This window comes from Microbacterium sp. WCS2018Hpa-9, from assembly GCF_031843745.1.
GTDB lineage: Bacteria > Actinomycetota > Actinomycetes > Actinomycetales > Microbacteriaceae > Microbacterium.
On sequence record NZ_JAVTIY010000008.1, the window covers coordinates 106,645 to 162,673 of the forward strand.

Annotated in this window: 66 protein-coding genes (2 of these 66 running past the window's edge); 58 read left to right on the top strand and 8 right to left on the bottom strand. The window is 64.7% G+C overall.

What is annotated here, in order from left to right:
- The 4 genes from RQG82_RS16615 to RQG82_RS16630 form a co-directional block, all read left to right on the top strand.
- Positions 1–855, top strand: partial view of a hypothetical protein gene (locus RQG82_RS16615; RefSeq protein ID WP_311245321.1) — the 3' portion only. Its footprint begins 75 nt before the window's first position; 855 of the gene's 930 nt are visible here — the last part of the coding sequence; the start codon falls outside the window, past its left edge; it ends in the stop codon at positions 853–855.
- 917 nt (positions 856–1,772) lie between these two features.
- On the top strand, positions 1,773–2,153 hold the full coding sequence (locus RQG82_RS20180; RefSeq protein WP_396653633.1) for a primase-like DNA-binding domain-containing protein: 381 nt from the start codon (positions 1,773–1,775) through the stop codon (positions 2,151–2,153).
- Entirely contained in the window at positions 2,146–2,664 is a 519-nt protein-coding gene (locus tag RQG82_RS16625) for a hypothetical protein (RefSeq protein WP_311245320.1), read from the top strand. The genes RQG82_RS20180 and RQG82_RS16625 overlap by 8 nt, the downstream gene beginning before the upstream one ends.
- Positions 2,661–2,969, top strand: coding sequence for a hypothetical protein (locus RQG82_RS16630; protein ID WP_311245319.1), 309 nt, complete (start codon positions 2,661–2,663; stop codon positions 2,967–2,969). The genes RQG82_RS16625 and RQG82_RS16630 overlap by 4 nt, the downstream gene beginning before the upstream one ends.
- On the opposite strand, the gene RQG82_RS16635 is transcribed toward RQG82_RS16630, so the two are convergent.
- Positions 2,966–3,202 (bottom strand): hypothetical protein, encoded by a 237-nt coding sequence (locus RQG82_RS16635; protein ID WP_311245318.1) that lies wholly within the window; start codon positions 3,200–3,202, stop codon positions 2,966–2,968. The genes RQG82_RS16630 and RQG82_RS16635 overlap by 4 nt on opposite strands.
- Before the next feature lie 108 nt (positions 3,203–3,310).
- Between RQG82_RS16635 and RQG82_RS16640 the strand changes: the two genes are divergently transcribed.
- The 27 genes from RQG82_RS16640 to RQG82_RS16770 all read left to right on the top strand — a co-directional run bounded on the left by RQG82_RS16640 (position 3,311) and on the right by RQG82_RS16770 (position 24,718).
- A complete protein-coding gene (locus RQG82_RS16640; RefSeq protein ID WP_311245317.1) occupies positions 3,311–3,793 on the top strand; it encodes a hypothetical protein in 483 nt (160 codons plus the stop codon).
- A gap of 40 nt (positions 3,794–3,833) precedes the next feature.
- Positions 3,834–4,130: a hypothetical protein gene (locus tag RQG82_RS16645; protein ID WP_311245316.1), complete on the top strand. Its 297-nt coding sequence runs from the start codon at positions 3,834–3,836 to the stop codon at positions 4,128–4,130.
- Between the two features lie 32 nt (positions 4,131–4,162).
- Complete coding sequence (locus RQG82_RS16650; protein WP_311245315.1) at positions 4,163–4,822, top strand: HNH endonuclease signature motif containing protein; 660 nt, start codon at positions 4,163–4,165, stop codon at positions 4,820–4,822.
- A 75-nt stretch (positions 4,823–4,897) separates the two neighbouring features.
- Complete coding sequence (locus RQG82_RS16655) at positions 4,898–5,164, top strand: hypothetical protein (protein WP_311245314.1); 267 nt, start codon at positions 4,898–4,900, stop codon at positions 5,162–5,164.
- Positions 5,161–5,856, top strand: coding sequence for a PIN domain-containing protein (locus RQG82_RS16660; RefSeq protein ID WP_311245313.1), 696 nt, complete (start codon positions 5,161–5,163; stop codon positions 5,854–5,856). The genes RQG82_RS16655 and RQG82_RS16660 overlap by 4 nt, the downstream gene beginning before the upstream one ends.
- A gap of 81 nt (positions 5,857–5,937) precedes the next feature.
- A complete protein-coding gene (locus tag RQG82_RS16665) occupies positions 5,938–6,081 on the top strand; it encodes a hypothetical protein (protein WP_311245312.1) in 144 nt (47 codons plus the stop codon).
- A 42-nt stretch (positions 6,082–6,123) separates the two neighbouring features.
- The gene (locus RQG82_RS16670; RefSeq protein WP_311245311.1) at positions 6,124–6,630 is read left to right on the top strand and encodes a hypothetical protein; all 507 of its coding nucleotides are present in this window, start codon (positions 6,124–6,126) and stop codon (positions 6,628–6,630) included.
- Between the two features lie 288 nt (positions 6,631–6,918).
- Complete coding sequence (locus RQG82_RS16675) at positions 6,919–8,061, top strand: tyrosine-type recombinase/integrase (protein WP_311245456.1); 1,143 nt, start codon at positions 6,919–6,921, stop codon at positions 8,059–8,061.
- Positions 8,062–8,090: 29 nt separating this feature from the next.
- Positions 8,091–9,041, top strand: a complete 951-nt coding sequence (locus RQG82_RS16680) for a hypothetical protein (RefSeq protein ID WP_311245310.1) — start codon at positions 8,091–8,093, stop codon at positions 9,039–9,041.
- Between the two features lie 122 nt (positions 9,042–9,163).
- Positions 9,164–9,484 carry a DUF4190 domain-containing protein gene (locus RQG82_RS16685; RefSeq protein WP_311245309.1) on the top strand — a complete coding sequence of 107 codons (321 nt, stop codon included), beginning with the start codon at positions 9,164–9,166 and terminating at the stop codon, positions 9,482–9,484.
- A gap of 42 nt (positions 9,485–9,526) precedes the next feature.
- Entirely contained in the window at positions 9,527–10,024 is a 498-nt protein-coding gene (locus RQG82_RS16690) for a hypothetical protein (protein ID WP_311245308.1), read from the top strand.
- A gap of 180 nt (positions 10,025–10,204) precedes the next feature.
- Positions 10,205–11,848 (top strand): phage/plasmid primase, P4 family, encoded by a 1,644-nt coding sequence (locus RQG82_RS16695; protein WP_311245307.1) that lies wholly within the window; start codon positions 10,205–10,207, stop codon positions 11,846–11,848.
- Between the two features lie 92 nt (positions 11,849–11,940).
- Positions 11,941–12,687: a DUF2786 domain-containing protein gene (locus RQG82_RS16700; protein WP_311245306.1), complete on the top strand. Its 747-nt coding sequence runs from the start codon at positions 11,941–11,943 to the stop codon at positions 12,685–12,687.
- A gap of 51 nt (positions 12,688–12,738) precedes the next feature.
- A complete protein-coding gene (locus tag RQG82_RS16705; RefSeq protein WP_311245305.1) occupies positions 12,739–13,491 on the top strand; it encodes a hypothetical protein in 753 nt (250 codons plus the stop codon).
- A 31-nt stretch (positions 13,492–13,522) separates the two neighbouring features.
- Positions 13,523–16,738: a hypothetical protein gene (locus RQG82_RS16710; RefSeq protein ID WP_311245304.1), complete on the top strand. Its 3,216-nt coding sequence runs from the start codon at positions 13,523–13,525 to the stop codon at positions 16,736–16,738.
- A 236-nt stretch (positions 16,739–16,974) separates the two neighbouring features.
- Complete coding sequence (locus tag RQG82_RS16715) at positions 16,975–17,328, top strand: hypothetical protein (protein ID WP_311245303.1); 354 nt, start codon at positions 16,975–16,977, stop codon at positions 17,326–17,328.
- Between the two features lie 35 nt (positions 17,329–17,363).
- Positions 17,364–17,798: a hypothetical protein gene (locus RQG82_RS16720; protein WP_311245302.1), complete on the top strand. Its 435-nt coding sequence runs from the start codon at positions 17,364–17,366 to the stop codon at positions 17,796–17,798.
- Complete coding sequence (locus RQG82_RS16725; RefSeq protein ID WP_311245301.1) at positions 17,795–18,013, top strand: hypothetical protein; 219 nt, start codon at positions 17,795–17,797, stop codon at positions 18,011–18,013. The genes RQG82_RS16720 and RQG82_RS16725 overlap by 4 nt, the downstream gene beginning before the upstream one ends.
- An 8-nt stretch (positions 18,014–18,021) precedes the next feature.
- Positions 18,022–18,267: a hypothetical protein gene (locus tag RQG82_RS16730; RefSeq protein ID WP_311245300.1), complete on the top strand. Its 246-nt coding sequence runs from the start codon at positions 18,022–18,024 to the stop codon at positions 18,265–18,267.
- A gap of 100 nt (positions 18,268–18,367) precedes the next feature.
- Positions 18,368–18,541, top strand: a complete 174-nt coding sequence (locus RQG82_RS16735; protein WP_311245299.1) for a hypothetical protein — start codon at positions 18,368–18,370, stop codon at positions 18,539–18,541.
- 264 nt (positions 18,542–18,805) lie between these two features.
- On the top strand, positions 18,806–19,123 hold the full coding sequence (locus RQG82_RS16740) for a VRR-NUC domain-containing protein (protein ID WP_311245298.1): 318 nt from the start codon (positions 18,806–18,808) through the stop codon (positions 19,121–19,123).
- A 224-nt stretch (positions 19,124–19,347) separates the two neighbouring features.
- Positions 19,348–19,911: a hypothetical protein gene (locus RQG82_RS16745; protein WP_311245297.1), complete on the top strand. Its 564-nt coding sequence runs from the start codon at positions 19,348–19,350 to the stop codon at positions 19,909–19,911.
- Between the two features lie 127 nt (positions 19,912–20,038).
- Positions 20,039–20,416, top strand: a complete 378-nt coding sequence (locus tag RQG82_RS16750) for a glutaredoxin family protein (RefSeq protein WP_311245296.1) — start codon at positions 20,039–20,041, stop codon at positions 20,414–20,416.
- Positions 20,397–20,801, top strand: coding sequence for a hypothetical protein (locus RQG82_RS16755; protein WP_311245295.1), 405 nt, complete (start codon positions 20,397–20,399; stop codon positions 20,799–20,801). Before RQG82_RS16750 ends, RQG82_RS16755 begins: the two co-directional genes overlap by 20 nt.
- 41 nt (positions 20,802–20,842) lie before the next feature.
- Positions 20,843–22,942: a DEAD/DEAH box helicase family protein gene (locus tag RQG82_RS16760; protein WP_311245294.1), complete on the top strand. Its 2,100-nt coding sequence runs from the start codon at positions 20,843–20,845 to the stop codon at positions 22,940–22,942.
- A gap of 82 nt (positions 22,943–23,024) precedes the next feature.
- Positions 23,025–24,515 (top strand): DEAD/DEAH box helicase, encoded by a 1,491-nt coding sequence (locus RQG82_RS16765; protein WP_311245293.1) that lies wholly within the window; start codon positions 23,025–23,027, stop codon positions 24,513–24,515.
- Positions 24,512–24,718 (top strand): hypothetical protein, encoded by a 207-nt coding sequence (locus tag RQG82_RS16770; protein WP_311245292.1) that lies wholly within the window; start codon positions 24,512–24,514, stop codon positions 24,716–24,718. The genes RQG82_RS16765 and RQG82_RS16770 overlap by 4 nt, the downstream gene beginning before the upstream one ends.
- A 35-nt stretch (positions 24,719–24,753) precedes the next feature.
- On the opposite strand, the gene RQG82_RS16775 is transcribed toward RQG82_RS16770, so the two are convergent.
- Positions 24,754–25,077: a helix-turn-helix transcriptional regulator gene (locus RQG82_RS16775; RefSeq protein ID WP_311245291.1), complete on the bottom strand. Its 324-nt coding sequence runs from the start codon at positions 25,075–25,077 to the stop codon at positions 24,754–24,756.
- 121 nt (positions 25,078–25,198) lie between these two features.
- Positions 25,199–25,612 (bottom strand): LysM peptidoglycan-binding domain-containing protein, encoded by a 414-nt coding sequence (locus RQG82_RS16780; RefSeq protein ID WP_311245290.1) that lies wholly within the window; start codon positions 25,610–25,612, stop codon positions 25,199–25,201.
- A 140-nt stretch (positions 25,613–25,752) separates the two neighbouring features.
- On the opposite strand from RQG82_RS16780, the gene RQG82_RS16785 reads away from it, so the two are divergent.
- From RQG82_RS16785 to RQG82_RS16915, 27 genes are all read left to right on the top strand, one after another.
- Complete coding sequence (locus tag RQG82_RS16785; RefSeq protein ID WP_311245289.1) at positions 25,753–26,817, top strand: hypothetical protein; 1,065 nt, start codon at positions 25,753–25,755, stop codon at positions 26,815–26,817.
- Between the two features lie 84 nt (positions 26,818–26,901).
- Positions 26,902–27,213, top strand: coding sequence for a hypothetical protein (locus RQG82_RS16790; RefSeq protein WP_311245288.1), 312 nt, complete (start codon positions 26,902–26,904; stop codon positions 27,211–27,213).
- Positions 27,213–27,905 carry a hypothetical protein gene (locus RQG82_RS16795; protein WP_311245287.1) on the top strand — a complete coding sequence of 231 codons (693 nt, stop codon included), beginning with the start codon at positions 27,213–27,215 and terminating at the stop codon, positions 27,903–27,905. Before RQG82_RS16790 ends, RQG82_RS16795 begins: the two co-directional genes overlap by 1 nt.
- Before the next feature lie 31 nt (positions 27,906–27,936).
- Positions 27,937–28,359 carry a hypothetical protein gene (locus RQG82_RS16800; RefSeq protein WP_311245286.1) on the top strand — a complete coding sequence of 141 codons (423 nt, stop codon included), beginning with the start codon at positions 27,937–27,939 and terminating at the stop codon, positions 28,357–28,359.
- Positions 28,356–28,823 carry a hypothetical protein gene (locus RQG82_RS16805; RefSeq protein WP_311245285.1) on the top strand — a complete coding sequence of 156 codons (468 nt, stop codon included), beginning with the start codon at positions 28,356–28,358 and terminating at the stop codon, positions 28,821–28,823. Before RQG82_RS16800 ends, RQG82_RS16805 begins: the two co-directional genes overlap by 4 nt.
- Positions 28,820–29,140, top strand: coding sequence for a hypothetical protein (locus RQG82_RS16810; RefSeq protein WP_311245284.1), 321 nt, complete (start codon positions 28,820–28,822; stop codon positions 29,138–29,140). The genes RQG82_RS16805 and RQG82_RS16810 overlap by 4 nt, the downstream gene beginning before the upstream one ends.
- 26 nt (positions 29,141–29,166) lie before the next feature.
- On the top strand, positions 29,167–30,129 hold the full coding sequence (locus tag RQG82_RS16815; protein ID WP_311245283.1) for a hypothetical protein: 963 nt from the start codon (positions 29,167–29,169) through the stop codon (positions 30,127–30,129).
- A 103-nt stretch (positions 30,130–30,232) separates the two neighbouring features.
- A complete protein-coding gene (locus RQG82_RS16820) occupies positions 30,233–30,673 on the top strand; it encodes a hypothetical protein (protein WP_311245282.1) in 441 nt (146 codons plus the stop codon).
- Positions 30,674–30,907: 234 nt separating this feature from the next.
- Positions 30,908–31,297 (top strand): hypothetical protein, encoded by a 390-nt coding sequence (locus RQG82_RS16825; protein WP_311245281.1) that lies wholly within the window; start codon positions 30,908–30,910, stop codon positions 31,295–31,297.
- A 50-nt stretch (positions 31,298–31,347) separates the two neighbouring features.
- Positions 31,348–32,601, top strand: coding sequence for an AAA family ATPase (locus tag RQG82_RS16830; protein WP_311245280.1), 1,254 nt, complete (start codon positions 31,348–31,350; stop codon positions 32,599–32,601).
- An 88-nt stretch (positions 32,602–32,689) separates the two neighbouring features.
- Entirely contained in the window at positions 32,690–34,372 is a 1,683-nt protein-coding gene (locus RQG82_RS16835) for a hypothetical protein (protein ID WP_311245279.1), read from the top strand.
- Between the two features lie 132 nt (positions 34,373–34,504).
- Positions 34,505–36,430 (top strand): AAA family ATPase, encoded by a 1,926-nt coding sequence (locus RQG82_RS16840; protein ID WP_311245278.1) that lies wholly within the window; start codon positions 34,505–34,507, stop codon positions 36,428–36,430.
- Positions 36,431–36,562: 132 nt separating this feature from the next.
- Positions 36,563–39,553, top strand: a complete 2,991-nt coding sequence (locus RQG82_RS16845; protein WP_311245277.1) for an ATP-dependent helicase — start codon at positions 36,563–36,565, stop codon at positions 39,551–39,553.
- A gap of 169 nt (positions 39,554–39,722) precedes the next feature.
- Positions 39,723–40,298, top strand: coding sequence for a hypothetical protein (locus RQG82_RS16850; RefSeq protein ID WP_311245276.1), 576 nt, complete (start codon positions 39,723–39,725; stop codon positions 40,296–40,298).
- 42 nt (positions 40,299–40,340) lie between these two features.
- Positions 40,341–40,919, top strand: coding sequence for a hypothetical protein (locus tag RQG82_RS16855; RefSeq protein ID WP_311245275.1), 579 nt, complete (start codon positions 40,341–40,343; stop codon positions 40,917–40,919).
- Between the two features lie 42 nt (positions 40,920–40,961).
- Positions 40,962–41,630, top strand: a complete 669-nt coding sequence (locus RQG82_RS16860) for a type II toxin-antitoxin system PemK/MazF family toxin (protein WP_311245274.1) — start codon at positions 40,962–40,964, stop codon at positions 41,628–41,630.
- A 50-nt stretch (positions 41,631–41,680) separates the two neighbouring features.
- The gene (locus RQG82_RS16865; protein WP_311245273.1) at positions 41,681–42,313 is read left to right on the top strand and encodes a hypothetical protein; all 633 of its coding nucleotides are present in this window, start codon (positions 41,681–41,683) and stop codon (positions 42,311–42,313) included.
- A complete protein-coding gene (locus tag RQG82_RS16870) occupies positions 42,310–43,092 on the top strand; it encodes an N-6 DNA methylase (RefSeq protein WP_311245272.1) in 783 nt (260 codons plus the stop codon). The genes RQG82_RS16865 and RQG82_RS16870 overlap by 4 nt, the downstream gene beginning before the upstream one ends.
- A gap of 94 nt (positions 43,093–43,186) precedes the next feature.
- On the top strand, positions 43,187–44,275 hold the full coding sequence (locus RQG82_RS16875; protein ID WP_311245271.1) for an AAA family ATPase: 1,089 nt from the start codon (positions 43,187–43,189) through the stop codon (positions 44,273–44,275).
- A gap of 110 nt (positions 44,276–44,385) precedes the next feature.
- Entirely contained in the window at positions 44,386–45,471 is a 1,086-nt protein-coding gene (locus RQG82_RS16880) for a hypothetical protein (RefSeq protein WP_311245270.1), read from the top strand.
- Positions 45,472–45,535: 64 nt separating this feature from the next.
- Positions 45,536–46,396, top strand: a complete 861-nt coding sequence (locus RQG82_RS16885) for a hypothetical protein (protein ID WP_311245269.1) — start codon at positions 45,536–45,538, stop codon at positions 46,394–46,396.
- 97 nt (positions 46,397–46,493) lie between these two features.
- Complete coding sequence (locus tag RQG82_RS16890) at positions 46,494–46,940, top strand: hypothetical protein (RefSeq protein WP_311245268.1); 447 nt, start codon at positions 46,494–46,496, stop codon at positions 46,938–46,940.
- Positions 46,941–46,956: 16 nt separating this feature from the next.
- Positions 46,957–47,361: a hypothetical protein gene (locus RQG82_RS16895; RefSeq protein ID WP_311245267.1), complete on the top strand. Its 405-nt coding sequence runs from the start codon at positions 46,957–46,959 to the stop codon at positions 47,359–47,361.
- Between the two features lie 14 nt (positions 47,362–47,375).
- The gene (locus RQG82_RS16900) at positions 47,376–47,729 is read left to right on the top strand and encodes a hypothetical protein (protein ID WP_311245266.1); all 354 of its coding nucleotides are present in this window, start codon (positions 47,376–47,378) and stop codon (positions 47,727–47,729) included.
- On the top strand, positions 47,726–48,043 hold the full coding sequence (locus tag RQG82_RS16905) for a hypothetical protein (RefSeq protein ID WP_311245265.1): 318 nt from the start codon (positions 47,726–47,728) through the stop codon (positions 48,041–48,043). Before RQG82_RS16900 ends, RQG82_RS16905 begins: the two co-directional genes overlap by 4 nt.
- Complete coding sequence (locus tag RQG82_RS16910) at positions 48,036–48,743, top strand: hypothetical protein (protein WP_311245264.1); 708 nt, start codon at positions 48,036–48,038, stop codon at positions 48,741–48,743. The genes RQG82_RS16905 and RQG82_RS16910 overlap by 8 nt, the downstream gene beginning before the upstream one ends.
- A 43-nt stretch (positions 48,744–48,786) precedes the next feature.
- Complete coding sequence (locus RQG82_RS16915) at positions 48,787–49,203, top strand: hypothetical protein (RefSeq protein ID WP_311245263.1); 417 nt, start codon at positions 48,787–48,789, stop codon at positions 49,201–49,203.
- 63 nt (positions 49,204–49,266) lie between these two features.
- On the opposite strand, the gene RQG82_RS16920 is transcribed toward RQG82_RS16915, so the two are convergent.
- The 5 genes from RQG82_RS16920 to RQG82_RS16940 all read right to left on the bottom strand — a co-directional run.
- Positions 49,267–50,067: a sigma-70 family RNA polymerase sigma factor gene (locus RQG82_RS16920; protein ID WP_311245262.1), complete on the bottom strand. Its 801-nt coding sequence runs from the start codon at positions 50,065–50,067 to the stop codon at positions 49,267–49,269.
- Positions 50,068–50,250: 183 nt separating this feature from the next.
- The gene (locus RQG82_RS16925) at positions 50,251–50,610 is read right to left on the bottom strand and encodes an HU family DNA-binding protein (RefSeq protein ID WP_311245261.1); all 360 of its coding nucleotides are present in this window, start codon (positions 50,608–50,610) and stop codon (positions 50,251–50,253) included.
- A 107-nt stretch (positions 50,611–50,717) separates the two neighbouring features.
- Entirely contained in the window at positions 50,718–51,044 is a 327-nt protein-coding gene (locus RQG82_RS16930; protein WP_311245260.1) for a hypothetical protein, read from the bottom strand.
- A 58-nt stretch (positions 51,045–51,102) separates the two neighbouring features.
- Positions 51,103–53,280, bottom strand: coding sequence for a hypothetical protein (locus tag RQG82_RS16935; protein ID WP_311245259.1), 2,178 nt, complete (start codon positions 53,278–53,280; stop codon positions 51,103–51,105).
- Between the two features lie 196 nt (positions 53,281–53,476).
- Positions 53,477–56,029, bottom strand: the end of a protein-coding gene (locus RQG82_RS16940; RefSeq protein ID WP_311245258.1) for a hypothetical protein. Its footprint extends 3,024 nt past the window's final position; only the last 2,553 of its 5,577 coding nucleotides appear in the window; the start codon falls outside the window, past its right edge; it ends in the stop codon at positions 53,477–53,479.

Sequence of the window (56,029 nt, forward strand, 5' to 3'; positions counted from 1 at the left end):
ATCGCTGCCGCAGCCGTCGTGCTCGCCGGCGGCATCACGGTCACCTCCGTGACGGTCGCTCAGGCTGAGGCCGAAGAGACGCTGCGCCAGTGCACCGTCGCCCTCGACGCAGGAGCCACTGCTGCCGAGGCGGCCGCGACGTCCGTCGAGAACGCCAACACCGCCCTCGAGGCTGTCGCCCAGACGGCGCTCCCCGACACCGACGGCTGGGTGAGCGGCAACTACGCCGACCGCGCCGGAGCAGAGGCAATCGACGCGGTCGAAGCCGTCGAAGCGAGTGAAGGGGTCGAGGCTGTCGAAGCCGTCGACGCCGTCCCCGCTCGCCCCAGCGGTGCCGAGCAGATCGCGAACGTCACCGATGGCAGCGTCTCCCTCGCGAACGTCATCATCCCTGACGAGTGCGAGGACCGCACCGAGGCCGCGGCGATCACCAAGCTCGCCAAGTCGACGACCGCTGACGCGGCCGACCTCGACGGGAGCACGCAGGTGCTGACCGACGACTTCGCCGTCTTCCAGGCGGAGGAGACCGCACGCATCGCTGCCGAGATCGAGGCCGCACGCATCGCCGCAGAGCAGGAAGCCGCACGTCTCGCCGCCGAAGAGGCTGAGCGCCAGCGTGCCGCTGAAGAGGCCGCGCGCCAGCAGAACGCCCAGCAGAACTGGAACAACAACGGTGGTTCCAGCAACAACGGCGGCGGCTCCAACAACAACGGCAACAGCGGCGGGAGCCGACCCCCGGCCAACAACGGCGGGACGAAGCCCGGCGGCGGAGGCCCTCCCGGTGGCGGTCAGGTCGGAGGCGGCCCTGGCGGCTGTGTCGTGGACAACGGCATGGGTGGCACACGCCCCTGCTAAGACCGGGGATGGCTGGACCATCCCGCATCTCGTCTACCAACGGTAGAAGGAGAATCCGAGGCCGTCGCTCAGCGGCGCCCTCAGCCCGAGCTCAGCGCCCAGCGCCAGAACGGTTCAAGAACCCCCGGGGAGCATCCGCTCCTCGGGGGTTTTCTCTCCCCATGCAGGCGCGTACCGTTTCGCCGGTACGCAGTGCTAGCAGCACCTGTCGCCGAAAACCCCAGGTGGCGAGGCTCTTTTGATGCCCTCTTGCCGAGCACGCCAGAGGCGCGTACCGGATTGCGTACCGCTTTCGTTGATGCTCTTTTGTGAGCTGACCTGGCAGAAACCCGCAAAGTACCGAATGTACCGCGCCGCTGAACGAACTATATGCGTGTGCGCGTGCATGCGCGCATGTGTGTACTTTCTACGAATTCACGGTACATCGGTTACATCCCCCCTTCTTTCTCTCTTACTTCATTGAAATATCAAGGGAAAGCCGCCCCCAGCGCGTACCGTTTCGCCCCTTTCGTGCTTCTTGAAAACGGTACCCACCGTCATGCCATGCGTGCCCCTTTGTGCTCCTGAGCTGGGGATTCCTGTGTGCAGGTCGGTACCGATTTCGCTATTCAGAAAAGGTACTTCGCCACTTCGCGGGCGCATTCTGCACCCGCGGTACATCACGAAAGGGCACCTCCGTGCGCCACGCTCAAGACCATCTCCTGCTGGCCATCGGCGAGCTCCAGTGCATCCAAGACGGCTCCCCCGCCACGCTCTCTGAGCTCAGCGCCTTGGCGATAGCCCAACGCGAGATCGACGATCTCCTCAGGGCGTGCGTGCAGGAACTTCGCACTGACCCCAAGCAGCCGCGCTCCTGGAGCGAGATCACAGGCGCCGTTCAGTCCGACTCGACCAACGCGGTGAAGAAACGCTTCAGTGTGTCCACGGCCATCGAACTCGAGCAGGTCGCTGCGTTCTGGACAGATCACTCCGAGCAGTTCGCATGGGACTTCCTCCCGAACGGCTTTCTCTACGCCCTCTACCGAGCGTGGCCTCAGGCCACCGGTCGTGGGCTGAGCAAAGAGACCTTCATGCGTCGACTCATCGCCGTCGCGGTCGACAGCGGTCGCTGGGAGCACATTCGTAGCCGCCCCGGATCTCGCATGCAAGCCTCCGAGCCGCTCGTGCGAACCGCGAAGACCTGGTCGCACAACGGAGCGGACTCGCGTGCGCTCTGGGGCCTCCGGAGGGTAGCCCCGGCAGCCGTAACAACCCCACCTACCTCAGCTGATATCCCGAATCGAGAGACCCATGACTGACACGACACCGCGTGAGACTCGCACCATCATCACGACCGCGCAGGTCCGAGCGCAGGACCTGCGTGACGACGACTTCATCCTTATCGACAACCAGTGGCGCGCCGCGTTCGACGTGCACTTCGCCAGCGACTCCGTGATCAAGATGGTCGCGGCCGGGGACGCTGACCAAACCGCCATGCGTGCTGAGATGGCCGGTGTGCGCCTGGACGCGTACCAGGATGGCGCCGACGGCCGGCACATCCAGAGTCACATCAGCCGTCCCGGCGTCCGCCCGGCGCTGTTCCTGTCGTCGCGTACCACGGTCGCCGTCAGAACCTCCTCCGGCGAGTCCGGCATGCAGCCGATGCCCACCACCTCGGCCGTCGCAGCACTCCTCGAGACCAACGAGTACATCGCTGTGCGATGGGTGCGCGACGAAGCGTCGGACGGCAACCAGACGGAGGACGCCTGGGCTGTCTTCCGACGCTGGGACCTCGTCACCATTCAGTTCGAGGAGGAGGTGGCAGCATGATCGCCCTGCTCAAGCGCGAAGCTCTGCCCGTTGTGATCAGGAGCGAACGCGTCCCCACCGAGTACGACATCGAGACGATCAGTCGCGCCGGCATCACGATCGTCACGCTGATCGACGACCGGTCGCGACGGTTTTCCGGGCTGACGCTCGCGAGTGCCTTCCGCCGCGCTGAGGGCGCACAGGATCCCCTCGATCCGATCCATCACGACCCGTACCCGGCTCCGCGAGAGGTGTCGCTGTGGTGGGCGCAGACAAGGCTCAGCCCGATCGGTCGGCTGCTGAACTGGATCGCTCGGCGTCGTTAGCCCGCCTGGAGGCGTTCGAGAAACCCCTTGAACGCCTCCTCCGCGACATCCTTCGACTCGTGCACTCCGAGCATCACCCTGTGGAGGGGCATACCCTCGAGCTTCACCTCGGCCTGAGCCTCGAACCCGCTGCCCATGTTCCGGATCACCGGCATCACGCTCACGACGTGATCGGCGTTGATCCACATCGACGGTGATTTACCTGTCGGGTCGGGCAGCTCCAGCAGTTGCATGCCCCTCACCGTATAGACCATCCCGGCATATGGCTATGCAGCCGCGAGGTGACCGCGGCCCGATCATGACGCCATAGTCGCCATAGACCTCATTCAGACAGGAACCCCATGCTCCGCAAGACGTTCACTCTCACTGCGATCGCAACCGCGACCATGCTCACGCTCTCTGGATGCGCCGCGAGCCCGCAACCGACACTCGAGTACCTCAAGGGCACCTGGGAGTGCGCCGGTACAGACCGTGAGGGTGTCTTCATGCTCCGGGCCTTCACTGCAACGGTTACGGACGAAGCTCTCTCCTTCGAGTCCGACGACCCCAACACGGCTGCACTCCTCGACAACCTCGGATCTGGCGAACCGCTCACGCTGGGTGAGGACGATGACCTGACGAGATTCGGTGACTACGCCGTGCGACTCCCCGAGTCGACCCCAGAAGACGAAACCGTCTCCATGGCCTACGGCCTGGTAGGGCAGCGCATGAACCCTGAGGTCGACATTGTCGCGATCGTGGGCGACCCCGGCGTCCGGGTGAAGCTCACCAACACGAAGACTGGCGCGCTCTACTCAGACACGGGCGCCTGCATCAAGCGGTAGCCTGCTGACCGGCCAGTGACGATACGACGAGGAGTCTGCGATGTCCGACAACCGCTGGCACCAGGCGTACCTCACCCTCCTGGACACGCTCAGAATGTCGCAGCGGGAACGCGAGAAGAGAAGCGAGTTCGTTACGGATGCTGACGGCGGGCAGGAGCTCGGCTGGGTCATCTTCGAACGCGAGCGCATGCTCGAAGCTGTCAACGCCCTTCGGAGCCAAGCGAACACCGCCCCTGTCGACCTGGACGCAGTGCTTCGCGCCGAATCAAGCGCCTGCGGCCACTCCGACTACACGTCGAAGTTCGCGATCCGATGCGCTGACCTCGTCGTCGCATAGCGCCGCAGTGCGCGGGGCGTAAGGTCGCTCGTATGAGCACCCGCGAGATCCACGCCTTCCGCGGTGATGCCGCCGCCTGGTACAGCGCGGTGCTCGACGAAGTGACAGCGGCGCTCCCGTCATCCATCGATCGTGCACGTCAGATCCTCGAGCCGATCGCCGGCGAAGTGTGGATGGGCAGTCTCACCCTTCACGGCGTGGCCACGGCCGGCAGCGATGCCCGCACCTCTCGCCGCGTCTCCGATCGCACGCGTGCCGAGGTGTTCCTCCGCGACGGCTTCCTCTGCACGTACTGCGGGGGCCGCACGATCCCCCGGTGCATCCTCGTCGCGATCAGCGACGTGTTCCCCGACGAGTTCCCGTACTACGCGCACTACCGCCGCGGCACTGTGCATCCGGCGTATTGGGCGCTCGCGCCCGAAGCCGACCACGTACTCGCGCATGCCGGTGGCGGATCGAGCGACCCGTCGAATCTCACAACCCTGCACGCGATGTGCAACACGCGGAAGTCCAGCCTCGCAGTCGACTCTCTGCCGTTGGTCTCCACGACGCCCGCGCGCGATCAAGGATGGGATGGGCTCCTCTCCCGATACCCCGACATCATCGCGGCCGGCGAGACGACAGGCCGCCGGCACTCCGCTCCGGACTACCACTCGAGCTGGCTTCACCGCTTCGGCCAGGGTCTCGCCTGAAGCGACACTTCTTGCCTGTCGCATTCGTTCGCAGTACCCTTAATAACCGATTACTAACGCGTGAGGAGGCCCGCCGTGGCCGCTCGACCCATCAGCTTCGCCCTCGATGAGACGGACATTCCGCTGCTTGACGAACTCTCCGCTGAGTTCGGTGACGGCAACCGCAGCGAGTTCCTCCGCGTCGCCATGGCTGACTTCAAGGAGCGCCTGCGCCTGAAACGGCTACAGGAGGTGCGAAAGGGCATTGAGTCTCTTCATGCCGATGCACTCGCCGAGCGGGGCGGCAAGGTCTTCACGACCGAGGAGACGCTCAAGCTCATCGACGATCTCCGGGTGCCGTGACCGACAGCGCCGCGGCTGCTGCGGCACCCGGCAAGATCCCCGTCGTCCTCGACATCAACGTCTATCTCGACTTCATCGGTCGTGGCGACGGCAGGATGCTCTTCCCCACGCAGAGTGAGATCCCCTCTTCCTCCCCCGCGGCCGACGCCCTGGCGCTTGCTTTCGACGATCGCTACGCGCTCTTCGCGTCGCCGCACATCCTGCGGAACATCAGCCGAGTCATGCGCGAGAACGGTCAATCGCCCGAGACTCGAGAGAGGTTCCTCAAGTTCATCGCCGAGACCTGCGAACTCACCGGCGGAGCGATCGTTGACCCGGTGGTGCTGGATCACGGCATCGGAGATCATGAGGACAACCACATCCTCGCTCTCGCGAAAGACCCCTCCGTCAACGCTGACGTCATCGTCTCCTCGGACCACCACCTGACAGATCTCGGCCCAGCCTGGAACGGACGGCTCATCATGCGCCCGCGACAGTTCACCTCCCATATGGTCCGATCCGCTGCGATGCAGACGCACACCCCCGCTCCGGCTCAGCCTCCGGTTCGGCCGAAGCGCGCCGCACCGACAGCTCCATATTCCGGCATGCCTCGACTGTCCGACCGCTTCCCCGAGCTTCGAGACGTTCACCTCGACCGGCCCGGAATCGGCGGCGCAGTCGGTCGTCAATCGGAAGACGACAGGCAGCTGTAGCCGCCTTCGTCCCAACACACCAAGAGCCGCCCGGACACTGCGTCCAGGCGGCTCTTTCGCGCGCCCGAAAGAACAACTCTCATGCCTGAACCCAAGCCGCTCGACCCCAAGACCGCCCGGCACATCCGCGCCATCGTCATCACGCAGGACGACGCACTGAAAGGTCGACCCTGGCGATCGCTGAAGGAGATCAAGCGCGCGCTGAAAGCGGGCGAGATCAGCTGACAGACGCACGCCGGCAGCCACTCGACCATCCAGGAGAATCCGATGACCGCCATCTACGGCACCACCACTCATGACACCGACGAGATCGTCACACTGCGTGATGAGATCAACGCCCTCGAGGCGGCCTTCGACGCGTCACGCTGGGCGCACATCACAGAGCAGCGCGCCAGGATGGATCGCTACGACCAGCTCATGGCGGCCCGTCGCCCGACCTACCCGACGGCAGAACAGCTGGCCGGGCTCGATCAGGTCGCCACCATCGTGCACAACGGCACTCCCTACGGCACACACCACGGCTGGCCGACCCAAGACGACAAAGCCTCGGGCCTCGAGCTACCGAGAAGTGTGCAGTTCTCCTCCACGGTCAGCCGCATCAACGTCTACGCCCTCGCCCCGTATCGATCGCGCAGCACAACCCGCGCGTGGATCTTCTCTGAGGACGAGATCGAGGCGCTGAGGAGCGAGGTGAAGCAGCGCGCCCTGAGAATCGCGACTGAGTGGCGGCACGAGGACGGCATCGCATTCATCGTCGCGGACGGCCGCGACTGAGGCGCCTGGCCGCCCCGGGTATCAAGTCAGTACGCGGCGGCGCGTCGCCTGAAATCATGCGGAACGCGCTCTCACCTGCTCAGCCCCATCTCACTTCCCTGTCTGGCCCTTTACCGACGATAAGACCAGTTATCGCAGCTATCCGGCGCAGCCCCTCTTTTCCCGGGGAGACGCCGAAAACGGCCAGAATGGAGACCGAGTGATGATCGCCGCCCCCACGACTCCCTCACCAGACGACGCGAAAGCACGCGAGCGCATCATCACCCGCCACGAGGCGGGAGCGTGGCGATGACCGAAGAGCTGACCACGCCCGTCGTGATTCTGCCACCGGGCGCACAGGTGCCCACCAGAACGAGCGCGCCGCTCCCCCAGCGACTGCTGGACGGCATCCAAGAGCACCAGGCCGTCGCCACAGCGCCGAACACAGCGCGCGCATACGAAGCCGACTGGCGCGCGTTCGAACGCTGGTGCGATGAGCACGACCAGGTCTCACTGCCCGCGACCGGTGAGACGGTCGCGGCGTACATGACCGATCGCGCAGCACTCGTGTCCGAGTCCGGCGACTACGTCTATGCGCCGAGCACCATCCAGCGCTGGGTCACTTCGATCAACGTCCACCACCACGGCGCTGGTATGCCTCAGCCGGGCTCGTCGGCTGAGGTCAAACGGACCCTTGCCGGCATCCGGCGCGGTCACGTGAGACCGACGCGAAGGATGGCCCCGCTGCTGCTCGAGGATCTCAAGAAGGTGCTTCTCGGCATCGACCTTCACGGCTTTCCCAACGGGATCCTCGGACACCGCGATGCGGCGCTCCTCGTCATGGGTTTCGCCGGCGCATTCCGTCGTTCAGAGCTCGCATCCCGTCTTGTCGGCGACGTCACCGTGCACACCGAGGACGGCCTGCACGTTCGACTGCTCACCTCGAAGACCGACCAAGAGGGGCGCGGATCCGTGAAGGGCCTCCCGTACGGTGCGAATCCGCTCACGTGCCCGCCGTGCGCCTTCCTGCGGTGGGTGCGCGTTCTTGACTCTGCTCTTCACGCCACGAGGAGCGAGATGATGACTCTTCTCCGCGAGTCCAGCACCGACGTGCACATCTGTCACGGGCCCACCCCTGAGCTCGACCGGCTCGATCCGAAGACGCCGCTGTTTCGCCCTGTGCGCCGCGGTGGCCATGTCGGAGCGACGCCGATTAGCGGTGCGGTGGTCGATCGCGTCGTGAAGCTCCGCCTGGACGGCGCGGGCATGAACCCGAAACGGTTCGGCGGACACTCGCTGCGTGCCGGTTTCGTGACGCAAGCTCTTCGCGCCGGCGCCTCTCCGGCCTCCGTCATGCGGCAGACGAACCACAAACGTGTCGAGACCGTCGAGATCTACCGTCGCGAACACGACCCTCTCCGCCAGAACGCCGTCACCCGCATCGGGCTCTGACACCCATCTGCAGGAGGAGGTTGCTCACCGTGACACGTACAGCCACGCGTCGACCGTCCCGAGAGGCCCGCGAGTGGGCGCTCTTCCTCGACTGGTGCACGTCCACGAAGGCACCGGCCCTACCGACGACGAGTGACACGATCGCGGCCTTCCTCGCTGCCTTTCCCGCCTCCCTCGACGCGCAGGGTCACAGGGTGAGAACCATCCGTCGCGCCCACGCTCGAGCCGGTGAACCTCTCGAGCTGCCGTCGACGCCGCCACGATCGGCGCTGCAGAGCGGTGACGGCTGGGCCTCGCTCCCGGACGCCCTGGCGAACCTGTCGCCCTATCAGCATCGGAAGTACTTCGCCCAGGCGATGCGGGCTCGACGTGACGGCTGGCTTCTCGTACTGATCGGAGTCGTCGGACTGTCCCGAGCGGAAGCTCGCTCTGTCATGCAGGCCGAAGTCACGCTGTTCCCGTCTCTCTCGATCCGCGACGTGCCGATCCCCAAGAGCGACCCTGCCGCGGCATGTGCGGCCTGTGCCGTTACGCGCTGGCTCCGGATTGTCGGGGCTGCGTCGCGGCACTGGTGGACCGACGTGAAGGAGAGTGTGACGCCCGACCAGGATCAGCTCTCGCACGACTGTCGCTCGAGCTTGGATGGTGTCTGGCGCGAGGCTGAGACGCTCCTGCCTGCCATCGACCAGTACGGGCATGTCACGAGCGACCCGATGTCCCCGAAGTCCATCACCGCGGTGATGAAACGCCGTCAGCGAGTCGGAGGATCCGTTGACCGCGATCAGGTCATTCGTACTGTGTCGACCGGGCGCTTCGCCCGGGCGACCCCGAACGAGCTCGCTGACGCGTACGACGATGTCGATGCGCAGCTCGCGGCAGTCCTGCTCCGGTCGGCTCAGATCCTGCAGGAGAGCGACGAGATGCTCGATCGCATCTCGTCCCTCACCCGACCAGTCGAGGCGACCCCTCCTGGTCGATGACTGGGGGCGCGCGCGAAGCGCGCACCGGGTCTGGTTGTGACGTTCCACCCCAACCCGACTTCCTTCCTGCGCATCCGCCAGCGATAACCGCCGGCTGGATCACTCAGCGAAGGAGGTCGGCCATGGGGCTGTTCCAGCACGAAATCACGAGCATCTCTGATGCCCCTCGGCCGCGTGTGAGCCGGACGGCCGTTGTCGCGCTCATCAGCGCAGCATGTGGCTTCCTCACCGCCATCGGCTTCGTCATCGCGATCGTGCTCGGACATCTCGCGCTCATCCGGATGTACTTCCAGCGCAGCAACGGCACGCCGAAGCGCGGACGTCGACTCGCGATTGCGGCGCTGTGGATCTCGTACACCGCTCTCACCATCGCGGCAGCCGCCTTGCTCACGATCTTGCTGATCGCGTACGCCGAGCTGCCGGCTCCTCCCTCCATCTTCTGAACACCACCCGCGCAGATACGGCGCGGCGGAAAGCGAGACCTCATGACCACGCCTGATGAGCACGACGGGCCCGACGGGGAGTCGCCGCCGAAGATCCATCTCGCCTTTCAGACCCCGGTGGGGTTCTTCTCCGAAGGCGCGGACCTCCCGCCAGAGATCAGAGAAGCGCTCGTCAGCCAGTTCTTGGCCGACGATTCGATCCCCGTGGAGATCCGCGAGGCACTCTCCAAGTCGCTTGGCGTGACCATCGAAGAGGCCAAGAGCGCCCCGCACGTCTCGCTCGCCATTCAGGCGCACCGCGAGCAGCTCTGGGACCTCCTCGACAGCGCGTTCCCGAACGATCCTCACCTGTGGAACGCAGGAGAGGCGCTCTTCACGATGTCTGCGAAGAATCCCGCCACGGTCGACGACGCCGGACGCCTCGCCGCGCTCGAATCGGCGAACCATCACCTCCGCCGGCACGCGGCTCGCCTCTCCCCCGAAGTGAGCCCGCAGGATCAGCTGATCGCCGACTTCCGCGAACAGATGGACGGCATCTAACGCCTCGCCTCAGGGCCGCACCCCACCCGGGGTGCGGCCTTGCTTCGTCGCAAGGCTCAGCCGAGCGCGACATCGGACGCCCAGACCTCTTTGCTCCGCCGATACCCACCTCCCTCCACTGCGCCCAAAGCGCACGGCGTGGACCCTCGGCTCGCACGAAATTCCGAAAGGCCTCTGACGATGGCGAAGACCCAGAACGAGATCACGAAGCAGGTGACCACCAAGTACCTCGCTTCTCTCCAGGGCGGCAAGCTCCCCAGCCCCGCGACGATCGAAGAGACACTTCTCGCAGAGACGAACAAGGAGTTCAACGTCGAGAACGCGGGTCGCCAGGGCACCCACAAGATCAACCTCCTGAAGCGACTGACCTTCTCCCAGATCGCGCAGATCCTCATCACGCTCCACAGGGTGGTGCGGATCGCTCCGTCGGGCAAGAACACCGACCGTGACCTGGACCTACTGGCGATGTACGTCGACCGAGGCGAGGACAAGGGTGTGTACGCGACGAGTGAGGATCACATCCGAAGCGTCGGCCGGCTCTACAACCGCGAACTCACCATCAACGAATCTCGAGAGGTGATGACCGTCCTTCGTGAGGAGGCGCCCCGCGTAGGCCGCTGCTCCGACCGCGACCTGATCGCGGTGAACAACGGCATCTTCGACTTCAAGTCGAAGGAGCTCCTCCCGTTCGACCCGTCCAAGGTGTTCCTGTCCAAGGCGCGCGTCGACTACGTCGCCACAGCTCTCTCGCCCGGCATCCAGACCCCCGATGGGGACACCTGGGAGGTCGAGGAGTGGATCCAAGGACTGAGCGACGATCCCGAGGTCGTCCACCTGCTCTGGGAGATCCTCGGCGCCATCGTGCGTCCGCACGTGCGCTGGAACAAGAGCGCATGGTTCTACTCCGAGAAGGGCAACAACGGAAAGGGCACCCTGGTCGAGCTGATGAGGAACCTCGTCGGAACTGCCAGCTACGCCTCGATCCCGATCGCCGACTTCGGCAAGGACTTCCTACTCGAGCCGCTCACGCGCGCGAGTGCGATCCTCGTCGACGAGAACGACGTCGGCACCTTCATCGATCGCGCCGCCAACCTCAAGGCGATCATCACGAACGACGTGATCTCGATCAACCGCAAGTACAAGACGCCGATCGCGTATCAGTTCTGGGGCTTCATGGTCCAGTGTCTGAACGGGTTCCCGAAGATCAAGGACAAGTCCGAGAGCTTCTATCGTCGCCAGTTGTTCGTGCCGTTCGAGAAGAGCTACACCGGTGCCGAGCGCCGTTACATCAAGGACGACTACGTCGGCCGTGATCAGGTCCTGCAGTACGTGCTCAAGCGCGTTCTGCACATGGACTACTACGTGCTCTCCGAGCCCGAGGCGACGCGTCTTGTGCTCGACGAGTACAAGAAGGCGAACGACCCGGTGCGCGCGTTCTGGGACGAGTTCGAGGAAGTCTTCGTCTGGGATCTCCTGCCGTTCCCCTTCCTATACGACCTCTACAAGTCGTGGTTCGCGAAGACCAACCCGTCGGGTTCTCCGATCGGGCGGAACAACTTCATCACGGACCTGGTCGCGATCGTCGACAAGTCAGAGCTCTGGTACTGCCAGGACAAGACCGCGAAGATCCGCCCGGCGAACCGGATGGACAAGCCCGAGCCGCTCATCGCGCGGTTCGACCTCAGGGACTGGATGAACCCCGGCTACCTGGGGACTGACCCGCTCAAGAAGTCGCTGTTCTCGCCGTTGGCCGCGAACTATCGCGGACTGCAGCGGCAGGCAGGAACCGGTGCCGCGGCGCCGGCGCCCACCGACGACGACTGAGTCGTTTGAACGCGGGGTCCGCGAGACCCCGCGTTCAGCACCCATTTCGACCGCCGCCGTATCGACGGCCCCCACCGCAGAAGGGCTCCTCCATGAGCGAGAGCAAGCTGGATCTCATCGCCAAGATGCTGGCGAAGGCCGAGAGCACGACACCCGAGGAGGCTGAGGCCCTCACCGAGCACGCCGAACGTCTCATGCTGAAATACGGCATCGAGCAGGCGCGCATCGACGAACGTCGAGCCAAGCTCGGGCAGTCTCAGGAGCAGATCGTCCAGGAGACGCAGCTGTTCACCGGCGTCTACGCCCGCGACTTGCGCGAGATGGGTGGCCAGGTCACCTTCGCTCTGGGCACCCTGCGTCCTCTGCAGAAAGACGTCGCCGGACTCGGCTCGATCCTCTACATCGTCGGCTTCGAGTCCGATGTTCGCCAGGCCCGACTGCTCATCGCCAGCCTGGAGGTTCAGGCGATGGTCGCTATGCGTGCCTGGTGGCGCGCCAATCGTCCGCTCTTCCGCTACAGCTCCGAGAGCGAGAAGCGTCGAGCGCGCAGCGGATTCATCCGTGGCTTCGGAGCCGGCGCATCCGCCCGGATTCGCCGCAACCGTCAGACCATCGTCGAGGACGCCGGCTCGGGGACCGATCTCGTGCTCTCCTCCCGCCGTGATCGGGTGGACGCGGTCGTCGACGAGAAGAAGCACCCGAAGGCCAGGACTCGCAAGCCGGCCGATGAGCTGACGTACGCCGAAGGCGTGCGGGCGGGCTACGAAGCGAACACCGGTGAGAAGAACCTCACCGCCGGCCGCGCGCTCGAGTCGCACTCCGACGAAGACGCGGCATAGCCGCCGAGCACCCACTCACACCCATCCACTGACCCTCCGGAGAGGAGCACCATGTCCGAGCCCATCTACGAGGCCCTCATCGCGCAGCGACGAGGCGACAACTCAGAGGCTTACCTCTCGCTCCCCCAGGAAGACCTGGTGGACGAACTCGAGATCTGCGCCGACTTCGCCGACGGCACCCTTCGCGGTGACCTCGTGCCCCTCGCCCACTTCATGCGCAACCGGATCGCCGCAGCTCTTCGCACCGCGGCCGCAGCACTTCGCTCTTCACGTGCCGCCCCCGCCCCTACCGGTCACCTCCTGGACCGCGTCGAGGAGGCCATCGAACGAGTGCTCCGCCAGCACGACATCGACCCCGTCGTCAAGCGCCCCGGCTTGGGCTCCGAATGGGCCGCGCGCGTCGCTGCTCGAGCGGCGATCGCCGAAACGCTCAAGCTCAGCGCCGACACCGCCAATCGCGGCATCGAACGGATGGCGAGCGAGCGAGCTCGGCAGATCCATGAAGAGGGCCACGAACCCGCTGCGGACATCGGACGCTCTCGCGAGCTGATGGCAGCCGCGCGCTGCTATCTCGAAGCAGCCGACTACGGCGCTGACGCCTGGCACGACCGAGACGGACGCTACCTGCCGCCCGGCGGCTGGCCCTGGCCGCCTGCGGCTTGGAAGCCGTCCGAGGACGCGAGTCGCAACCTCGAGATCGCCGGTGCGCTCATAGCCGCAGCGTTCGATGCAGACGCGGCAGAACGCGCCATCGCCGAAGCCGTACCCGCGAAACGCCCGAAGCGGCGGCCTCGCTTCACCTGACCCCCACGACACCAAGAGGAAGGAATCTCGCATGTCGAATGCTCTCTTGGCGCCCACCCCCGACGCGCAGCTGACGAAGGCGGCCCGTCCAGTGACGGCGAAGACCGCGAGCTTCGTGTTCTACGACATCGAGGCGCTGAACAACGTCTGGACCCTCTGCGCGTACGCCCCGCGCACCAACACGATCGATGCGTTCTACCTGATCGACCCGACCGGACCTCTCGCCGCGGAGATCGCGGAGAAGCCGGTCAGCCTGCAGGACGCAGCTGAGATGATCATCGCCTCGAACCCCGCCTTCCAGATGGTCGACGGCATGAAGCGCACCGTCAGGCTGCACGACCTGTCCACGTGGCCGGGCAACCTCGCTCTCGCGCAGATGTTCGGGCTCAGCGACGCCGACTCCGTCAACGACCCCGACTCGCGCTCGTCGTACTCGTCGTTCCTCCGGCCGGTCTGCGACACGGACCCTGAGTACGACCCCTTCGAAGCGCACCCCTACTTCGTTGGGTACAACTCGTACAGCTACGACACCACGATTCTGGCGCTGTACTTCATGGAGGCCTTCTCGCATCTCCCGCGTGCGCTCTCGCAGAACCAGCACGCGGCCACCGGCTTCATGCCCCCGGCCGCATCTCGCCTCCGTTCCTACAACGACGAGATGTTCCAGGAGCCGTACAAGAAGTACATGCACACGTACCTCACCGAGGGTCGTGTGGCCGGCGGCAAGAAGTACGGCAGCGTGCCGAACCGGATCCGGGCGTCGATGATCAACTCCGGTCGTCACATCGATGCCGCGCGTCTCAACGAGGCGCAGCGGATGGTCGCCCTGAAGCGGCAGCTCGGCGGCCTGGGTCGCCAGATCATGGAGAGCGACAAGCTCGACTCGCGCAACGCGACGGTCGAGACGCTCCAGCAGTTCTACGAGCTGCTGGCCTACAACGTCTCCGACGTCGTCGGTCTCGCGAAGCTCTTCGAGCACCCCACCTACGCTTCAGGCTTCGACCTGAAGAAGGGCCTGATCGACGAGTACCCCGAGACCATCTACGAGAAGTCGCGATTCTCCAGCAGCCCGAACATCAGCCCCAAGGCTGTTCGACGCGGCCGCCTGACTCCCGACGCATCCTCGGCGAAGCTCGTAGGTCTCATCCTGAGCCCCTACGGCAACCTGGACGACCTCGAGGCTGTCAGCTTCATGTACCCGTCTGAGATGGTCGCGAAGGAGCGCGGCATCCAGCGCGTCAACGTGCTGGATGAGTGCCGAGCGTTCTTCTACGAGAACATCACCGACGAATCCGCGCGCGCGCAGTTCGACGAGGTGTACCGCTACTACAAGTCGATCGAGGGCCAGAACTTCAACGACTCTCGGGAGTACACCGAGACCTACGGGTTCGACAACCGGCCCATGGTCCTGAAGTACATGCCGAAGACCGCGAACAACCTGCCGTATTTCAATGCGGACGGGTCACCCTCCACGTGCTTCGCCACCTTCTCCACCGGTGGCATCCACGGGGCCGAGGCGGCGTGGGATCGCTACATGGCCGACATCGCGCTCTGGGAGCCGAAGAACGACCTGCTCAATGCGGTCAAGAGGGAGTATCGGGATCCGCTCGTGGTGCGCACCACCAAGGGCGGCGTCACGCTCGCCGATGGGCGGGTCGTGCAGCACGCCGAGGTCCTCGCCTCGAAGTCCACGATCAAGAACCTCAAGGCAATGTCCGAGGCACTCGAGGTCGAATACCCCGGATGGGCAACATGCCCTGAAGAGCTGTTCGACCACGAGCGCTACCGCGAGATCGCCGCCCGCTTCCCGTCCGTCGGGTACAAGGAATCGCTCCCGAAGCCGGAGCTGTTCAAGGTGCTCAAGGACGGCTCGACGAAGCTGAACAAGAAGTACACCTACACCTCGGTCGACACCGCGATCCACGAGGACTTCACGAGCTACTACCCGAACATGCTCCGCAACATGAGCGCGTTCTACAACGCCGAGCTCGGGGAGGACCGGTACGCGAAGATCCTCGCGGACAAGGATCGCTACGGGCAGATGATGAAGGCGCCGGGGCTGAGCGACGAGGAGAAGACCCGCCTGGGTGTTCTCCGCAACGGGACGAAGCTCATCCTCAACTCGGCATCCGGTGCCGGCGACACGACCCACCACACCCCGATCCGGGTCAACAACGCCATCATCTCGATGCGAATCATCGGACAGCTCTTCTCCTGGCGCATCGGTCAGGCGCAGACGCTGGCAGGCGCCCGGATCATCTCGACGAACACCGATGGTCTTTACTCCGTCCTGGACGAAGAGACCAACAACCGCGTCCTCGCCGAACAGCAGGCGCTGATCAACGTCGAGATCGAGCCCGAGCCGCTCATCATCGTGAGCAAGGACTCGAACAATCGCCTCGAGATGGAGGTGCCAGAGGACCCGGCAACGCCTCTGTGGGAGGCGCCGTTCGTGTCGGCATCGGGCGGCACGCTCGCGTGCTTCAAGGAGCCTCAGCCCACGAAGAGCCTCGCGCACCCCGCGGTGCTCGACTGGGCACTGGTGAGGTACCTCCGATACATCGTGGGTGGATACGTGCCCTCGTGGCGGGACACTCCGATCAGCATCACCGAGCCGCTCGACAGGCGTCTCGGGAAGCAGCTGATGCTCGAGGCGATTCGGAACAGCGACCCCGTGCTCGCCGCACGGCTGTTCCAGAACGTGATCGCCGCCGCCAACGCGACGGTCACGATCCCGTTCGCGGCGGATCCGCTGGATCCGATCGACCCGAAGCTCGATGAGGTCACAAACCCTCGCAAGCTGCAGCACTACAACCGGATGTTCATCGTGCACCAGGGGAAACCCGGAGCCGTGTCCCTCCGGGCAGCCGGTGCGTGGGCCGTGACGCCGGCCTCCAAGGTGAAGCGCGCGAAGGACCAGCTGTCACCGGTGGTGACGGACCCCATAGCGCTGCAGATCCTCCAGGAGAACGGCTACGCGCGCAGCCGGGTCGAGACGACCCAGACGGGCAGGACCCTCCTTCCCGAGGACCAGGACGTCGTTGTTCGCAAGATCAACGGCATCGACCCTGCCTGGAGTGTCCTCATCGAGAACGGTGACCTGCTCTGCATGGGCGACGATGCGCTGCGCGACCTCCTCGGTTGCCTGGACATCGACGCCTACGTGGGTCTTCTCGCCAGCACGTTCGAGGTGAGCTGGATGAACTCCGCGGACGGCTCCGCAGAGGACGAGTCCGACGAGGACTAGAGCGATCTCGCCCATCCCCGCGAAGGGGTCTCAGCTACACGCTGGGGCCCCTTCGTGCCCGCCTCGAGAACGTCGCCAGCGACTAGTGCGCATCGAGAGATAGTGGCTCCGCTCCAGCCATGCCGGACCATCTGGATTGCGAAGGACTCTGATCTCCCCAGACAGAGTCCTTCGCCAGTGCGCTCAGATCCCCAGAAACAAGCCCACCTTCCACTGATCATAGAGACGAGATCACGATGTACGGCACCCTCGACCCTGAGAAATTCCGAGTCGTTACCTCGGGCGATCGGGAGATCGTCGTTCAGCTCGGACCGGTCAGCGCGGAGTACGCCTTGGCCACGGCCAACCCCGACGGGGTCTACACCGGAGTGCTCGCTCTCGAGCCAGGTTTCTACCAGCCCGCCATCGAAGGCGGGAACATCGACTCCTTCACCGACGACCTCGTCGAACGACTTCACCGCGGCCTTCACGCCTACGGCGCCAGCGAGAGAATCGTCGGCTTCGACCACGAGAACGACCTCGTCCTCGTCCAGGTCAGCAACGACGTCTGCGCAGCCGCAGACGAAGACGACGACCACGTTCCCGCCTGACCTCCACCCACTTCGTCGCCCAGAGAGGCACCATTATGACCACCACCGCCGCCGCCCCCGCCCCGTCCCGCGTCTCCGAGCTCGACAACATCGTCAGCTTCATGGGCTCGGACAAGTCCAACGACTGGTCCGCGGAGATCGACGCTCTGCGCGCGATCGAGTCAGAACTCCTTTCGCTTCAGGAAGAGGTCGAGACCTACCGCGCGAACGTCGGTTCGATCGAGAACATCGTGAAGACCAGCCGCTATGCGCGCCTAGGCCAGTTCGCGGCAGTCACGCTCGGTGCGAACGAAGAGCACCGGAGCTCCGACATCACCTCGGACCTGACGACCTTCTGGCAGGCCATCGCTTCGCCGGCCATCGGCGGGCAGAGCGACGAGGACCTCAAGCATTGGCGCACGCTCGCCGATCTGATGGGTATCCGCCACGACGGACCGAAGCCCGAAGAGATCACCGAGGTGGCCGCATGAGCGAGCGCGAAGAGACACTCTCCCTGGACCGCGCGACGCTGACACCCGTGGAGGACGCGCGTTACGAGGACACGACTCAGACGGTCGCGGATCTCGATGGCTCCGACGACGAGGCGACGTGGCTCCAGCCGGGCTACGTGCTGGAGCGCGAAGACGTGGACTACATCCGATCGCTGGTGCTGCCCGCATCCGTGCGGAGCCACCCGAAGCTGTAGGTCGCCCGATGATGACCGCAGTCCGCGACTTCAACGCGCGGCGCAACGCCCGGTTCTGGAACCAGGCGGTGGTGAGCATCACCTGCGACGGAAAGCACTCAGACGGCAAGGGGCGAAGCGTGCGCGATCTCGATGCGCGACTCGGCCGCCAAAGCGCTCGAGCCCAGGGGTGGGCCGTCGCAGTCAAAAACCCGAAGAGTCGTCGTCGACTCGACTACTGCCCCGAACACGAGATCGGAGACATCCATGGCTGAGACCCAGGTCGCCACCCCCTGCCCGGAACCCGACTGCAGAGCCCCCATGGAGCGGACTGCTGATGCAGCGGGCGTCCGTTTTCACTGCCCTGTGTGCCAGATGAGCTGGAGCGAGGCCGAGGTGATCGATCTCGCGGCCGCCGACAAGGCGCCGTGCTCCATGGTCACCGAGAAGCCCTACGACTTCGCGTGGTGCGAGACCCACGATGAGACCTTCCCGCTCGGCAGCATCTGCCCGCTGCATCCGAAAGCCCCGAAGGACGGTGCCCCGTGAGTATGACCGTCAGCATCACCTGTGACGACTGCGGAACCTCTGCCGAGGCCAGCACGGCCTACGACTCCGGTACGAACGAGATCGACTCGGCGCTCGAAGTCGGATGGACGCACGAGGCAGGCGAAGATTTCTGTCCCGACTGCTCCGGCGAAGATGCGGGCGTGGATGACGACCCGTGCCCGGCGTGCGACGCCCCCAAGGCGGAATGCACCAGCCGATCGAACGTCTGCTGCGACGACTGCCGCCACGATCACGGAGACGCCGATGGGTAAGGCCGAGAACTACGTCGAGCACTACCTCCGCGATCGCGTGAAGCGAGCCGGCGGGGTCTGCTGGAAGTTCACCTCTGCCACCTCCGGAGTCCCTGATCGCATCATCGTCCTGAACGGGCACACCGTGTTCGTCGAGACGAAGGCTCCGGGAAGGACCCTCGACCCGCTTCAGCGCGTACGCCGAGACGAGATCCTCGCGTCCGGCGGCGACGCGCGAAAGATCGACAACCGGGACGACGTCGACCTCCTCATCGAGGAGCTCACCCTCGGACGTGATCTGACCTCCCTCGAGAGAAAGGCTGCTGCATGAATCCTCGACCCGTGGGCCACGGCCCCACCCGCATCGAGTGAGCCGCCCCGCCGCGTTCATCGCGTCCCCTCGCCCCTTCGCTGCCGCCCATGCAGGCACCTGTGCCGACTGCGGCGGCAGCTTCGCGCCCGGGGACAGCATCATCCAGGCCGAGGTCGGCTGGGCCCACGCACCGTGCCCGCCAGCACTGCTCCTCGTCCGCTGACCCGATACCGGAGATCACCATGAGCCCCTCTGTTCCGCCTGTTCCCACCACGACCGTCGAGCGAGGGGGTGCGTACGCCCAGAGTCGCTACGCGACGGCTGATCCTGCGCGAGCGCTCGACATCATCACGTCCTACGACGCGGCGACCAAGACCTACGTGTCGATGGTGCGTGCCGTGCACTTCCTGGAGGTCGGGACGGCATTCACGCACGCGCGCGACGCGGAGCTCGCCGGCTACACGCCGAACCGCACCGATCCGGTCGCCAGGGACACACGCGACGGACTCCTCGGCTCTGACCTCCTCGCGCGCCTCGCCTTCGCTCCGCAGATCCCCCAGATGCTGCGGTGGGCGACCGACCCCAAGAAGTACACGCCCGTCGACGTCGCCCGCCCCGCAGCGGCTGCCCATGTCGAGGCGATGGTCTCGCGCACCGACTCCACAGCGCTGAAGGCTCTCAACATCGCTCGAGAAGCCTTCGATGATGCCGGTCATTCCGTCAGCGCACCGGGGCAGGCAGAGCCCGGCGAGTTCTACGTCGAGATCGACGGCGTGAACCTCGCGGTTCGTATCGAGACCCTCTGACCCTCGCACGCGGATCGATTCAGATACGAAGCGAAACGAATAATTCGCCCATAAATCAGGAAATACGGTTAGCCTGTTCTCGGCTGCCCCACACCCTGGGTGCACCGCACCCAGAGAGGACTCCCCTATGACTGCCGACGGCAGCAGCACCGCAACCCTCGAGGCTCCGGCCGAAGCACCCGCGCTCTCGATGACCATCTTCTCGAAGAACGACTGCCACAAATGCGTCGCCACCGAGCGTCTCTTCGAGCGCAAAGGCGTCCCGTTCACAGAGATCAACGTCGAGGAAGACCTCGCACCGCGTGACGAGTTCGGCGGGCTGACGCCGTTCGAGTACGTCGTCGAGAAGTACGGCCGCGAGATGCCCGTCGTGGTCATCAAGTCCGAGGACGGATGGGTCACCGACTGGTGGTCCGGCGGCCGCATGGACAAGTGGACGGAGACCGTCCAGAACTTCGAGGCAGAGAACCTCATCATCCCCGAAGATGAGCGCGTCGTCCGCTGACGCCGCTGCAGACATCGCCCACCTCTGCGACCTGTTCCTCTTCGAGGATCTCGACGCGCAGGGGTGGGCGTTTCTGTACCCGGATGAGTCCGAGTGGGAGTCCCCCGACTGCGACATCATGAGTCGGCGCTTTCTCGAGCTCGCGCGCCGAGAGGGTCTCGACGGCGAGCTCGTGCACGTCACATCCGTCGACGAGGGGCCTCACTGGTTTGCGGTTCTCGCGGACAGCCGTGGGGTCAGCATCGCGGTCGACTGGACAGCGAGACAGTTCTACAACGCCGGCTACCCAGCGTCCCCGACAGACCCCGAGTTGATCCCCTGCCCTCTCATCTTTGCGTGGCCCGGAGCGTATCCTCTCGCGGTCGTCGAGTTCGAAGTCGCATAGGAGCAGCTGCCGCCGCCACCATCCCACGAGTAGGAGTCCACATGGGTACCATCGACAACCTTTCGCGTCGTGCGCTTCGTCCTCACCAGGTGGCCGCGCACGACGACATCGTCAATTCGCTCGAGAGCCTCGACCGTGCACTCTTCGTATCTGCGTGCGGCACGGGGAAGACCATCACGTTGCAGGCGGTATGCAACACAGTCGCCCCTGCAGGTCTGATCGGAGCGTTCTTCCCGTCCCTGTTCCTCGTCGGCCAGACGCTACGCGAATGGCGCACCCAGTACGAAGACCGCTGGAACACCCCCATCGTCGTCTGCTCGGATGCGTCTGTCGCGGACCGCGGTGATGATGAGACCCGTGTCTCCGCAGAGGATCTTGAGGCCTACGGCGCGATAGTCACCACTGATCCCGTCCATCTGTCAGGACTTCTGGCCCAGGCCTCTCCGGATCTGCCGCAGGTCGTCTTCGCGACCTATCACTCAAGCGACAAGATCGCCGAGGCGCAGGCCCGCATGGTCGCCGTCGGGCACCCCGCGGCTTTCGAACTTGTCATACTCGACGAAGCCCATCGGGTGACGCCCGGGAGCGCCCTTGGCCTTCACGTTCTCGACGCTTCGTCGATCCTCGCCCACAAGCGCCTGGCCGCAACCGCAACGCCACGCCAGTTTCACATCACCGCCGAGGGTGAACGTGGCGACGAGGGCGACCTTCTGGACGAGACGATCTATGGCCCCATCGCACACGAGTACGGGTTGCGCCAGGCTATCGGCGACGGGGTTCTCTGTGACTACAGCGTGCACGCAACTGTCATCGCCGAAGAGCACCTTGGCGCACTTGTTGATCTGGACGATGATGAACTCCGCCTCCACCTTGGCGTAGCCGCGCTCCACCGCGCACGCCACCAGCTGGGGGCCGGTCGAATCATCACATACTTGCGAAGCGTCGAACGCGCCCGTCGCTTTGTCCTCATGGCGCAGGATTCGGGTATCGATGCCTTCGTGATTACCGGGGATGACCCAGCCAGCGATAGGCGCGCGATCTTGGAGGCCGCATTCGGCGATTCCCCTCATGGGGTAGTCGCCAACGTGCGGTGCTTGACCGAAGGTGTCGATGTCCCCAACCTCGATGCCGTCCTGTTCGTGGATCCGCGGAAAGCCAAAGTCGACACGGTACAGGCGGTGGGCCGCGTGCTTCGGCGCGCACCCGGGAAGCACGTGGGTCGCATCATCATCCCAGTCCTCGCCGGCCCTGAAGAACCGGACTCTTGGATTGATCGGCCCGGCTGGGACATCATGGCCTCAGTACTTGCGCAGATGGCGGAAAACGACACCGCGATTCGTGGCGAGCTCAGAACCTACGCATCGGTTCCGCGCGATGCCGACGCCGTCGCAAACTACCCGGGGAGTCGACGCATCCACGTCGACTTTCCTCACAACGCGGTGTTCGACCTGGGAGATCGACCGTTCTTCGCGTTCGACACGCTGCTCGCCGATCTCTCGCTGCGCGCCGTCCGCGTCTTCGATCGCGGCTGGGATTGGAACCACCGGCTCCAAGCGGTGCTGGATTTCAAGTCGCAGCACGATCGCCTCCCGAGTAGGTACGCCGGCGACACTGGTGAGTCTCAGCTCGCGAGATGGCTTGCGAAGCAGCGTGCCACCGCGACGAACCAACAATCCGCGGTTCTCGATGATCAGGTACCCGGTTGGAGGGCGACTCGACGATCCGAGTACACCTGGCTGCGAAACCTCGATGCCCTGATCGCGTTTCACGAGATGTATGGGCGAATGCCAAGGAATAACGCTGCCGATCCCATCGAATCGTCGATCGCGGGGTGGGCGCGAGTCCAAAGACGAAGCGTCGATCTTCACGAGGACAGGCGCACTCTCCTCCAGAGCCGGTTTCCAGAGGTGGACTGGAAACCCCGAGAGACGCCTCTCTGGGTCGAACGTTTTGAGGCACTTGATGCGTTCATCAAGGTGCGCGGCAGATTGCCTCGCCCGGACGACGGGCGTGAAGCATTCCGTCTTCGTGGCTGGTTCCAACAACAGGGCAAGTCCAAGCGCCTCTCTGCCGAAAGAGTCGGGCTGTTGAACGAGCGAATGCCGGGATGGCAGCGCAATACATACTCGCCGCCCGCATGAATCTGGCAGTGAAGAAGCCCCCGATGCACTGAGCCCTTGGGGGCTTCTTCACGCGCCCACACACCCGACCCTGGAGGTCATCGTGACGTTCACCATGCCGACGCTCCTTCCCCATCAGGAGATCGTGCGCGAATTCATCATCCGCAACCCCAAGTGCGGCATCTTCCTCACGATGGGCGGCGGCAAGTCGCTCTGCACCCTGACCGCGCTCGCGCACGTACGCCCGGCCGGTCACATCCTCGTCGTCGCGCCGATCAACATCGCTCGCTCCACATGGGTCGACGAGATCGCGAAGTGGGGCTTCCCCCTGAGGGCGGTCAGTCTGATCGTCGACGAACGCGACAAGAAGCTGAGCAAGCAGAAGCGGCTCGCGCGCTATGAGGAGATCTTCAACTCTCCGCCCTCGATGTACTTCATCAACGTGGATCTGATCACCGATCTGGTCGACAACATGCCGGTGGAGCAGATCGACGGCGTTGACACGATCCTCTGGCCGTTCCAGACGGTGATCGTTGATGAATCGCAGACGCTGAAGGGTCACTCCGGCGTCCGCTTCGGCGCACTCGCGAAGGTCGCCGGCGCCACGATCCGCTTCATCGAGCTCACCGGAACCCCGACCCCCAACGGGCTAGAGGATCTCTGGAGCCAGATGTTCCTGCTCGATGGCGGACTCGCGCTCGGTCGTTCGATCACGGAGTTCCGCGACCGCTACATGACGCCGGACCTCATCGTGCAGAACCGTGTGGCGAAGTGGAAACCTCGTCCCGGAGCCGAGGAGGAGATCTACGCCCGCGTTCGCCACCTGGTCATGAGCGCAGAGAATACGAAGATCCCGATGCCTGAGGTCTCCGTCGAGGACATCTCTGTGGTGCTCCCCAGCGACGTGCTGGACGCCTACAAGCAGTTCACCCGTGACCAGGTTCTGTATCTCGCGAGCCCTGACGAGGACAACCCCGGAACGCTCACGCTCACGGCCGACAACGCAGCGATCCTCTACGGGAAGCAGCTGCAGTACGCATCGGGAACGATGTACGTCGACGAAGACCGCAACTACGCGGTCATCCACGAAGAGAAGTTGGCGATGGCCGACTACCTCATCCGGAACAACGGCGGCTCGCCCGTGCTCATCGCCTATCGCTACCGCTCGGACAAGAAGCAGCTGCTGAAATACCTGGCGGCCGCGGGGCACGACGTCCGAGCGTTCGACGGCAGCCGCGACATGATCGCGCAGTGGAACGCGGGACGGATCCCCGTGATGATCCTGCAGCCCGCGAGCGCGGGCCATGGGCTCAACCTGCAAGACGGTGGCTTCACGCTGATCTGGTACACGCTGCCCGATTCGCTCGAGCACTACCTGCAGACGAACGCTCGCCTCGCTCGCATGGGGCAGCCGCACCCCGTCACGATCTACCGTCTCCTCACCAAGGGGACGCGTGACGAGAAGATGCCTGGCATGCTCCGAAGGAAGTACCTGGTGCAGCAGGGGCTCCTGGATGCTGTCCGCATCGAGATCGTCGAGATCGATGAGGACGTCGCAGAGATCCTCGGCGAACTCGCACTGGCGGCCGCGTGAGTGCCGCGAGCGTCACGCAGAACGACGGCGCCGGAATCGACATCCGACCCGGCGTCGTCGTCGTCGACCTGGCGACAGTGGACCTTCGCACTCTCACCCGAGACGACCTGGCCGACTGCTTCGAGGATGCGACAGGGCAGCTGCGTGAGAAGGAGGCTCATCCGCTGGATGACGTCGGCGACATCGACAACTGGCCGCTCTGACGACACGCCCTGGGCGACTGGGCGATCGCCTCTGACTACGGCTGGATCGATCCCCGTCTTGCTCGGAGCGCGATCTCCTGGGCCAGCTCAACATCGGTGAAAGCGCTGAGGCCCAGCGGCTCGACCGTGATGGTCTCGGAAAGCTCATCCGGCTCGAGGTGCCCTGCGGCGACGAGTCCTTCGAGCGGTGACCGACCGTACTCCCGCGAGACGCGGATGGCCTCCTTCACTGTGGGAGGCCTCTCGGAGCGACGCCAGTAGCTCACCTTGGAGTCGGACACCCCGAGGCGCCGAGCGACTTCGGCGCCGGATGCGCCGGCGGTGAGCCTGCGAAAGTACGTGCCCCAGTCGTCGCTCATCAATCCAGTGTCTCCGTGCTCCTCGAAGGCGTGCAAATCCGGCGCTGGTTGTCCAACTCCCGGAGAAGACGAAGACCCCGCGGCTCCGAGGAGAGCGGGGTCTTCGTCAAGGTCTGATGGGTTACTGGCCAGCCACAGGCGGTATGTACAGGTACGGCACGCGGAGAACTGCGCCCTCGGAGATCACGTTGATGTCGCGCACTGCGTTGTATTCGGCGATCGCGTCCACACTCACACCGAGTTCCGCAGAGATCGACGTGAGGGTGTCCCCTCGCTCGATGTAGTAGATCGTGTCTTCCTGAGGAGCTTCCAGATTCTGATCGCTATCGCGATCCGGGGGTGTTGAAGGGTCCGAAACCGGTGTCTCGACACCGGTGGTCGGTGCCGGCTGAGCCGGGTAGCGCGGGTTCGCCATCGCGCCCGCTGCGCCAGCAACTCCGACGATCAGGACAGCGACGAGTGCGAGCGCCGCGACACCTGCCGCGATCACAGGAACCATCCGGTTCTGGCTGTTCGCCGCCTGCTCTTCGGTCATCGCATGCCTCTCGTTTCTGTGGAAGGAGCGAACTCGAACCGGAACCCAAATTCGCTCATTTATCAGTATATCTGAGCACCGCTCGACTTACGAGCCCCATCACTTCACAGAGTCAAACCCGAACCAGAAAGCAGGTCACAATGACCAAGATCGCCGCCGAGTCCCTCCGCGAGGGTCAGCAGATCATCGTCAAGGGACTGACGTCCTTCTCCCGCATCGCCAAGGTCATCGACGGTGAGGCTCTCGCCGCCCGCATCAAGCAGGAGCGCGACCGCGGGGCCTACTACCCCACGGAAGTCCCGCACACCACGATCAGCCTCGTCGACGCGCAGGTCGCCTACGCCAACCCGGCGGCGCCGACGAACGAGGAGCTGTTCGTCTCGCAGAAGCTCTTCGCTCTGAAGAAGGGCGACAACGCTGGCCGCACGGGCTTCAGCATCGACAACAAGTCGACCACGCTGCCCGTCGTGCTCGAGCCGGACCCCGACAACGAGGGTCAGTTCCGCCAGGTCATCCTGGAGCGCGACCTCGCGAGCGACCTCCCGGTCACGCTCGTGATCAACGTCTTCGCGCCGAAGAACTACGCGAAGAAGGGTCTCGGTCTCCAGCAGGTCGTCGTGCACGAGCCCGTGCGCTACTACGGCTCCGCCGGCATCGACACCGCAGCCCTCCAGGCGCGTGGCATCGTCGTCAACGGCCCCGTCGTCACCGTCAAGGGTGCGACCCCTGCGGCAGCCCCTGCTGCCACCGCGGCGGCCGCGGCTCAGTTCCAGCAGGAGGCGCAGCTGACCGGCTTCCCGACCCCGCTGAACACCGGTGTCGACGCGAGCGGGTTCCCCGTCCCGATGCCGGGCGCGCAGGGCATCGCTCCTGCGGCAGCCCCGGCTGTCGCGCAGTTCCCGGTCTCGACCCCGGCTGCAGCGCCGGTGGCCCAGGCGGCTCCCGTCGCTCAGGTCGCACCCGTGGCTCAGGCTGCGCCGGCCGCCGCTCCGGCTGCGGCCGCCGCAACGGGCGAGACACCCGAGCAGGAGCTGGCTCGTCTGCGTCAGCAGCTGGCGAACTCCGAGGCCGCGAACCTCGCGTCCGGTGGCCCTTCGGCGTTCGACGGCGCCGTTCCGGCGGCTGCGGCTCCCGTGGCTGCGGGCGCCGGCTCGCTGTCGCCGTGGGACCTCCCCGGCCAGGCGCCGGCCGCGTTCCAGGGCTGACCCAGCCCACCCATGAAGAAAGGCCCGGTGCTTACGCCCGGGCCTTTCTTCATTTCACACCTTCCCCGACATCACGGAGTTTCGATGACGACCGCACCCGCCGCAACTGATCCCCGCACCATCGCGACCCAGGCGCTCACCTACTACGAGTCCGCGGACCCGAAGACCATCAGCCGCAGGGACACCATGACCGGCGATTCCTACAGCGTGCTCGATGCCGCCTCCCAGCTCGCGGCCGCGGTGCGTCTCCTCCTCGAGTCGCAGCCGTTGACGAGAGAGATGACCACGCCCGAGATGCTGTCGCATCTGCAGCTGGACTATCGCCCCTCCGTCGACGACGAGGAAGCACCCAGCTGGCACATCCGCGACCAGCACATCGAACGCGAGGAGGACTGATGAGCGCCAGAACGATCCCTGACGGCTTCTGGCCTCAGATCGATGACCAGCTCGCCCGCATCTCGACGGCACCCGTCGACACGTTCGACGCTGTGCGTGAGATCCTCCTCGATCCTCGATACGACCAGATCGTCACGGAGAACGACCGCAACGCCAAGCGCGTCTTCGACGCTGACTCGGCGTTCTTCGCCGGCTCCGGAGGGGACGCTCAGCTCAAGAGCGCCCTGATCCGCGGGCAGTGGCGAATCGTCCGCTTCTCCTCCTCGCACTACTACGTCATGCGCTCGATCCTCGGGGAGACACTGACGTACTGCGAGGGCGATGTCCTCCGCGGCGACCACATGTTGCCACCTCTGTCGTCGAACACCTCCTCTGAGCCCGTGGGTTTCCATCGCCTCTGGATCAAGAGTGCCTCGGCATCTGATCAGGGCGCGGCCACGGCCCCAGAGGGCGCGGCTAAGCAGCTGGAGACGTACACGGCTGCGGCTGCAGCTCGTCTTCCGCTGACGGAGTACGACGAGCTTCGCCGAGACCAGTGGGAACCGTGGTCTACCGCCCACCGCTGGACCCATGGTGTCGCATCGAGCGCTGACCGTCTCAAGAGTGCACTCGACCGTCCAGACACTGCGGGCAAGCCGCAGGCCATCGAGGCGGCGGCCAACGAGCTGCTGCGAATGCTCGGTCACCGATAACCCGAATTCAACTCTGCCCATGGAGGCATGCATGACCATCAAGTCGGACAGTGAGCAGACGCTTCAGCAGGCCCTCGCCGCGTGGGACGCGCTCAACCCGGGAGACCCCTCCGGGGAGGTCGAATCCGCCGCTGAGGCTCTCGCCGTGGCGGCTCGTGCGATCAGCGCGGCGCCGGTATGTACACGTTGTACACAATGCGGTCAGCAGGCAGAGGTGAAGAGCCCGATGCTCATCGCACGCGAAGCGATGGACCGCGCCTACGGCATCGACAGCCCATGGGAAGAGCCCAACCCGTACGGCGAAGAAGGGTTCACGCGAGCCCAGGCCGAGTCGGACATCGACGCTGACGAAATCATCTCCGTCATCGTCTCCGCCATCGAAGCCGATCGCGCGAACCGACGGATTCCCTCGCGCTTCGCCGCGACACCCGAGCACGAAGGACCCAGCAAGTGACCGTTTTCAGCCTCAACATCCAGATCGACGGCGACAAGGTCGCCACGTCGGCCGACGTCGCCGGCCATCTCCGCGCACTCGCGGACAGGCTCTCCGCCGAAGTCATCCCGATGGTCGAAGCGAACGCCCTGTCCCACGACCAGTACATCGCGCATTTCGATCGCAGCATCCAGGCGGACGGGCAGCTCGTCGGATCGTGGAACGTCGAGGAGCCGCTGCAGTACCTCGCCCAGAAGCGCTGGTTCCCTGAGGACTTCGAGTCGCGCCTCGAGGAGCGCATCGACGACGGAGTGATTCCGGAGCTCACCGAGTCGCAGAAGCGCGGAGTCATCGACTCCCTCACGACCGGCGACTGCAAGATCCTCACGAACTGCGATGACGACTGGGTCGCCGTGGACATCATCCTCGATGACGTTCTCAGGAATCAGGGATTCGTGACCTCAGATGAGGAGGGAGCCGAGTGAACACCGCGGCCCCCGATGACCCCTCGATGTCGGACGCGCACACCGATCCCGTCATGGTCGCCATGTGGAACGCGCAGCCGGAGCTCCCCGATGGCGAGAGCTACTTCGAGCCGACCATGACCATCTCGGTCACCGAGACGATCATCACCACATACAACGTCACCGAGTCACAGCTGGCAGCACTCTCGCTGCCATTCGATGCAGACGAGCTCGAGGAGCGTGACGGCGACTTCATCACCACCTCGCTCTCCGAGCAGCACGACGCCACGACCGAAAGCGTCATCGAACGCGATCTCACCTTCACCATCGCCAAGTAGTCGCCGTCGGCGCAGAGAGGAACCACGTGAGTCCCACCGACCCACGCTCCGCGTACCCGGAGTTCTACAACAACCCCATCATCGGCGCGATCGCCGGCATCCCCAGATGGACCGTGTCCGACAACGAGAAGGTCCCCATCAACATGCGGGAGCTCATGACCTCCGGCCGCATCTGGGGAGCGCACGAGATCAGCGAACAGTGCCTCGTGAGCCTTCCCGATCTCACGGACGCTCTCCCGTCGGCATCGAACAACGCCTTCTACCTGCGGGCGCAGACCGATGGTGTCCTCGTTCTCGACATCGAGCCGAAGTGCCCGCCGGAAGTGGCGCGGGAGCTCCTCGCTCTGCCGAACCTGTATGACGAGCTCTCGATGAGCGGCAACGGCTATCACCTCGTGATGCCGATGCCGGCCAACTTCTGGGACTACCCGATCGCCACCGGCAAGCTCGTGCTGAAGGAGACCCACGGCTGGTACGAGATCCTCCTCGACCACTGGGTCACCTTCACCCGCAAGCCCATCCCCGAAGGCCGCAGGGTGGACAAGAACTTCGAGCCGGGTGCATGGGAGCAGCTCTACGACTCCCTGGCCAAGAACGCTGTCGAGGCGCCCACCGTCGACTTCAACCTCGATGACACCAGGCCCGAGATACCCCGACGTGAGCAGATCCTCGATCTGATGACGCGGGTTGCCGTCACCAAGGGGATCGACGACTACCACGGTGACGCCTCCCGGTACGAGTTCGGCACTCTCGCGGTGCTCTTCAACCGACTGAAGACGATCCTCATCGCGATCCGGGAGGCCGAGCCGGACTTCGACTACAACGAGTCCGCGATCGCATGGCTTCTCTTTGAGGCCGCCACCCAGATCCTTCCGCCGCGCGACAAGCACATGGAGACGCGAAACGGCATGCCCCTCCTGCTCAACACCGCTGTCGCTCTCGTCGCGAGACGGCTCGGCGACCAGCAGGCCGAGGACGCCAAGGGATAGCTCCCCACCGCAGCACATCATCCAGAGCCAAGTCGCGGACACAGTCCGTGATGCGGCAGCCGCAAGCGCAGCGCGCAGCATTCGACAGAGCCTAGGAGGGCCCGTGTCACACCCCACAACTGAAGAGACGACGGATCCCAACGTCGTCCACGTCATCCAAAGCACGTATCACTCGCGTGATGAGGACGGTCGCCCCACCGCTACCGACAGCATCCTCGAGAACGAAGGATGGTTCGCCGATGCGGAGTCGGCCTCGATCCGATGCGCACAGCTCAATGAGCAGAACAGATCGATCTACGACGTGGCCATGAGCCGCGCCAGGCGAGATCGCGAGTCGAAGATCGCAGCGGCGGAACAGACGAACCGCGAGGCCGCCATCCTCCGCGCGAACGGCATCGAGAAGCCGTCCGTGTATGTGCCGGCCGAGTTCGTCCCGACACCTTTCGAGGGATACGTCCCTGACCACAGCCACACCAGCTACACGGTCATGTCGATCGACCGATCAGATCACGACGGCATCGCTCAGGCAGTGGATCCTGACTGACGCCATGGAAACGGGGGGCGGACACCGGGAACGGAACCGGTGTCCGACTCTGCGTTCCGCAGAAGTCTCTCTGGCCTCGTGGCCAGAGCAGCTGCGCAGTGCGCAGCCGGGAGTAGTTGCGACGACCGGAGCAGGGGCATAAGCCCTGCCCGGTGTCGCTGGAGGAAGGGCTCGCCTTCCACGGGGGACTTTCGTGTCCCCTTTCCAGTTTCGACTCGCCTGGCTGGAGGACTCGTGACCAGAAGAACCGTCATGGCCGGCCAGTTCGGACCTGCATCGCTTCGCAACGGAGCACGCAGCGTCTATGTCTGCCTCCCCGACACGACATCGATCCACCAACACGAACGCATCAGTGTCGTACTCGCTGGCCTCGTTCGAGCATCCGATCGACTGCTCTACGCGCCCGCGGCGAATACCGCGGCGCCTGTCATCGCATTCGCCGAGAAGTACGGCAACCCCGCCTCCTCGATCGTCGATGAGCGACCGCCGCCGGATCTGATCCTCATCGTGATCGACCCTCTCGGCGATAACGCCTCCGCACTCGAAGCTCGTGCTCTGGCGACCCACGGCAACTCCGACATCGTCATCGCCGAGTTGCCCGAACTCATCAGCACCCCGCTCTGACCCTCAGACCGCATCATCTCCGGCCCTGCCGACAAGACAAGGAAATCGACATGAAGTTCTCCGACACTCTCACCGAGATCGTCAGCCTCGACCTCAAGGTGGGCGCAGTCCCCGCCCTGATGGGCGAACCTGGGATCGGCAAGTCCTCGTTCGTCGAGAGCCTGGCAAAGGCGATGGACACGCGGGCGTTCACCCTCCCCTGCAACCAGCTCGCGGACAAGGCCGACCTCACCGGCGCACGCCTCGTGCCGTACGAGCACAACGGCGAGCAGAAGTGGAAGCAGGTCTTCTACCCGCACCAGGTGATCCAGGACGCGATCGACTACGCCAACGACAACCCGCGTGAGTGGCCGATTCTCTTCCTCGATGAGATCAACCGCTCCACTTCGGACGTCACCTCGGCCGCCCTCTCGCTTCCGACCCAGCGCAGCATCGGGTCGCAGGCGCTCCCGTCGAACCTTCGACTGATGATCGCCGGGAACACCAAGGGCAACGTCACCACCCTCGACCAGGCCTCGCTGTCTCGGTTCTCGATCTACAACGTCGAGCCTGACGCCCAGACGCTGATCAGCGTGCTGCCCAACCTCAACGCGTACGTCGCCGCCGTGCTCGCCAAGCACCCGCACCTGATCTTCGCCACGAGCACGCCGATGGTCGCGGCGATGGTCGACAGCGGTCCGAACGACGACGACGATGACGACGCACAGACCACGATGCTCATGACCGACATCATGGACGCCGGTGACGAGATGCTCCAGCTCACGACGCCTCGCACCATCGACGCCGTGAGCCGCTGGCTCAACGAGATCGACCCGTCCAAGCTCGCCGAGTGGATCCAGCAGACCACGGTCGCCGCAGACGGCTCCGAGGTCACGGTGCTCGCAGAGGCCGTCGAGGCGCACATCGGACGCACCGAGTTCGCCAAGCACTTGGTCGCCGAGATCGCGGTCGCGCTGAACTCCGGCGCCGCAGCCCAGCTGCAGCAGCTCACGGCTCCCAAGCCGAACTGCTTCACCGACCTCAAGGGCGCCCCGACGGTCGACCATCTCGAGGCGATCATCAACGGGCTCACCGACCACGAGAAGTCCGGTTCGCTGCTCTATGCGCTCTTCGAGCGTGTGGACAACAAGGTGATCGTGCAGCAGCTCGCGCAGCAGACCACCGAGCTGGAGCAGGCGCACGCCCGTCGTCTCATGGAACTGGCCATGGCGAACCAGCTCGAGGAGGACAACGTCACCGCGCTGTTCAACACGAGCACGCCCGTCGGCGAGACCGCGAAGGCGATGCTCAGCGCCTTCATGTGACACCCACGGAGGGCCCTACCCACTCGGGTAGGGCCCTCCACCCACTCGTCGAGTACCCCGACGAGCCGATTCGAACCGAGGAGGAGACGTGACCCTCACGCTCAGCGGGCAGAAGCCCGCCACCATCAGCCCCGTGTACACGCTCCCGATCCGGGGTGCTTACGACCCGCAGGCCGCCATTCGTCGTTCCATCATCGAGCCCCTTTTCGAACCGCTCGTGCCCGGCGGATCCGTTCGCGTCACGAACCAGAAGAACTCCTCGCTCGACGAGGACGACATCGAAGGGCTGTTCTGCAGCACCGTCGGTCCCACCGCGAACGCCGCAGCAGATCAGGAGATGAAGACGCTCCTGCAGCAGGGCCTCGTCAACTACGACTCCACCAACCCCCTGCTGGTCAACGAGATGTTCGTCGTGCAAGCTGGCCACGCCAACCGCATGCCGCCGGCGTCCAAGGCCATGTACACCCCTCAGCACGACATCATCCCCTCCGCCAAGAACCTCCTCGCGGGGAACGCGAAGGATGACGGTGAGTTCTTCGCCAGCATCGCCTACACCTACCACCCGGAAGCCCTCGGCTTCTGGTTCATGAGCGCCGCGCACTTCGACGATTTCAAGGCGTGGCTCATGCTCGAGCTCGCAGTCCTCGGACCGGTGCTTCCGCCGGACACGACGCGGCTCATCGGCGACTTCGCGAAGACGTCGCTCACCGGGCTCCTCGAGGGGTACGTGCTCCGCAAGGACGACACCGACGGCAACGACGACTACTCGTTCGCCCGACTCATCGTCCACATGCTGATGAAGTACCAACAGCAGAGCACAGCCGCAGGCTCCCCTCAGGGCGTCGGCACCCTGCCGTTCGTCGTGTCCGAGCTGTTCAACCCTCGAACCATCCTCCTGGTCAACGTCGAGGCCCACGCCCGATCGACCCCTCGAAAGGTCGACAACGAGTGGCGTCTCATCAACGCGTCGATCGCCTCACCCGTCAAGGTCATCTCGAACAAGGCTCTGAGCAAGCTGACGGCCCTGCCACGTGCAGCGGCTAAAGCCCGCGCTGTCGCCGCGAACGCTCAGACCAACGCGGGGGCGAAGAACGGCCGATCGGCGAAGATCATGTTCCGGAAGCAGGCGCCCACCAAGGTGGACATCCTCAACGGTCTCCTCCGCGTGCTCAAGCGCATGAAGGAGGTCAGCCGATCGACGAACATCCTGAAGAAGTCGCGCACGAGCTACGCACGTGCGAACCGCCGCGACGCGATGGACTACAACCGGCCGGGACGGGTCACCTCGACCCACTACCTGCCCGACCTGCATGTGTACATCGACACCTCGGGATCGATCTCGGAGGCGAACTACCAGCAGGCGATCATGATGCTGATTCGCCTCGCGAAGATGATGAACGTGAACCTGTACTTCAACTCGTTCTCGCACATGATGTCGCAGGAGACCCTGCTGAAGACGAAGGACAAGTCCGTCGCGCGCATCTGGGAAGAGTTTCGCAAGGTCCACAAGGTGGGCGGTGGCACCGAGTACAAGCAGATCTGGGAGTACATCAATGCCTCGGAGAAGCGCAAGCGCCGACTCTCGCTCGTCGTCACCGACTTCGAGTGGACCGCCCCGAGCCAGCGCTTCGAGCATCCCGCGAATCTCTACTACGCGCCCTGCTCGAGCATGAACTGGTCGATGATCACCGGCAACGCGAAGGACTTCACGAACTCGATGCGACACATCGATCCGGCCATCCACCAGAAACTCATCGGCCTGGTCGTCTGACCAGGCACGACTGAGACGGCAAGACCAGCGAACGGCCTCGGCCGCGGAACGTCACCCAACGGGCGCTCCGCGGCCGAGGCCGTTCGCAGTCACACTCACGAGAGGAAATTACCCGCCATGGGTCTCCACAACATGACTTCCAACGATGACGACACGAACGGAACCGGGGCCGGATCCGGCTCAGGTGGCGGCAACGGCGGTGCGCCGACGCTGCCCTCGTTCCCGCCGATGACCACCGCCACAAGGGGCGTCACGGACATCGCCGAACTTCTCATCGACTACAACGAGCGCTTCAAGGCTGCAACGCCTGCGCTGTTCCGCGATGCTCTCATCGCTCAGACGATCTCCGTCCTGATCGGCAAGAGCAAGCCCAACCCGCTGCTCGTCGGTCCCGCCGGTGTCGGAAAGACCCGCATCGTCGAGGAGATCGCCCGGGCGATCGCAACCGGAAACCCGCTCATCCCGTCGATGCTGCGTAAGTCGACCGTCTACGAGCTCCCGCTGAGCAACCTCGTCGCCGGCGCCGGCGTCGTGGGTCAGCTCGAGGAACGACTCGCGATGCTCGTGGACTGGGCGTCTGACAAGACGAACGACGCGATCCTCTTCATCGACGAGATTCACCTGCTCCAGGACAGTCACGACCCCGTCTACAAGAAGGTGTCTCAGATCCTGAAGCCCGCTCTCGCGCGCGGTGAGATGCGCGTCATCGGCGCGACGACGATGAACGAGGCGAAGGCTTTCGATGATGACCCCGCATTCCAGCGGCGATTCTCGCGGCTCGTCGTGGACGAGCTCACCCGCGACCAGGCCACGCAGATCCTGTTCGCCGCTCGTCCTTCGTTCATCGCCCACTACGACCACAAGGTCGCGATCGACGACGACGTTCTCACGAAGCTCGCCGTTATCGCGGACGAGAACTCGCGCGCATCGTCGCATCGTCCGGACACCGCCCTCACGCTGCTCGACCGGGCGATGGCTGATGCCATCGTCACCCACAGCAACGCGATCGCCATGGCGAAGGCCCAGGGTCAGACCCAGGCTGCTCAGGCTCTTCAGCAGGTTCCGGTACTTCCGCTCAGTGAGAAGAAGATCCGATCTGTCGCCGTCCGCCTCATGACGGGCATGGCGACGAAAGAGGCCTTCAACGAGGTCGAGATGCTGGAGGGGCTCAAGCGCCTCAAGGGTCAAGACGCAATCGTCGAAGACATCATCGACGCGCTGCGCCGGGATGACCTCGGAGCATTCCCGAGGAAGCGTCCTATGGCCTGGATGTTCGCCGGGCCGTCCGGCGTCGGGAAGACGGAGTCGGTGAAGCTCATCGCTTCGCAGCTGACCAACCAGCCGCCGATCATGCTCAACATGGGCGAGTATGCCCACGAGCATGACGTTTCGCGACTGATCGGATCCGGACCCGGCTACGTCGGGAGCACTTCGGACAAGGAGCTGCCTTTCGACACCCTCGAATCGAACCCCTATCGCGTGATCCTCCTCGACGAGTTCGAGAAGGCGCACAACGTCGTTCGACGCCTGTTCCTCACTGCCCTCGATGAGGGATGGATGCGGATGGCCGGAGGCAAGATCGTGGACTTCTCGAAGACCATCATCATCGCCACCACGAACGCCGGCCGAGACGCCATCGGTCGCAAGGGCATCGGGTTCACCTCACCGACAGCTCAGGGGCCGCTGAGCCGCCAAGAGCTGACGCGAGCGCTTCAGGATGCGGGCTTCGAGCCGGAACTCCTCGGCCGATTCTCCAAGCTCGTGCCTTTCCAGCCGTTGAGCCGGGACACGTACCAGGAGATCCTCGTCGCAAGCTACGCGCGAGAGCGTGCTCGCATCGAGGAGTCCGATCCCGTCACCGCCAGCTACATCCCTGAGCCGATCGATCCCGATCTGCTGGCGAAGACCGTCGAGGCCACGTTCCTGCCCGACCAGGGCGCACGACCTGCAGAACAGGCCGCGCGGCAGCTGATCGAAGACGCCGTCATCGCCGTGCGCTTCGCTCCGGCGGCAACACCCGGTGGCACCGGGTCGGGGGCTATTTCCGACGAGGAATAGTCGCTCGATGTGGGGCGGAAGGGGCGACCCCTCTTCCGCCCCGCTCTCTTCGCGATCGCCTCGCGACAACGCACGTTCCCCACGAAAAACCACCCCGCCTTCGGGCGTAAATCACCAGAGAGAAGTCAGACGATGCCTATCCTGCTCGATGATCTCACCACCACGACCGTCCGCAAGGTCAAGGCCCTCGATCCGAAGTACTTCAGCGCCGAGCTGACGGGTTCCGGAAAGGCCGTCGGCCTGCTCAACTCCTCCGTCCACCCGGGACGGTACCCCGCCGGCCACAGCGCGTCGACGATGTCGGCGAAGGCCGTGCTCACCAAGGGCAAGAGCTACGGCTCCAAGAACACCACGTTCACCATCCCGCTCGGCATCCTGGCCCCGTACTCCGTCGAGCACAACGCCAACCGCGGTCTCACCTACCCGGTGCCGTTCGACACCGACCGGTTCGAGGTCACGGAGAACGCAACGAAGTACGACTTCGACGTCTTCTTCGACATCACCCCTCAGGGCATCGTCCTCCACAAGGACGAGAGCGGCGACAAGGTCATTCGTGACCTGCGGATCCTGTACCGCATGGAGCTGTACACGCTGGCCAAGGGCTCCACGAGCGAGCGCGTGAAGCTCGTGTCTCGTGCGACCCGTCCGACTGCGGGACCCTTCGGCGCCGCGGACGAGTTCGCGATGATGCAGTACAGCTACGCGCCGCTCGACGATGTCGAGGAGTTCATCAAGAACGCCACGCACCTCATCTCCGCCAACCCCGGGAACGGTGTGTACGTCGACATGGCAGAGCTCGGCACCTGGATGGCGACCTACGACGTCCACGAGCGCATCTGCCGGCTCGCCGAGACGTGGTCGGGAGACGGTGTCGCCGACATCCTGTCGACGCACATCACCGAGCTCTACGCCAAGGGTCGGCCCGACCAGGCGGCGCTTCACCACCTCAGCCTGCAGCTGCGCTACCTCGAGTCGTACAACGTCTCGCTGAGCGCATACCGTGCGATCCACGCCACCATCAACGGCGTGTGCCCGCCGAACGATGCTCGCGATCTCAGCAAGCAGAACCTCAACCTGCTGATGTCGCACACGCTCGAAGAACTGCGATCGCTGAAGGGCCAGCTGGCTACCCCGTCAGGGACGCCGGCAACGCCGTTCGTGCTCCCCGCGCATTTCTCCGTCCAGCAGCGGGCAGCGATCTCCACCCCGGAGCCGCTGACCCTGGTGCAGGCCGGTGCGGGCACCGGGAAGTCCACGGTCATCCTCGGTCGCATCGAGCACCTGGTCGCTCACGGCGTGGACCCCTCGAAGATCACCGTGCTGTCGTTCACGAATGCGGCAGCCGATAACATCGTCGAGCGCAACCCCGGTGTGCACGCGATGACCATCGCGAAGATGATCCACGAGATCTACGCGCTGAACCACCCGGAGCACGAGCTGTCGTCGATCGACACGATCCTCAACAGCCTCGACATCTTCTTCCCGAACGACGACGTGGCGCGGGGCTTCCGCGGCATCATGCTGGACGTGAAGAAGCTGAAGCCGGGGTCGACGACCATCCTGAATGCGTTCATCGAAGCCCACCAGGCTGCGGTGATCGCCATGCTCGACCGCATGCGCCAGACCTGCCTGGAGCTGGAGATCGTGCTGGCCTACCAGCAGATCGACACCATGCTCGAGCCGCAGGGTGTGCAGTCGGAGTACCTCATCATCGATGAGGTGCAGGACAACTCGATCTTCGAGTTCATCTACCTGCTCAAGTACGTCGCGAAGCACCGCGAGAACCTCTTCATCGTCGGCGACGCGTCGCAGACCCTGTACGAGTTCCGTGCCTCGAACCCGAAGGCGCTCAACGCGCTCGAGGAGTCGGGGGTCTTCTCGACGTTCCAGCTGACGACGAACTACCGGAGCAACCAGGAGATCCTGGACTTCGCGAACGTCCACCTGGCGGACATCGAGGCCAACGCGGCAGCCGGACTGCAGCTGCAGGCCAACTCGCTGGTCGTGCCGACGGCCGACTCCTTCCGGGAGAAGGTCACGCTCGACTACCAGCAGCTGAAGTACATCTCGAAGTTCCGAGAGGAGTTCCTTCCGGGCTTCATCGCCCGCAACACTCGCTCCTACATCGAGCAGTGCCTCGCGCGCGGCGAGCAGGTCGCATTCCTCGGCTACAAGCGCGGGGACATCCTGGTCATCGAGAAGGAGCTGCAGAGCATGTTCCCGAACGAGCACGTCGCGAACCTCATGAGTGACAAGACCTACAGCACCACGGTGTTCTCCCAGTACATCAAGATGTTCTGGAACGACGTGATGCAGGTCGACCCGGCCGATGCCGCGTTCGTCATCTACAAGGGGATCAACGATAACCTCGCGACGCTGTCCAAGCAGCACGAGGCGGCCGCCCCGCACGTGAAGCGGATGACCTCGGATTGGTGGTCGAAGAACGGCACCACCATCAACGGGTGGCTCGGGCTGTTCCAGATGGGGCAGATGACGTCGGACCAGTTCTACGATCACCTCCAGGACAACGTCCTGAAGTTCGAGATCGCCCAGAACGGCATGAAGCAGACCCTCACCAACAGCAAGAACCGTGAGCGCAAGGAAGCCAACATCCAGGCGAATGCGAAGCTGGTGGTGAGCACCGTTCACGGTGCGAAGGGTCTCGAGTTCGACAACGTCGTGGTCATCCACCAGTTCGACTCCGCGATGGACGAGGACGAGAAGCGTCTGTACTACGTCGCCTTCACCCGCGCGATGAAGACGATGTACGTGCTCTCGTACGGCAACGTGCCCAAGCCCCGCATCGAGTCGGACTACGACATGCTCGTAGCCGCCCTGGAGAAGCGTGACCAGCTCATGGTTCTCCAGGCTCAGGGCATCAACACCGACTCGCTGTCGGACGATGATGTCGCTCTCGCCCTCGCCACCCTCGCCGCCTCGGCGGTGGATCAGGATGGCTCGGGAGACCCGATCGACGTCGCGCTCGACGTCGCCACCGCCCAGGCGGAATTCACCGAAGAGCTCGCACGTCTGGACTCCTCGGAGGCCGACGCCGTGCTCGCCGGTGCGATCGGGGGCACCGACAGTGCCGATGAGCCGGCACTCACCGCGGCCGCGGCCTAGCCGCAGCCCAACACAAGAGAGAGGGGTGATCCGCAAGGGTCGTCCCTCTCTCTTGTTCCCGCGACCGCTGGGTCGCCCCTTTCACTTCACAGGAGCGCCTGGCTCCGCGCGACCACAGTCGTCGCGCACCGGTGCATCTGCCTCGATACACACCGACAAAGGAGCCGCCGTGCCCAAGTACCAGATCGTGTCCCAGTCGATCCTCTCCCCCGCCGGCGACCATCGGTGGGTCCGATCGGTGGACGACAACGGCGCGAAAGCGACGATCGTCGATGCCCCGTCCCTCCTCGAGGCGGCGAAAGCATTCGAGCGGGAGCACGCCAACACAGCCGTCCCGCCCAGGCTCGTGAGCATCGAAGAACTCGTGTCGACCAACGTCGAGACCCTCAGCGACGAAGCGCTGACCTTCGCTCTCCGGAACAACGACACCCCCTTCGACTTCGACGACTACGAGGGTCAGAAGATCTTCAGCGGCGGCGACTTCGACAGCATCGTCGAGGACATCGCCGATGCGCTGCACAACTGCGGACTGGTCCCGGGGCTGACCGTCTCCATCCAACGCGATGACAACCTCGCATTCGAGTGGTGCATGCTCGAAATCCACGACCGCGCGACCGGGACTTACCGTGCCGCAGGATGCGGCCCTGAGTCTCTCATCGACGACGAATCTCTCACCGGCCTCGCCGGGCTTCTCTCCGTCGCACGCGCCCTCATCGAGATCGTGCAGACCGAGAACCTCCTCTGACCTCACCGCTGCGCTCGCGCAGATTCATACGAAGGACGCACCATGAGCTCCCCCACTTCGAACCCTGGCGCACGCGCCCAGAAGACCGTCCACTCGGCCGTTGTCATCGACGAAACCGTCGTCGTTCTCGACGAGACCTTCGAAACCCCCGCCGCACGGCGCAGCGCGATCGTCGATCTCCTGCTCGCGAACCACGATGAGGTCACGCCGGAGGACGTCGTCGAGATCCTTGCGCCGTATGGCGGCGCGGATGCAGACAGTGCACTCGTCGAGGTGGTGAACGAATACGTCCAGGTGGGCGTCGACATCACGGTGCACCTCGGTACGCGGCAGCTGGACGCCGGACCCGCATCCCTCTTCACGGTCCTCACGGACTACGGCGACGGCACCACGACCATCACGCACCACCCGAGCCACGACGGCCTCCTTCAGGAGCTCCGGACGCGTGCCGCTGAGATCACCGGACCCGACTCTGAAGACCAGTTCGCTGCTGCTGACGAGAAGACCTGCATCGCAGCCATCGGCCGGAACCTCGTCCAGACCGGTGGGCGTCTCTACGTCATGAGCGCGAATCGTCAGGACGAGGGCGAGACCTACACCGGTCACGACGTCACGAGCTGACAACCCGCACCACCCCACAACGCACCCAGGAGGTGATCCCGCATGGCTACGGAGAACCCGACTCCCTCGCCGGCGAACATGCCCCGCCGCTCCCCCGTCGCGACGCCGGAGAGCCGATTCCGTCGCGGTGAGATCTGGATGGTCGTTGCCGACCCCCAGACTCCAACCGTCGGCAACGAGCTCTGGAGCAACCGTCCGGCGATCGTCGTATCGAACAACGTCCTCAACTCCAATTCCGGAGTAGCTCAGATCGTCTACGTGACCACCGCTTCACGGAAGCGCTCTGGCCCCACACACGTCGAGATCCCAGCGCCCGATGGCAACGGCGGAACCGCCTTCGCTCTCTGCGAGCAGATCCACACGGTCGACGCCTCCCGCCTCCAGCGGAAGATGACCATCCTCGAGCCCGAGTACTTCCGCGAGCTCGACGCCGCGATCGCGCTGTCGCTGAGTCTTCGTCGCAATCCCGACACCTACAGCCTCTTCAACAAGTGGGAAGAGCAGGTGAAGGTCCACGGCATCGACATCGCCGCAGAGATCAGCGCCCTGGCTGGCCACACCGCCGATCAGCGGGTCGAGGCACTCAGCAGGGCGCTCACCCTCGTCGCCGCTGAGCGCGACGCGTTCCAGGCCCTCTATGAGGCGGGACGCCATCGCGGCGCCGCTCTCGACGAGGTCTCAGCTGCACTCGAGGCTCACACGAGCCACTGACCGCCTCCGCCACCGCGGTCGCGACATCACGCGACTCGAAAGGACGGCAGATGGACGGTCACCGCAGAACCCTGTCGTTCCTCGTCGATGCGACCGGCACCTCCCGCAGGCTGCGCGCCCTCGTCGCGATCGGATACGGCCAACCCGGACTCGCTCAGCGACTCGGGATCTCGGTTCAGTCGCTCTCCCTGATTCTCCTCGGACATCAGAAGTCCGTCGACGCACGACTGCGATCAGCCGTCGCCGATCTGTTCGTGGACACCTGGTCGCATCCGATCGACGGTCCATCAGGTGAGCGATCGCGCACCATCGCACGAGCGCACGGATGGTTCGGCCCACTCGCGTGGGACGACATCGACGACCCCGCCTCGATGCCAAACGTCGACGGAGGGCATCAGGAGATCGATGCCGAGGACGAGGAAGACCCAGACGCCGAGAAGCGCGAGCCAGAGCTCCACCTCGATGAGATCGCCGTGGAGCGAGCTCTGCGGGGTGAACGCGTCAGGCTCACGCAGCACGAGCGCATGGCTGTCGTCACGGAGCTCCACTCGCGCCACTGGAACGACCACCGCATCGCCAGGGCGCTGCACATCGACCCCCGATCGGTACTCCGCATCCGGAAGCACCAGCTCAAGCTGCCGGCTTGGCCGATGAAAGACCAAGAACAGGACGAATACGCATGAACACCGACTCGATGAAGACGATGAAGAAGCTGCTCGAGGCGAACACCGCCTCTGGTCAGCGCCGCCTCGTCGACGTGTTCCGCGATTTCTGCGAACTGTCAGCGCTCTCCCTCCGCAACGGCGCCGACCTTCACGGTCGACACACCGGAGGCGGCTGGGACACGCGAGAAGCACGATACCTCGAGATCGCCGGCGGATACTCGCAGGAGGAAAACGAGAGATTCGCCGAGCTTCTCGCACACGTCGTGGTGACCCTCGAGGAGGGACTCGACGACGTCCTCGGCAACCTCTACATGAGCCTCGAGCTTGGCAACGGAGGCCTCGGCCAATTCTTTACGCCGTTCAGTATTAGTACCGTCATGGCCAAGATGACCGTCGCGGACATCGCCAAGGCGCAGAATCGCCCCGAGATCATCACCATCCAGGAGCCGGCCTGCGGGAGCGGAGGGATGGTGCTCGCCGTTGCCAACGAGCTGCGCGAGATCGGCGTGAACTACCAGCAGGAGATCCACGTCACGGCGACCGATGTCGACATCGTCGCGGTCCACATGACCTACATCCACTGCGCGCTGGCGTTCATCCCCGCCCACATCGTGCACGGCAACACCCTCACGACCGAGGTCTTCAGCGTCTGGCCGACTCCTGCTCACATCATCGGCGGCTTCGACTGGAAGCTGCGCCGGCTCGACCGCGAGTGTGCCGCCTCGGATGTCGGGGGCGACGGCGAGAATACCGCCACACCCGCTGTGCACCCCGAAGGGGCCACCACGACCGTCTAGACGATGGTCGACACCACTATCGACCATCGTCTTTTCGTGTTCGCCTTACGGCTAGGCGAGATCCGACGATAGACCATATGGAGATCGGAGAATCGTGACAAGCACTTACATCGAGACCGGCGGACAGGTCCGCGTCTACGACAACGCCGTCAGGGCGCATGAGAGTTTCCCTCTCGGCACGTACCGCGTGCAGTTCAGCTCGAAGGAAGGGTTCAGCCTGATCCAGGTTGAGGACCTCTCCGTGGGCGACGAGCGCGTCTACGGAGGCCGGGACAAGAAGGTCGACAAGATCTTCCGTTCCTACGGGCTTTCGGACCGCAGCCTGGGCGTGATGCTCTCCGGTGACAAGGGGATCGGCAAGTCTCTGTTCCTGCGCATGGTCGCTCAGAAGGCGCGCGACAACAACCTGCCCGTCGTGATCGTGACGGAGGACAACGACGGCATCGTCGACTTCCTCGACAGCCTCGATGAGTGCCTGATCGTCTTCGACGAGTTCGAGAAGACCTTCCCTGCGGGTCGACGTGGGCTGAGCGATGGAATCAACCGTCAGAACCAGTTCCTGTCGCTCTTCGACGGCCTCTCGTCCGTGAAGCGCATCTACTGCCTGACGGTCAACGACGTCGCCGATGTCAGCACGTACATCGTCAACCGTCCGGGTCGCTTCCATTACCACATGCGTTTCGACTACCCCGGTCCCGATGAGGTCCGTCAGTACCTCGCCGACCAGGCGCCGGACGCTCACCCGGACGAGGTCGAGAACGTCGCCCTGTTCTCGCGCCGCGCGCGCCTGAACTACGACCACCTTCGCGCCATCGCGTTCGAGCTGCAGCAGCCCGATGCGCTGTTCGCCGAGATCGTCGAGGACCTCAACATCAAGTCCGTCGACCCGAGCACCTACAAGGTCGAAGCGCGCTTCCCTGATGGCAAGATCTGGGCGGACGAGATCGAGATCAACCTCTTCGAGCGCGGCGACGTGGGTCACACGTACGAGCTGAAGAACTCCAACCGGTCGATCTTCGTCTCCTTCCGTGCCACGGACCTCGTGTTCGAGAAGGACGGTGGCATCCACGCCCCGATCGAGAAGATCCACCTGCTCGACGACTACGACGACGAGCCGGAGGTCTACCCGATGAGCCTCAGCCTGACCCTCGTCGGCCAGGCCACCTACGGGTTCGGACTCTGAGCCCAGGCGCACGCCAACCCCTCGGCCCCGCCCCCGTCTGCGATCGATCATCGATCCGGGCGGGGGCGGCGTCGTTCACCCTGCACTTCCCGCAAGAAAGCGAAAATCCTATGACCACGGAGACCTCTGCGCGTCCCGAGAACCCCTACGCGAGGGCCTACGCGAACTTCCTCGAGCAGACCGCCGGGCACCAGCTCACCGTCATCGTCGACGACGGACTGAATCGCCGGCTCCGAGTCGGCGCTCCCGACAGCAACATGTGGAGCTGGTCCGTCCACACCTGGGACATGCACTGGGCGATGGTGGGTGACGTCGCCAACGGCTACACGTTCCGCCGAGACACCGACATGATGGCGTTCTTCGATAACGGCTCCCGTTCGCGACGCTACAAGGCTGATGGCGCCCCGAGCGTTGACTTCAGATATTGGGCCGAAAAGCTCGCAGGGCGCACCGACGTCAGGGTGTACTCGGCCGAGAAGTTCCTCCGTCTCGTCACTGAGCACCTCGAGGAGGATGAAGACCTCGGTCTCGAGGCCCAGCGCATCCACGCCGCGATCGAGTCGGTCACCAAGCGCGTCTGCGCGCGCAATGGAGTCGACTACGACGCGTACGTCGCGAAGCTCCGTGCCGGCGAGAAGGGTGAAGCCCTCTTCGACGGCATCGAACTCGACGAGGATGACGACGACGAGATGGAGTACTTCGGCCAGGAGTTGCCCGAGCAGTCACCGGAGCTGCGCCGCACCATGCTGATCGAAGACGCGCGGTTCTACTCCGAGACAGAAGCGTCGGCCCACGAGTGGGTCCAGGAGCACGAAGACACCTTCGGTTCTGACGCCCACTGGGAGTGGAGCTTCCGTGACTTCGACGTCCACTTCCTGTTCGCATGCTGGGCTATCGAGCTGACCGTTCGGCTCTGGCGTGAGTACGAGAAGACGCCCGAAGCGATCGCCCACCGGGCGGCCGTCGCGGACACGATCAAGATCAGCGACGACGCCCTCAAGGCCGTCCTCGAGATCGCCAGCCGCGGTCTCCTGAAGGAGATCGGAGCGATCGACGCCCGACACCACTACTTCCCGCACGAGCTGGAAGAGATGAATGCACGCTTCGAGAACGCTCAGCTCGGTATCGACGCTCTCCGCGCGGTGCAGCACGCACGCGCCACCTCGAAGGCTGCAGAGACCGCGCACGCCGCGTGAGTCATCGAGGGGTGGCCGACCGGTCACCCCTCAGACACCGCCTCACACCGCCCAAGGAGGGCCAATGCCTGCCATCGCAGTAGACCCCGACACCGGCGCCCTGAGAGGCACACCGCCGGACCGTAGAGCGTTCACCTACCCGCTCGTGCCGTTGGCAACGCTGAGTGAGGACGCCCGCATCCTCTACCGCCGTGCCGGTCAGAGGCTCGACCGGGACCTCTTCGCGAAGGACTGGCGGTACAAGTACGTCAGCCACGAGGAGAAGAAGTCGTTCCAGCCCACGCCTCGCATGCTCGATGCAATCGCCGAGTTGGAACGTGCCGGCTACGCCACCTACGACACCACGTACGGGAACCTGTTCCTCACTCGCACGGCGCCCGAGTACTCCTACGCTCTCGGGCGCGGTGGGAACCTCATCACCGTGGAGGCTTTCGACAGCCACCCGATGATCGACAACCGTCTCCTCGCTGTGCTCATCGGCGGCGACCTCGAAACACTCGATTCATCCAGCGGAGCGATGACCAACGTTCGGCTGCGCACCCGCCATGACAGCGCGGTGGACTTCGAACACGACTCGAGCGACACCGCGTACCTCACCGTCGCGAACCCCTCGCTTCCGGTGTTCCGCGGACTCGGTCACTTCAGCTTCGTCGGGGTGCTCACGGAATCGAGGATGTACCCCCTCGGCACGAACCCCGATGAGCAATCGGATGGCGACACAGAGAACAGGGCGCCGGCTCTGTGCGCGAGGTGCAATCAGGTTCACCCGTTCCTCCCCGGCTCGCCGCCGGCCGACGAAACACCCGCGCAACCGCGACTGGTAACCGTCCAGGTGCGGCCCTTCAGGGCCGAACTCGTGCACGACCCCTCGCGGCCAGCCCCCACCCATCGGGATGCCCCGGCTGAGGGCGAAGGGGCACCCTAGGCGGCCCGACTCGCACATGCACCGCCACGGGCGGCGATCACCCATTCGGGCCGGTCGCCGCCCGTTCCCGTCCCCACGCCTTCAGAGAGGTTGACCCATGTCCACATCCGCGAACACGTCCATCTCGCTGGAGGACGCCGCACAGATCACCGCGATCGACGGCAGCCCCCGATACGGGAGCATCTTCACGTTGCGCCGGATGGCGCAGCTCGGAAAGCTCCCGACGCAGCACGACGCGACCTCCGACACGACACTCGCGACGGTCACCGATCTCGAGCAGTTCCGCGAGAAGGAACTCCGACGGGGTGATGATGCGATCAGCGCGGTCGCCGAGATCGAACGTCAGGCGCACGCGCCCTCCGACGCCGTTCTGGCGTGGATGGCATCTCACGGCGATGCCCGTCACGGAGATGCGATCGCGAAGCGCCGCCTGAAGAAGCGCGAGAAGCTGCCCACGTCCGCGAAACTCCGCAAGCTCACCCCGAGCCAGTTCGCGAAGGCGTGGCGAGAAGGCGGCCACGGCCCCGCACCGACATTCGACTGACCACGAGAGGGTCCTCATGGCCGACACCGACCGCACACGGATCTTCACGCGCAACGAGTACGTCCGTGAGGGTGCGATCACCCACCACGACTACTTCGCCCAGTTCGTCACCGAGGACACCATCCGACACGTCCTCCTCTGGTTCACCCCGGAGATTCTCGCCGACGCTCTCGCCGCCGATGAGCATCTGAACTCCATCCCGCTCGCGCGCTGGGACGCCATGACGATCAACGAGCTCGACAGCCGCCATCCCGGCTCGGTCCACCGTCGTGGCCGATTCTCTGCGCGTATCCCGTTCGATCGTGTCGCCGTCGCCTCCGCCAGGGACTACATCACGCGCGCGGGACTCACCTGCATCGCGAAATGCGCCGCCAGGATCATCATCGACCGGCACGCGACGCTCGTGCCGCAGGCCGCCTGAAAGGGGTATCCGTCATGCTCACCCGCCTCCCCAACCACCCCGCCACGACCGGCGCCGGCCGCATCGGCGGCTACATCCCTCAGGGGTGCGCACCGTTCGCCATCCCCGACCACGAATGCAACCGCGATGGCGTCTGCGTACTCCACAACGGGGATCCCGTTCGCGTCGAGTCCGCATGGCTGCGCCCCTCGGACGGCTTCGTCTTCCTCTACGTCACGTCCGTCGTCACGAACATCGCGACCCACATCCCTGCATACGACTACCTCGCTATCGACCGGATCATCGTCGGAGCGCCTGGTGAGCCTGCTGCGTGGGACCCGATCAGGCGCAATCGGAACGCGGACGTCGATTCGGAGGTGGCGGCATGACGGCCCCGTTCGAGATCGATCTCGACTGGCTTGAGATGGCGGCCCAGGAGGCCACACCCGGACCGTGGGAGCTTGACCACAACCTGCCGTTCTCGACAGAGATCCAAGGGCTGTTCCAGCCCGAGCTCAAGCGGTACGTCGTCGGCCACACGTTCGACGGGCTCACCCTCACTCCGCAGGACGGCGTGTACCTGCAGCTGCTGGACCCGACGACAGTGCTCCAGATCATCGCTCACATTCGCGACCTGGAAACCCAGGTCGCCGCCCTCACCGCGGCCGCGGCCGCAGGACCGAAAGTAGACGCCGATGCCTGAACACACAGACCTGGTGAACTCACTCATCGCGGACGATCTGTCGAGTGCGGCAGACGACGTGCGCTCTGCGCTCACGCGGTATCTGGAGATCGCCGAGATGGCCGCAGAGCTCGACCCCACGCCGATCTCCTACCAGCAGTCGACGGTGCTATACGACACGGTGCAGTACACGCTTGAGAACGTCAATGCCCTGTCGCGCTTCCGAGGTGATCACGTGCTCGTAGAAGCGCGCAACGCGGAGCATCCGTACCTCGAGATGATGATGCTCGCAGCGTCGCCACACTGGGAAGACCGCATCCGAGCCAAGGCGCTCCACCTCGATCTGGATCGAGAGATCACTCTGCCTGACGACTTTCCGTGCATCTACGAACCGGCAGACTCCCCCAGGCGTAGAAGCGCTCACCACGCCAAGCCGTTCGTCTGGGTCGCGTCCGCGGACGAGGCGCTCCTGCACCAGGTGCTTCCTCACTACCGGGAGCTGTGGGATTCCCATCAGGCCCAGTGGCCTCACTCGCCCAACCGCGAGTTCGTGGTCGGCCGGCTCAGCGGGATCGAGCCGTACGCCGTCTTCCGCCCCGGTGCCACGATCGCCGATGTCATCGGAAAGACGTTGCTGACCCATCCCGACATGTACGAACGAGCGCCGAAGCATCTCCAGGAGATGAGCTTCCGCCACCGCGCCAAGAACACGAAGAACTGAGAGGCTACCCATGGCCAAGAGCACCCCACACCAGCCTGAACTGGTGAAAACGACCGTCCGCGCGCTGGTCGTCATGGAAGTTGCGGCGAGCAAAGACCAGACCGCCGAGGAGGCCGCCGAGAAGTGGCTGCAGACGTTCGCCGACATCCTCACCGATGACGACGCATCGTTCCGCGAGGACTACGGCACCGACGAGAAGACGCTCCTTGCCTGGCTCGCCGATGAAGACGGGGACGCCCTCGAGCCGACCACCGGCGGCTACGAAGGGCCGTTCGTGCTCTCGACCAAGGTGCGCCCCGCATCCTCTCCCGTCGGAGATGGGGTCGACTGGCACATCATGATGGGCGACAACTTCGCGCGGAGCGCGAGTACGAGCGACGACCCCGTCGTCAAGGCTGAGCGATCAGCTCAGGCCGCGCGGTACTACGCGATCGCCGCAGAGCTCGCGCCCCTGAGGTGACACCGCCCATCACGCAAAGAAGCCTCGCGGCATAGACCGCGGGGCTTCTTCTTTTCCTCCGACCTAAACGTGAGCCGGGTTCAGGAACGCTCGGGCGAAGCGCTGCCCCTTCTCCGCGATTCTCCCGAAGTACGCATCGAGGACCGTGGGTGACGAGTGAGATGTCGGGGCCGACGCGGCCCGAGGGTCATCGGCGTAGTGTCTGTCGATCGCGTCACGCAGCATACGCATCGCCTCCGAGCGATGTTGAGACACTGCGGCATGTGAGACGCCGATCTCGGCGGCGATGTCCTTGACCGTCCGATCATCGAAGTAGATGGCATGAATGATGAAACGCTTGCGATCGGGGAGCGCGTCGATGGCGTGATGCAGCAGCTCGTCACGCTCGGCGTACATCGCGGACTCTTCGGGCATATCGCCAGCCCAGATCACGTCGACTGCAGCAGGGACGTCGAGACTCGTCACAGTGCGCCCTGCATCCTCGAGCCCCTGCTTGACCGCCGACGTCGCAACACCCATCGCTTCGGCGATCTCCGCGATGGTCGGACGGCGACCGAGGGTGGTGGAAAGCGTCTCCTGCACGCGAGTCGTCGCCTTGGCTCGCGCTCGCGCCTCCGCCGGCGCCCAGTCCATCGAGCGCAGCTCATCCAGCATCGCCCAGTTGATCCGCTCCCTCGCGTAGGCCCCGAAGGGCACCCCGAGCGACTCGTTGAACTTCTCCGCAGCGCGAACGAGAGCGAAGGCCCCTGCGGCCGCGAGGTCATCCCTCGGCGCCTGCGTCAGCTTCGCCGCAATATGTGCGGTGGCCGCACCCACGATGTGCAGGTGGTCGACCACGAGCTGATTGCGTGCTCGCAACGGCATCGGACTTGCTCTCTTTCACTGTCAATGCAAGCCCCCCAGCTGCCTACAGCGCGAACCACTCCCATAGTGGTTGAATTTTCATTCATCCACATACTAAGCACACTCGGCGGACGAAAAAGCCCCGAGCACGAATACTCGGGGCTTCCTCGTTTACGATCGGATTACGATTCCGGATCAGGTGGGCTACGCCTTGACCTCTTCATCCGTCTGGATGTGCCGGTTGACCTCTCGCGTGGCGGAGAACTTGAGGACGGTGTAGTCCTTGACCTCGCCGCCGGCGTCGTCCTTGGCGAACTGGACGCGGTGTCCCTTGTGGGTCTGCGGGTAGAACTTCCCGAAGTTCGTGAGGGTCACCGTGTTGCCCTGCGCGACGAGATCGAGAAGCTCGTCGATGAGCGCCTGGTACGCCTTCTGAGCGATGTTCGGGGATACTCCGCCGCGGCGTGCGAAGCGCTGGATGAACTCGCGCTTGCTGACGCGCTTCTCGGCGTCGCGCCCGGTCGTGCTCTTGCCGGTGCTGTCGGCCGTTGAGGTTGTGCTCATGTGCCTACCGTCCAATGGGATACTGCTCGTCGCCGAGCGTCTTGTGCCCAGGCCAGCCGTGTCCACGGCTACCCGAGGCCCTAATTTCCTGTGACTGCCGGAGTCGGTCACAACTCCGGACTGTACTCATCAGAGGATACTGGCTCTTCGCTGATAAACGTGGTGGATGTACGTTTTGTCTGCTTTCCCGTAGTATTACGCGCTTCCTCCGTACGGGCTGCGTGCAGAGACGCGTTGATCGATCGCTCGGCGATGCCCATCGCCGGCTGCGCCATCGTGGAAGCTAGGCCGCGCGCGCTGAGACCAGCGCGTGCAGATTCGACGCGAGCGTCGGAGGCTGCCTTCTCCTTCTCCCACCGGGTGCGGTCCTCTTCATTGACGAACCCCATCATCGAAGTGATCTCGTGTTCGCTGGGGAATCCCATGATGCCCATGTCGTGCCTTCCTAGTCGTTTTCCGCTCGTATATGAGTAAGTCTAGCGTGAATGAGCATTAGCCCAGTTCGAAATCCACGTCCTGCAGAAGCGTGGCGTCGTCGTGCCCGATACCCGTGATTCGGCCCGTGTCGACAGCGTTGTACCCCTGGTTCACGCGCGCCCGAAGGTGACGTGCGACGGCGTTGCGACGGCGCTTGGCGTTCTTGCCGCCAGGATCGCGCTCAGGCGCAATGCTCTTTGCCGCAGCCTCGATCGCGTCTCGATGCTTCGCCGGTTCAACACGCTCGACGTCGTATGCCACGCCGTCGATGATCTCGGCGTCAACCTCATCGTCCTCGTCATCGATCTCACCCTCATACACGGGCTGATCGAGCCGCCTGGGCGATCGTGTGCGGGGTGACCTCGGTGCGCCGCCCCCACCATTCGGTCGAGGCGCCCTGGGATCCGAGGTCGGACGAGTGCCGGCTGACGGCCTGTCGTCCTCATCCTCGACGATCTCCGCATCCACGATGTCCTCAGCCGTGGTCGAGCGATTGGACCGCTCAGAAGACGACGCGGCGTAGTGCTCGGCCTGAGGTGCCTCGGGCTCTGCACCCTCACGCGCCGCGCCGGCACCCATGGTCTGGTAGCGGGCGAGGTCCTCGGCCACCTTCTGCTGCCAGTTGTCGCCGTACTGTGCAACCCAAGCGGAGGCGAGCTCAGGCTTGAGAAGTTGCACCTTCTCGACCGCGTCGACGTACGCCGCGGTGTAGGCGAAGTGAGACTCCCCGGACGTGAGCCCGTCGGCCTTCATCGACGCGAACATCGTCCGAGCTTTTCCGAATCGAGCGCGGGCCCTGGGGTCGTCGAGGTCGTCTGCCACACTCGGGAACTGCTCCACAGATGCTGCCACCACGTACTGCGAAAGGACATCGTTCATCTCCTCCACGGTCGTCGCGGTGACCATCTCAGCGGTGAGCGTCTGACTCGACATCACACGATGCTCATCGATACTCATCGGCGGGCGCAGCGAGAACGAGCCCGCGTCGACGAGGCGGCCCTCGTACGAGTCGACGAAGTCGCCGGTCCACACCATGCGCTTCTCGCCGGTCCCCGGAAGGTAAACCTCACGCGGCTCGCTCTTGCTGAGTCGCCCATGCCCCAGCTCGGCGAAGACGCTCGCCATCTCGGGCTCGCGCTCGAGGCGCTGGCCCACGATCACGCGCATCGCCCTGGAGACCTCCTCCTTGCCGAGGTGGTCCTCGGCGACGAAGCCGTACAGAAGGTCCCGAGCAGACTGGTACCGCGCGGTGATGGCATCCCGATCCGCACCCGGTCGCCGCATGTCCGCGTACGCCGCTTCTGCGAGGGCCACCTCTGTCATCGCTGCACTCTCTGCCGTGAACGGCAGCCGGTGGCCGTTCTCGGCGTTCTCGATGCGGTCGAGCCGCCGACGACGCCGAGCACTGAGCTGGTCACCCTTGCCCTTGCTGACCAGCTTGTCGAACTGAGCGCGCGCCTTGTCGTTCTTCCTGTCCTCGCGACCCTCGATCTTCTCGCGAATCGAGTCAGAGATCTTGCCTCGGAATTGGCCGAGCTGAGTGCGGAAATCGGGCGAGAGGGCCCACATCGATGCCGCCATGCCCAGCGTGGAGACGAGGTTCACGGCGGTGAGCCCCTGCTTGAGCGGAGCCACGCACTGGAGAACCATCATCGAGGCGTAGACCTGGTGGAGGCCGGTGAGCTGCTGACGCTGCCGATCCTTCGTCGCGTCGGCGCCGAGAATGCCTGACGAGCGCAGGCTCTCCATGTACGACTCCCCCGCGCGGATCGTGTCCAGCTTCAGCTGGGAAAGAGGATCCCGCAGCGCTTCCCCTTCGAGCCTCGACCTCTCGGCCGACATGCGCCTTCCATCCGCAGCCTGCGCAGCCCTCATGCGCGCCTCCTGGCGTCGCCGGTTGCGGCCGGCTTCACGAGCGGCCAGGTGGGGGTCGTTCGATCCTGCGGCTGCGCGACGGCGATCCGCCGGCTGTGTGACGAATCCGTCCCAGGCGCCGTTGACCTTCATGTTGCGCACGGCCTCCGACACGAAGTCAGCCCCACCACGCGCCCTCTCGCGCAGACGCTCCGAGAACGACGGCCCATCGGAGATGACCTCGACATCGATGACGTCGTCATCCTGATAACTGCTCCCAGCGGGTTCATCCTGAAGGTCGTACATCGGGATGTTCAGCGTGCGTTTCGGATCAGCCATCACTACGTCCTCTGGTCGTGTTGAGGCCTGACGGCCTACGGGCGAAGAATCTCGCAGGCTGCGAATATCCTCATTTATGGCCTGATTCTACCGTTTCCCCTCATAAATAAGCGAATATGAATCGCCGGGTCAGTCTGGTCCCACGCAAAGAACCCCGCCCCGGGATGACCGGGGCGGGGTTCTTTTCTTCTACGTCCTACGGCTGGAATCCATCCGATTCGACGACAGGACTCGCGTCCGCGGTGACGAGCTCGGGGCGGAGACGCGGCCGCGGCGCACGCACCGCCGTGGCTACCGGGGACGTCCGACCTGCGCCTCGCGAGCGCGCCCGCGGATCGTGAGCGGCGAGCACATCGCGGTTGGTGAGAACGGCGACGTCCGGGGCTGCGATCTGCAACCCCTCCTCCGCTGCCTTCTCCCACTCGGCGATCGCCCGCTGGTTGCGTCGCACCGCGTACGGGGCGAAGTGCGAGTTCTCGGTGCCGGCGAAGATGTTCTCGCGGCGCTCTGCCGCAGCGAACACATCGGTGAACGTGCCCCCGTATGCGAGGCGGTCCATCGTGGATCCGGTGTTCTGCAGGGAAGGAGCGTCCGTGTCCTCGATGTCGATGATCCGTCCATCCGGGCCGGTGAGAGCGGCCGCGACCTTCTCCACGTTCTCGGTGTTCACCGAGACGTTCAGGCCGTCCTTCGCCGTGTAGAGCTCGACGAACTGGTTCTTCCAGGTCTCGGCGTCGGCCTGCACCTCACGACCCTTATCGTCGCGGACGACAGCCCATTCGCGCTGACCGTTGTCGCCCGCAACCGCTTCGAGCTTGCGTCCCTTCCACAGCGCCCGGGCGGGCCCCATGAGCATGTTGTACTTCTGACGAGCCTCCTCCGGGTCGTGCTTTGCCTGGAGGACGGACTGCGTGACCGGGTAGGTCAGCTCGAGCACGGCCTTCAGCTCCACGTTGCGCAGCGCCTTCACGCCGCGCTGTGAGAAGGCCCCAGCGATGCCCGTTCCGTGCGACTTCACCGCGGTCGCCATCATGACACCCTCGTCCTCATCGCGGGTGTGCTGGGTGTCGCCGAGATCCGCCATGGTGACGGGGTCGACACCGAGGTGACGGCAGTAGTCGCCGATCTTCGACATCGAGCCCTTGGCGCCGGTGTCGATGCACGCCTCGATCACGCTCTTCACGTGGTCGCCGGCGTCTCCGAATCGCAGGATGGCGTCTCCGTACTGCCCCTTCATCGCATCGCGGTAGTAGTCGCTGACCTCTCCGACGATGGCGTGGCGCTGCTCCCATGCATCGAAGTCGTCGATGTCGCCGGCGTCGAGGTCGCTCTGGATCTCGTTCGCGCGCATCCGGATCGCGGCGAAGCGCTCCGTCAGCTCGGGGTCGACGTGCTGTGCGACCTTGACGTCCAGCGAGTCCTGCATCGCCAGGGGGTGCAGTCCGTCGTCGCCAACCTGACCGAGGTCCAGCAGGTTGGCCTCGATGGTGAGCTTCTCCAGGGCCTGCTGACGAGCAGCGTCGCTGGTCAGGCGAACAACGGCCACCGAGTCGCCGTCGAAGTCGCCGTCGAAGGACTTGTCCATGACCGGGTTGATGGCCACGCCGGTGAGGCGCTCGTCGACCTTCACCCGCATGTATCGCACTCCAGCATCCCGGAGCACCGGGTCGCGCCAGATCAGCGCGTAGTCGTCGTTCTCCAGACCGAGCGCCTCAGCCATAGCCGGGCCGACGGCCACCTGGTCTGCGTCCAGACGGGGGTCGCTCGTCCACACCGCGGTCGCCGAGTTGGGAAGACGGGAGGACATCAGCCCTTCCTTGAAGATGTTCCGCCGGCCGGAGAAACGCTTCTGCTTCAGGTCCTCGGTGATCGTGTCGAACGCGGCCTGCGCGCGACGGGGCATCTCGGCGATAGTGTCCTCGAGGTCGCTGATCTTCTTGTGCTCGAGAATGGGCCGGTTGGTCGCGAGGAAGTCCTTCGCAAAGCGGTATCGCGACGCCATCTCGTGCACGGCCAGGTACTGGTTCGTGTAGTCGTGCGCCGTGCTCTGTCCGTCGCTGAGGTCCTGGCCGCTGCGCAGGTGGGAGCTCATCACAGGCAGCTTCCACGTGCTGTCGGTCGCCTTCGGAATCAGCTGGCCGGTCGGGAACTTCAGCGGGAAGGGGAGTTCGAGATCTCCACCGCGATCGCCGATGAGCTGACCGAAGTCGGCCTTCATCTTGTTCGCGTTCAGAGTGCCCCGGGCGGTGACGGCGAGCTCGGGCATCTGGAAGAGCTGACGCTCCGCCCCCTCGGCCATGTCGTCGTACCCGACGCGCATCGTGCCGTCGGGCTCAAGGTCCAGACCCATCGTGACGAGCATCTCGCGGAAGTTGGCCACGGCCGAGTTGTTCGGTCCGTAGAACTCGGCCATCACCTGATCCGCACCCTGGGAGCCCAGCGCCCAAGCCAGCTGGCTGGACGCCTTGCGACCGCGGCCCTCGCGGAGTGCGGCCTCGTCGTACACCCGCGTGCCTCGCTCGACGTCCTTGTGGGTGACCACCAGGCGCATCTTGCCCATCGCATCTGCGTGAATTCCCCGACCGGGGACGTGCAGATCGGCCGGATCCTGCATGAGCTCGCGAGCCGTACCGCCGTTGAAGCGAGACACCGCGGAGAACGGGCTCATGACCACGTCCAGTTCGGGGTTCTCCTTGAACGCCTCGAGGGCCCACATCATGCTCTCGTCCTCGGCGTACTCGAGCAGGCT

Coding starts and splice junctions, on each gene's coding strand:
- RQG82_RS16625 (WP_311245320.1), top strand. CDS start 2,146: ATGACTGACACGACACCGCGTGAGACTCGCACCATCATCACGACCGCG.
- RQG82_RS16630 (WP_311245319.1), top strand. CDS start 2,661: ATGATCGCCCTGCTCAAGCGCGAAGCTCTGCCCGTTGTGATCAGGAGC.
- RQG82_RS16635 (WP_311245318.1), bottom strand. CDS start 3,202: ATGCAACTGCTGGAGCTGCCCGACCCGACAGGTAAATCACCGTCGATG.
- RQG82_RS16640 (WP_311245317.1), top strand. CDS start 3,311: ATGCTCCGCAAGACGTTCACTCTCACTGCGATCGCAACCGCGACCATG.
- RQG82_RS16645 (WP_311245316.1), top strand. CDS start 3,834: ATGTCCGACAACCGCTGGCACCAGGCGTACCTCACCCTCCTGGACACG.
- RQG82_RS16650 (WP_311245315.1), top strand. CDS start 4,163: ATGAGCACCCGCGAGATCCACGCCTTCCGCGGTGATGCCGCCGCCTGG.
- RQG82_RS16665 (WP_311245312.1), top strand. CDS start 5,938: ATGCCTGAACCCAAGCCGCTCGACCCCAAGACCGCCCGGCACATCCGC.
- RQG82_RS16670 (WP_311245311.1), top strand. CDS start 6,124: ATGACCGCCATCTACGGCACCACCACTCATGACACCGACGAGATCGTC.
- RQG82_RS16675 (WP_311245456.1), top strand. CDS start 6,919: ATGACCGAAGAGCTGACCACGCCCGTCGTGATTCTGCCACCGGGCGCA.
- RQG82_RS16685 (WP_311245309.1), top strand. CDS start 9,164: ATGGGGCTGTTCCAGCACGAAATCACGAGCATCTCTGATGCCCCTCGG.
- RQG82_RS16690 (WP_311245308.1), top strand. CDS start 9,527: ATGACCACGCCTGATGAGCACGACGGGCCCGACGGGGAGTCGCCGCCG.
- RQG82_RS16695 (WP_311245307.1), top strand. CDS start 10,205: ATGGCGAAGACCCAGAACGAGATCACGAAGCAGGTGACCACCAAGTAC.
- RQG82_RS16700 (WP_311245306.1), top strand. CDS start 11,941: ATGAGCGAGAGCAAGCTGGATCTCATCGCCAAGATGCTGGCGAAGGCC.
- RQG82_RS16705 (WP_311245305.1), top strand. CDS start 12,739: ATGTCCGAGCCCATCTACGAGGCCCTCATCGCGCAGCGACGAGGCGAC.
- RQG82_RS16710 (WP_311245304.1), top strand. CDS start 13,523: ATGTCGAATGCTCTCTTGGCGCCCACCCCCGACGCGCAGCTGACGAAG.
- RQG82_RS16715 (WP_311245303.1), top strand. CDS start 16,975: ATGTACGGCACCCTCGACCCTGAGAAATTCCGAGTCGTTACCTCGGGC.
- RQG82_RS16720 (WP_311245302.1), top strand. CDS start 17,364: ATGACCACCACCGCCGCCGCCCCCGCCCCGTCCCGCGTCTCCGAGCTC.
- RQG82_RS16725 (WP_311245301.1), top strand. CDS start 17,795: ATGAGCGAGCGCGAAGAGACACTCTCCCTGGACCGCGCGACGCTGACA.
- RQG82_RS16730 (WP_311245300.1), top strand. CDS start 18,022: ATGATGACCGCAGTCCGCGACTTCAACGCGCGGCGCAACGCCCGGTTC.
- RQG82_RS16735 (WP_311245299.1), top strand. CDS start 18,368: ATGAGCTGGAGCGAGGCCGAGGTGATCGATCTCGCGGCCGCCGACAAG.
- RQG82_RS16740 (WP_311245298.1), top strand. CDS start 18,806: ATGGGTAAGGCCGAGAACTACGTCGAGCACTACCTCCGCGATCGCGTG.
- RQG82_RS16745 (WP_311245297.1), top strand. CDS start 19,348: ATGAGCCCCTCTGTTCCGCCTGTTCCCACCACGACCGTCGAGCGAGGG.
- RQG82_RS16750 (WP_311245296.1), top strand. CDS start 20,039: ATGACTGCCGACGGCAGCAGCACCGCAACCCTCGAGGCTCCGGCCGAA.
- RQG82_RS16755 (WP_311245295.1), top strand. CDS start 20,397: ATGAGCGCGTCGTCCGCTGACGCCGCTGCAGACATCGCCCACCTCTGC.
- RQG82_RS16760 (WP_311245294.1), top strand. CDS start 20,843: ATGGGTACCATCGACAACCTTTCGCGTCGTGCGCTTCGTCCTCACCAG.
- RQG82_RS16775 (WP_311245291.1), bottom strand. CDS start 25,077: ATGAGCGACGACTGGGGCACGTACTTTCGCAGGCTCACCGCCGGCGCA.
- RQG82_RS16780 (WP_311245290.1), bottom strand. CDS start 25,612: ATGACCGAAGAGCAGGCGGCGAACAGCCAGAACCGGATGGTTCCTGTG.
- RQG82_RS16785 (WP_311245289.1), top strand. CDS start 25,753: ATGACCAAGATCGCCGCCGAGTCCCTCCGCGAGGGTCAGCAGATCATC.
- RQG82_RS16790 (WP_311245288.1), top strand. CDS start 26,902: ATGACGACCGCACCCGCCGCAACTGATCCCCGCACCATCGCGACCCAG.
- RQG82_RS16795 (WP_311245287.1), top strand. CDS start 27,213: ATGAGCGCCAGAACGATCCCTGACGGCTTCTGGCCTCAGATCGATGAC.
- RQG82_RS16800 (WP_311245286.1), top strand. CDS start 27,937: ATGACCATCAAGTCGGACAGTGAGCAGACGCTTCAGCAGGCCCTCGCC.
- RQG82_RS16830 (WP_311245280.1), top strand. CDS start 31,348: ATGAAGTTCTCCGACACTCTCACCGAGATCGTCAGCCTCGACCTCAAG.
- RQG82_RS16840 (WP_311245278.1), top strand. CDS start 34,505: ATGACTTCCAACGATGACGACACGAACGGAACCGGGGCCGGATCCGGC.
- RQG82_RS16845 (WP_311245277.1), top strand. CDS start 36,563: ATGCCTATCCTGCTCGATGATCTCACCACCACGACCGTCCGCAAGGTC.
- RQG82_RS16855 (WP_311245275.1), top strand. CDS start 40,341: ATGAGCTCCCCCACTTCGAACCCTGGCGCACGCGCCCAGAAGACCGTC.
- RQG82_RS16860 (WP_311245274.1), top strand. CDS start 40,962: ATGGCTACGGAGAACCCGACTCCCTCGCCGGCGAACATGCCCCGCCGC.
- RQG82_RS16865 (WP_311245273.1), top strand. CDS start 41,681: ATGGACGGTCACCGCAGAACCCTGTCGTTCCTCGTCGATGCGACCGGC.
- RQG82_RS16870 (WP_311245272.1), top strand. CDS start 42,310: ATGAACACCGACTCGATGAAGACGATGAAGAAGCTGCTCGAGGCGAAC.
- RQG82_RS16880 (WP_311245270.1), top strand. CDS start 44,386: ATGACCACGGAGACCTCTGCGCGTCCCGAGAACCCCTACGCGAGGGCC.
- RQG82_RS16885 (WP_311245269.1), top strand. CDS start 45,536: ATGCCTGCCATCGCAGTAGACCCCGACACCGGCGCCCTGAGAGGCACA.
- RQG82_RS16890 (WP_311245268.1), top strand. CDS start 46,494: ATGTCCACATCCGCGAACACGTCCATCTCGCTGGAGGACGCCGCACAG.
- RQG82_RS16895 (WP_311245267.1), top strand. CDS start 46,957: ATGGCCGACACCGACCGCACACGGATCTTCACGCGCAACGAGTACGTC.
- RQG82_RS16900 (WP_311245266.1), top strand. CDS start 47,376: ATGCTCACCCGCCTCCCCAACCACCCCGCCACGACCGGCGCCGGCCGC.
- RQG82_RS16905 (WP_311245265.1), top strand. CDS start 47,726: ATGACGGCCCCGTTCGAGATCGATCTCGACTGGCTTGAGATGGCGGCC.
- RQG82_RS16910 (WP_311245264.1), top strand. CDS start 48,036: ATGCCTGAACACACAGACCTGGTGAACTCACTCATCGCGGACGATCTG.
- RQG82_RS16920 (WP_311245262.1), bottom strand. CDS start 50,067: ATGCCGTTGCGAGCACGCAATCAGCTCGTGGTCGACCACCTGCACATC.
- RQG82_RS16925 (WP_311245261.1), bottom strand. CDS start 50,610: ATGAGCACAACCTCAACGGCCGACAGCACCGGCAAGAGCACGACCGGG.
- RQG82_RS16930 (WP_311245260.1), bottom strand. CDS start 51,044: ATGGGCATCATGGGATTCCCCAGCGAACACGAGATCACTTCGATGATG.
- RQG82_RS16935 (WP_311245259.1), bottom strand. CDS start 53,280: ATGGCTGATCCGAAACGCACGCTGAACATCCCGATGTACGACCTTCAG.